The sequence below is a fragment of the Aerococcus loyolae genome, from assembly GCF_002871915.2.
GTDB lineage: Bacteria > Bacillota > Bacilli > Lactobacillales > Aerococcaceae > Aerococcus > Aerococcus loyolae.
The window spans coordinates 173,014-230,082 of record NZ_CP126958.1 but is presented as its reverse complement, the minus strand read 5'-3'; the positions used below and the strand labels follow the sequence as shown (position 1 = coordinate 230,082).

58 protein-coding genes, 1 tRNA gene, 1 CRISPR repeat array and 1 other annotated feature (1 of these 61 only partly in view) are annotated in these 57,069 nt (G+C 43.2%); of the genes, 21 read left to right on the top strand and 38 right to left on the bottom strand.

What is annotated here, in order from left to right:
- The 3 genes from groL to CJ190_RS01040 all read right to left on the bottom strand — a co-directional run.
- On the bottom strand, positions 1-1,132 hold the 5' portion of the coding sequence (gene groL / locus CJ190_RS01050) for a chaperonin GroEL (RefSeq protein WP_013668604.1). The gene continues 497 nt to the left of window position 1, outside the view; 1,132 of the gene's 1,629 nt are visible here — the first part of the coding sequence; its start codon is at positions 1,130-1,132; its stop codon lies off the left edge, out of view.
- Between the two features lie 82 nt (positions 1,133-1,214).
- Positions 1,215-1,484, bottom strand: coding sequence for a co-chaperone GroES (locus CJ190_RS01045; RefSeq protein ID WP_013668958.1), 270 nt, complete (start codon positions 1,482-1,484; stop codon positions 1,215-1,217).
- Positions 1,485-2,414: 930 nt separating this feature from the next.
- Positions 2,415-3,059 carry a redox-sensing transcriptional repressor Rex gene (locus CJ190_RS01040; protein WP_064293403.1) on the bottom strand — a complete coding sequence of 215 codons (645 nt, stop codon included), beginning with the start codon at positions 3,057-3,059 and terminating at the stop codon, positions 2,415-2,417.
- A 234-nt stretch (positions 3,060-3,293) separates the two neighbouring features.
- On the opposite strand from CJ190_RS01040, the gene CJ190_RS01035 reads away from it, so the two are divergent.
- Positions 3,294-5,243, top strand: a complete 1,950-nt coding sequence (locus CJ190_RS01035; RefSeq protein WP_064293402.1) for an ABC-F family ATP-binding cassette domain-containing protein — start codon at positions 3,294-3,296, stop codon at positions 5,241-5,243.
- A 66-nt stretch (positions 5,244-5,309) separates the two neighbouring features.
- On the opposite strand, the gene CJ190_RS01030 is transcribed toward CJ190_RS01035, so the two are convergent.
- Genes CJ190_RS01030 through tsaB form a run of 5 tightly spaced genes read right to left on the bottom strand, consistent with a single transcriptional unit; the run spans position 5,310 to position 8,450 of the window.
- A complete protein-coding gene (locus tag CJ190_RS01030; protein WP_064293401.1) occupies positions 5,310-5,591 on the bottom strand; it encodes a DUF503 domain-containing protein in 282 nt (93 codons plus the stop codon).
- A 51-nt stretch (positions 5,592-5,642) separates the two neighbouring features.
- The gene (gene tsaD, locus CJ190_RS01025) at positions 5,643-6,659 is read right to left on the bottom strand and encodes a tRNA (adenosine(37)-N6)-threonylcarbamoyltransferase complex transferase subunit TsaD (protein ID WP_224783425.1); all 1,017 of its coding nucleotides are present in this window, start codon (positions 6,657-6,659) and stop codon (positions 5,643-5,645) included.
- Complete coding sequence (gene rimI / locus CJ190_RS01020) at positions 6,625-7,131, bottom strand: ribosomal protein S18-alanine N-acetyltransferase (protein ID WP_168162780.1); 507 nt, start codon at positions 7,129-7,131, stop codon at positions 6,625-6,627. Before rimI (CJ190_RS01020) ends, tsaD begins: the two co-directional genes overlap by 35 nt.
- On the bottom strand, positions 7,076-7,738 hold the full coding sequence (rimI, locus tag CJ190_RS01015) for a ribosomal protein S18-alanine N-acetyltransferase (protein ID WP_064293398.1): 663 nt from the start codon (positions 7,736-7,738) through the stop codon (positions 7,076-7,078). The genes rimI (CJ190_RS01020) and rimI (CJ190_RS01015) overlap by 56 nt, the downstream gene beginning before the upstream one ends.
- The gene (gene tsaB, locus CJ190_RS01010) at positions 7,719-8,450 is read right to left on the bottom strand and encodes a tRNA (adenosine(37)-N6)-threonylcarbamoyltransferase complex dimerization subunit type 1 TsaB (RefSeq protein WP_064293397.1); all 732 of its coding nucleotides are present in this window, start codon (positions 8,448-8,450) and stop codon (positions 7,719-7,721) included. The genes rimI (CJ190_RS01015) and tsaB overlap by 20 nt, the downstream gene beginning before the upstream one ends.
- Before the next feature lie 180 nt (positions 8,451-8,630).
- Here tsaB and CJ190_RS01005 point away from each other — a divergent pair, with 180 nt between their 5' ends.
- Positions 8,631-8,870 carry a DUF896 domain-containing protein gene (locus CJ190_RS01005; protein WP_064293396.1) on the top strand — a complete coding sequence of 80 codons (240 nt, stop codon included), beginning with the start codon at positions 8,631-8,633 and terminating at the stop codon, positions 8,868-8,870.
- A gap of 108 nt (positions 8,871-8,978) precedes the next feature.
- Here CJ190_RS01005 and CJ190_RS01000 read toward each other — a convergent pair whose 3' ends face one another.
- Both CJ190_RS01000 and CJ190_RS00995 read right to left on the bottom strand, forming a co-directional pair.
- Positions 8,979-9,356, bottom strand: a complete 378-nt coding sequence (locus CJ190_RS01000) for a type II toxin-antitoxin system HicB family antitoxin (protein WP_064293395.1) — start codon at positions 9,354-9,356, stop codon at positions 8,979-8,981.
- 94 nt (positions 9,357-9,450) lie between these two features.
- Positions 9,451-9,894, bottom strand: coding sequence for a type II toxin-antitoxin system HicB family antitoxin (locus tag CJ190_RS00995; protein ID WP_064293394.1), 444 nt, complete (start codon positions 9,892-9,894; stop codon positions 9,451-9,453).
- Positions 9,895-10,209: 315 nt separating this feature from the next.
- On the opposite strand from CJ190_RS00995, the gene CJ190_RS00990 reads away from it, so the two are divergent.
- Positions 10,210-10,389 carry a hypothetical protein gene (locus CJ190_RS00990; RefSeq protein ID WP_064293393.1) on the top strand — a complete coding sequence of 60 codons (180 nt, stop codon included), beginning with the start codon at positions 10,210-10,212 and terminating at the stop codon, positions 10,387-10,389.
- A 199-nt stretch (positions 10,390-10,588) separates the two neighbouring features.
- Here CJ190_RS00990 and CJ190_RS00985 read toward each other — a convergent pair whose 3' ends face one another.
- The 3 genes from CJ190_RS00985 to CJ190_RS00975 all read right to left on the bottom strand — a co-directional run bounded on the left by CJ190_RS00985 (position 10,589) and on the right by CJ190_RS00975 (position 13,991).
- On the bottom strand, positions 10,589-11,434 hold the full coding sequence (locus CJ190_RS00985; RefSeq protein ID WP_064293392.1) for an exodeoxyribonuclease III: 846 nt from the start codon (positions 11,432-11,434) through the stop codon (positions 10,589-10,591).
- Between the two features lie 114 nt (positions 11,435-11,548).
- On the bottom strand, positions 11,549-12,856 hold the full coding sequence (locus tag CJ190_RS00980; RefSeq protein WP_064293391.1) for an SWIM zinc finger family protein: 1,308 nt from the start codon (positions 12,854-12,856) through the stop codon (positions 11,549-11,551).
- A gap of 139 nt (positions 12,857-12,995) precedes the next feature.
- Positions 12,996-13,991 carry a D-2-hydroxyacid dehydrogenase gene (locus CJ190_RS00975; RefSeq protein WP_064293390.1) on the bottom strand — a complete coding sequence of 332 codons (996 nt, stop codon included), beginning with the start codon at positions 13,989-13,991 and terminating at the stop codon, positions 12,996-12,998.
- 252 nt (positions 13,992-14,243) lie between these two features.
- Between CJ190_RS00975 and brnQ (CJ190_RS00970) the strand changes: the two genes are divergently transcribed.
- Positions 14,244-15,593 carry a branched-chain amino acid transport system II carrier protein gene (brnQ, locus tag CJ190_RS00970; protein ID WP_070598110.1) on the top strand — a complete coding sequence of 450 codons (1,350 nt, stop codon included), beginning with the start codon at positions 14,244-14,246 and terminating at the stop codon, positions 15,591-15,593.
- A gap of 64 nt (positions 15,594-15,657) precedes the next feature.
- Here brnQ (CJ190_RS00970) and CJ190_RS00965 read toward each other — a convergent pair whose 3' ends face one another.
- From CJ190_RS00965 to CJ190_RS00920, 10 genes are all read right to left on the bottom strand, one after another.
- The gene (locus CJ190_RS00965; protein WP_168162781.1) at positions 15,658-16,515 is read right to left on the bottom strand and encodes a glutathione S-transferase C-terminal domain-containing protein; all 858 of its coding nucleotides are present in this window, start codon (positions 16,513-16,515) and stop codon (positions 15,658-15,660) included.
- Between the two features lie 108 nt (positions 16,516-16,623).
- On the bottom strand, positions 16,624-16,968 hold the full coding sequence (locus CJ190_RS00960) for a hypothetical protein (RefSeq protein ID WP_064293387.1): 345 nt from the start codon (positions 16,966-16,968) through the stop codon (positions 16,624-16,626).
- A 126-nt stretch (positions 16,969-17,094) separates the two neighbouring features.
- Complete coding sequence (locus CJ190_RS00955) at positions 17,095-18,165, bottom strand: hypothetical protein (RefSeq protein WP_064293386.1); 1,071 nt, start codon at positions 18,163-18,165, stop codon at positions 17,095-17,097.
- A gap of 18 nt (positions 18,166-18,183) precedes the next feature.
- The gene (locus CJ190_RS00950) at positions 18,184-18,897 is read right to left on the bottom strand and encodes a hypothetical protein (protein ID WP_064293385.1); all 714 of its coding nucleotides are present in this window, start codon (positions 18,895-18,897) and stop codon (positions 18,184-18,186) included.
- 267 nt (positions 18,898-19,164) lie between these two features.
- Positions 19,165-19,497: direct repeats of the CRISPR family, unit length 28 nt; unit sequence GGATCACCCCCGCGTCTGCGGGAAAAAG.
- 95 nt (positions 19,498-19,592) lie between these two features.
- Positions 19,593-19,895, bottom strand: a complete 303-nt coding sequence (locus tag CJ190_RS00945) for a hypothetical protein (protein ID WP_064293384.1) — start codon at positions 19,893-19,895, stop codon at positions 19,593-19,595.
- A 41-nt stretch (positions 19,896-19,936) separates the two neighbouring features.
- Positions 19,937-20,557: an NUDIX hydrolase N-terminal domain-containing protein gene (locus CJ190_RS00940; RefSeq protein ID WP_064293383.1), complete on the bottom strand. Its 621-nt coding sequence runs from the start codon at positions 20,555-20,557 to the stop codon at positions 19,937-19,939.
- Between the two features lie 98 nt (positions 20,558-20,655).
- Positions 20,656-21,981 (bottom strand): HdeD family acid-resistance protein, encoded by a 1,326-nt coding sequence (locus tag CJ190_RS00935; protein WP_064293382.1) that lies wholly within the window; start codon positions 21,979-21,981, stop codon positions 20,656-20,658.
- 55 nt (positions 21,982-22,036) lie between these two features.
- Entirely contained in the window at positions 22,037-22,711 is a 675-nt protein-coding gene (locus CJ190_RS00930; protein WP_210382898.1) for a glycosyltransferase, read from the bottom strand.
- A gap of 39 nt (positions 22,712-22,750) precedes the next feature.
- Positions 22,751-23,161 (bottom strand): glycosyltransferase, encoded by a 411-nt coding sequence (locus CJ190_RS00925; protein ID WP_210382899.1) that lies wholly within the window; start codon positions 23,159-23,161, stop codon positions 22,751-22,753.
- A gap of 4 nt (positions 23,162-23,165) precedes the next feature.
- Positions 23,166-24,314 carry an NAD-dependent epimerase/dehydratase family protein gene (locus CJ190_RS00920; protein WP_064293380.1) on the bottom strand — a complete coding sequence of 383 codons (1,149 nt, stop codon included), beginning with the start codon at positions 24,312-24,314 and terminating at the stop codon, positions 23,166-23,168.
- A gap of 304 nt (positions 24,315-24,618) precedes the next feature.
- Here CJ190_RS00920 and CJ190_RS00915 point away from each other — a divergent pair, with 304 nt between their 5' ends.
- Entirely contained in the window at positions 24,619-24,921 is a 303-nt protein-coding gene (locus CJ190_RS00915) for a rhodanese-like domain-containing protein (RefSeq protein WP_064293379.1), read from the top strand.
- A 285-nt stretch (positions 24,922-25,206) separates the two neighbouring features.
- Complete coding sequence (locus CJ190_RS00910; protein WP_064293378.1) at positions 25,207-26,415, top strand: dicarboxylate/amino acid:cation symporter; 1,209 nt, start codon at positions 25,207-25,209, stop codon at positions 26,413-26,415.
- A gap of 72 nt (positions 26,416-26,487) precedes the next feature.
- Here CJ190_RS00910 and CJ190_RS00905 read toward each other — a convergent pair whose 3' ends face one another.
- Positions 26,488-27,192 (bottom strand): DUF554 domain-containing protein, encoded by a 705-nt coding sequence (locus CJ190_RS00905; RefSeq protein WP_064293377.1) that lies wholly within the window; start codon positions 27,190-27,192, stop codon positions 26,488-26,490.
- A gap of 333 nt (positions 27,193-27,525) precedes the next feature.
- Between CJ190_RS00905 and brnQ (CJ190_RS00900) the strand changes: the two genes are divergently transcribed.
- Both brnQ (CJ190_RS00900) and CJ190_RS00895 read left to right on the top strand, forming a co-directional pair.
- Entirely contained in the window at positions 27,526-28,839 is a 1,314-nt protein-coding gene (gene brnQ, locus CJ190_RS00900; RefSeq protein WP_064293376.1) for a branched-chain amino acid transport system II carrier protein, read from the top strand.
- A 142-nt stretch (positions 28,840-28,981) separates the two neighbouring features.
- A complete protein-coding gene (locus CJ190_RS00895) occupies positions 28,982-29,422 on the top strand; it encodes a PH domain-containing protein (RefSeq protein WP_064293375.1) in 441 nt (146 codons plus the stop codon).
- Positions 29,423-29,492: 70 nt separating this feature from the next.
- Here the strand turns inward: CJ190_RS00895 and CJ190_RS00890 are convergent, their stop codons facing one another.
- Together CJ190_RS00890 and CJ190_RS00885 are read right to left on the bottom strand one after the other, a co-directional pair.
- Positions 29,493-30,806 carry a dicarboxylate/amino acid:cation symporter gene (locus CJ190_RS00890; RefSeq protein ID WP_064293374.1) on the bottom strand — a complete coding sequence of 438 codons (1,314 nt, stop codon included), beginning with the start codon at positions 30,804-30,806 and terminating at the stop codon, positions 29,493-29,495.
- A gap of 227 nt (positions 30,807-31,033) precedes the next feature.
- Positions 31,034-32,005 carry a 2-keto-3-deoxygluconate permease gene (locus tag CJ190_RS00885; protein ID WP_064293373.1) on the bottom strand — a complete coding sequence of 324 codons (972 nt, stop codon included), beginning with the start codon at positions 32,003-32,005 and terminating at the stop codon, positions 31,034-31,036.
- 299 nt (positions 32,006-32,304) lie between these two features.
- Here CJ190_RS00885 and CJ190_RS00880 point away from each other — a divergent pair, with 299 nt between their 5' ends.
- The gene (locus CJ190_RS00880) at positions 32,305-34,887 is read left to right on the top strand and encodes an N-acetylmuramoyl-L-alanine amidase (RefSeq protein ID WP_070598111.1); all 2,583 of its coding nucleotides are present in this window, start codon (positions 32,305-32,307) and stop codon (positions 34,885-34,887) included.
- Positions 34,888-35,087: 200 nt separating this feature from the next.
- Positions 35,088-36,059 carry an oxygen-dependent tRNA uridine(34) hydroxylase TrhO gene (gene trhO, locus CJ190_RS00875; protein WP_064293371.1) on the top strand — a complete coding sequence of 324 codons (972 nt, stop codon included), beginning with the start codon at positions 35,088-35,090 and terminating at the stop codon, positions 36,057-36,059.
- Between the two features lie 91 nt (positions 36,060-36,150).
- Here trhO and CJ190_RS00870 read toward each other — a convergent pair whose 3' ends face one another.
- From CJ190_RS00870 to CJ190_RS00860, 3 genes are all read right to left on the bottom strand, one after another.
- The gene (locus CJ190_RS00870; RefSeq protein ID WP_064293370.1) at positions 36,151-36,513 is read right to left on the bottom strand and encodes a hypothetical protein; all 363 of its coding nucleotides are present in this window, start codon (positions 36,511-36,513) and stop codon (positions 36,151-36,153) included.
- A 236-nt stretch (positions 36,514-36,749) separates the two neighbouring features.
- The gene (locus CJ190_RS00865; RefSeq protein ID WP_070598112.1) at positions 36,750-37,958 is read right to left on the bottom strand and encodes a cobalamin-independent methionine synthase II family protein; all 1,209 of its coding nucleotides are present in this window, start codon (positions 37,956-37,958) and stop codon (positions 36,750-36,752) included.
- A gap of 259 nt (positions 37,959-38,217) precedes the next feature.
- A tRNA-Pro gene (locus CJ190_RS00860) sits at positions 38,218-38,291 on the bottom strand.
- Between the two features lie 262 nt (positions 38,292-38,553).
- Here CJ190_RS00860 and CJ190_RS00855 point away from each other — a divergent pair.
- Entirely contained in the window at positions 38,554-39,135 is a 582-nt protein-coding gene (locus CJ190_RS00855) for a hypothetical protein (protein ID WP_101562042.1), read from the top strand.
- A 62-nt stretch (positions 39,136-39,197) separates the two neighbouring features.
- Here the strand turns inward: CJ190_RS00855 and CJ190_RS00850 are convergent, their stop codons facing one another.
- The 8 genes from CJ190_RS00850 to CJ190_RS00815 all read right to left on the bottom strand — a co-directional run bounded on the left by CJ190_RS00850 (position 39,198) and on the right by CJ190_RS00815 (position 47,719).
- Positions 39,198-39,794: a nitroreductase family protein gene (locus tag CJ190_RS00850; RefSeq protein ID WP_064293367.1), complete on the bottom strand. Its 597-nt coding sequence runs from the start codon at positions 39,792-39,794 to the stop codon at positions 39,198-39,200.
- 143 nt (positions 39,795-39,937) lie between these two features.
- Positions 39,938-40,846, bottom strand: a complete 909-nt coding sequence (locus CJ190_RS00845; RefSeq protein ID WP_064293366.1) for a class II fructose-bisphosphate aldolase — start codon at positions 40,844-40,846, stop codon at positions 39,938-39,940.
- A 278-nt stretch (positions 40,847-41,124) separates the two neighbouring features.
- Positions 41,125-42,267, bottom strand: a complete 1,143-nt coding sequence (locus tag CJ190_RS00840; RefSeq protein WP_064293365.1) for an alpha-hydroxy-acid oxidizing protein — start codon at positions 42,265-42,267, stop codon at positions 41,125-41,127.
- Between the two features lie 232 nt (positions 42,268-42,499).
- Positions 42,500-43,234, bottom strand: a complete 735-nt coding sequence (locus CJ190_RS00835) for a CPBP family intramembrane glutamic endopeptidase (RefSeq protein WP_064293364.1) — start codon at positions 43,232-43,234, stop codon at positions 42,500-42,502.
- Between the two features lie 51 nt (positions 43,235-43,285).
- Complete coding sequence (locus tag CJ190_RS00830) at positions 43,286-45,271, bottom strand: ABC transporter permease (protein ID WP_064293363.1); 1,986 nt, start codon at positions 45,269-45,271, stop codon at positions 43,286-43,288.
- A gap of 1 nt (position 45,272) precedes the next feature.
- Complete coding sequence (locus tag CJ190_RS00825; RefSeq protein ID WP_064293362.1) at positions 45,273-46,022, bottom strand: ABC transporter ATP-binding protein; 750 nt, start codon at positions 46,020-46,022, stop codon at positions 45,273-45,275.
- A 102-nt stretch (positions 46,023-46,124) separates the two neighbouring features.
- Entirely contained in the window at positions 46,125-47,030 is a 906-nt protein-coding gene (locus CJ190_RS00820; RefSeq protein WP_082888705.1) for a sensor histidine kinase, read from the bottom strand.
- A complete protein-coding gene (locus CJ190_RS00815) occupies positions 47,027-47,719 on the bottom strand; it encodes a response regulator transcription factor (protein WP_064293361.1) in 693 nt (230 codons plus the stop codon). The genes CJ190_RS00820 and CJ190_RS00815 overlap by 4 nt, the downstream gene beginning before the upstream one ends.
- A 196-nt stretch (positions 47,720-47,915) precedes the next feature.
- Here CJ190_RS00815 and CJ190_RS00810 point away from each other — a divergent pair, with 196 nt between their 5' ends.
- From CJ190_RS00810 to trpA, 8 genes are all read left to right on the top strand, one after another.
- A complete protein-coding gene (locus CJ190_RS00810) occupies positions 47,916-48,371 on the top strand; it encodes a TipAS antibiotic-recognition domain-containing protein (protein ID WP_064293360.1) in 456 nt (151 codons plus the stop codon).
- Positions 48,372-48,387: 16 nt separating this feature from the next.
- Positions 48,388-49,269, top strand: coding sequence for an ATP-binding protein (locus CJ190_RS00805; protein ID WP_064293359.1), 882 nt, complete (start codon positions 48,388-48,390; stop codon positions 49,267-49,269).
- 61 nt (positions 49,270-49,330) lie between these two features.
- Entirely contained in the window at positions 49,331-50,056 is a 726-nt protein-coding gene (locus CJ190_RS00800) for a MerR family transcriptional regulator (protein WP_064293358.1), read from the top strand.
- Between the two features lie 114 nt (positions 50,057-50,170).
- Positions 50,171-50,408: a binding site (T-box leader), on the top strand.
- 364 nt (positions 50,409-50,772) lie between these two features.
- Positions 50,773-51,816, top strand: coding sequence for an anthranilate phosphoribosyltransferase (gene trpD / locus CJ190_RS00795; protein ID WP_180754100.1), 1,044 nt, complete (start codon positions 50,773-50,775; stop codon positions 51,814-51,816).
- Entirely contained in the window at positions 51,788-52,588 is an 801-nt protein-coding gene (gene trpC / locus CJ190_RS00790) for an indole-3-glycerol phosphate synthase TrpC (RefSeq protein ID WP_064293356.1), read from the top strand. The genes trpD and trpC overlap by 29 nt, the downstream gene beginning before the upstream one ends.
- Positions 52,575-53,180 carry a phosphoribosylanthranilate isomerase gene (locus CJ190_RS00785; RefSeq protein WP_064293355.1) on the top strand — a complete coding sequence of 202 codons (606 nt, stop codon included), beginning with the start codon at positions 52,575-52,577 and terminating at the stop codon, positions 53,178-53,180. Before trpC ends, CJ190_RS00785 begins: the two co-directional genes overlap by 14 nt.
- On the top strand, positions 53,173-54,357 hold the full coding sequence (gene trpB, locus CJ190_RS00780) for a tryptophan synthase subunit beta (protein WP_064293354.1): 1,185 nt from the start codon (positions 53,173-53,175) through the stop codon (positions 54,355-54,357). The genes CJ190_RS00785 and trpB overlap by 8 nt, the downstream gene beginning before the upstream one ends.
- Positions 54,350-55,123 (top strand): tryptophan synthase subunit alpha, encoded by a 774-nt coding sequence (gene trpA / locus CJ190_RS00775; RefSeq protein ID WP_070598113.1) that lies wholly within the window; start codon positions 54,350-54,352, stop codon positions 55,121-55,123. Before trpB ends, trpA begins: the two co-directional genes overlap by 8 nt.
- A gap of 76 nt (positions 55,124-55,199) precedes the next feature.
- Here the strand turns inward: trpA and CJ190_RS00770 are convergent, their stop codons facing one another.
- On the bottom strand, positions 55,200-55,430 hold the full coding sequence (locus CJ190_RS00770) for a hypothetical protein (RefSeq protein ID WP_064293352.1): 231 nt from the start codon (positions 55,428-55,430) through the stop codon (positions 55,200-55,202).
- A 410-nt stretch (positions 55,431-55,840) separates the two neighbouring features.
- On the opposite strand from CJ190_RS00770, the gene CJ190_RS00765 reads away from it, so the two are divergent.
- Together CJ190_RS00765 and CJ190_RS00760 are read left to right on the top strand one after the other, a co-directional pair.
- On the top strand, positions 55,841-56,839 hold the full coding sequence (locus tag CJ190_RS00765; protein WP_197482635.1) for an SPFH domain-containing protein: 999 nt from the start codon (positions 55,841-55,843) through the stop codon (positions 56,837-56,839).
- Positions 56,839-57,033, top strand: coding sequence for a PTS ascorbate transporter subunit IIC (locus CJ190_RS00760; protein WP_060777595.1), 195 nt, complete (start codon positions 56,839-56,841; stop codon positions 57,031-57,033). The genes CJ190_RS00765 and CJ190_RS00760 overlap by 1 nt, the downstream gene beginning before the upstream one ends.
- The last annotated feature ends 36 nt before the right edge of the window (positions 57,034-57,069 follow it).

Genomic DNA, 57,069 nt, shown 5'->3' with positions numbered 1-57,069 from the left:
GAACAACGGCAACCCCGCCAGCTAATTTAGCAAGACGTTCTTGTAATTTTTCACGGTCATAGTCAGAAGTAGTTTCTTCAATTTGTTTTCTGATATGAGCCACACGTTGTTCCAATTGTTCCTTGTTACCCTTACCTTCAACAATGGTGGTATCGTCTTTAGTAATGGTTACACGGGCAGCTTGACCTAATTGATCAATGCTGGTGTCTTTCAATTCAAGACCTAAGTCTTCAGTAATGACTGTCCCACCGGTAAGAACAGCTAAGTCTTCTAATTGTTCTTTACGACGGTCACCAAAGCCAGGAGCCTTCACAGCAACGACATTGAATGTCCCACGAATCTTGTTCAAGACTAAAGTAGGAAGTGCTTCACCTTCAACATCGTCGGCCACTAATAATAAGGATTTACCTTGTTGTACGATTTGTTCTAATAATGGAAGGATATCTTGGATATTAGAAATCTTCTTATCAGTGAGGAGGATGTAAGGATCATCGAGAACAGCTTCCATCTTATCATTGTCGGTTACAAAGTATTGGGAGAGGTAACCACGGTCAAATTGCATCCCTTCAACAACGTCTAAGGCAGTGTCCATGGATTGTGATTCTTCAATGGTAATGACACCATCTTGGCCTACTTTTTCCATAGCGTCAGCAATTAATTGACCGACTTCTTGGTCGCCAGAAGAAATTGCCGCAACGTTGGCAATGGATTCTTTAGCATTCACTGGAACAGAAATCTCTTTCAAAGCTTCTACTGCCTTACGGATAGCTTGATCCATTCCACGACGAATGCCCACAGGATTTGCCCCTGCTGTCACGTTTTTGAAACCTTCATGGACGAGGGCTTGAGTTAAGATGGTAGCGGTAGTTGTCCCGTCACCAGCAACATCATTGGTCTTAGAAGCCACTTCAGAAACTAATTTAGCTCCCATATTTTCAAAGTGATCTTCTAATTCAACGTCTTTAGCAATAGTCACCCCGTCATTGGTGATTAATGGAGAACCATAGCTACGTTCTAGGACAACATTACGTCCCTTAGGCCCTAAGGTCACTTTCACGGTATTGGCTAATTTATCAATACCTTCTACTAAAGATTGTCTTGCATCACTTGAATATTTAATATCTTTGGCCATTCTATCTATCTCCTATTCTAAATCTAAGCATGATCGAGAATTCAATTATTTTTTATGTTGATTGTCGAAGTTCAATCAATGATTATTCAACTACAGCAGTTAGATCTTTTTCTTTAATAATGAGGTAATCTTCCCCTTCATAGCGGATTTCGCTTACTGCATATTTTTCAAAAATCACTTGGTCGCCCACTTTAACTTGAGGGGTGTAGTCATCAGTAGCATCAGCAACGGCTACCACTTGACCTACTTGAGGTTTTTCTTTAGCAGCAGATGGTAAAACGATGCCAGAAGCAGTTTTTTCTTCCTCTTCTTGGACTTGAATAATCACACGTTCATTTAACGGCTTTAACATTTAAAATATCCCTCCAAATTTCACATACTAATTAATAACACTTTTAATGATTTGTTAGCACTCATCATCTCCGACTGCTAACTTACAATATTTATAGTAAAACATTTCCAGATATAAATCAAGTAATTCGTTGACTTTTTTTGACCTTTTTTCTTTTTATCACTTTAAAAGTATAAAATATTATTTATAAATCATTTTTACTTGCAAATAACGAAGGCTGGACAAGATTAAAATGTTGACTCTTTAATTTTTTACTAATGATAAGTATTGTCTTAATATCTTTTTATTTGATAAATAGCTCTGAGCAGTAGTGGCGCTTGAATTGGGTCGTTAGCCATGAATAAGCAAGCATCAGGGTGTGAGGGCTAGCACTTAGCTTTCGTTCACTGGAGCAAGTCGCCAAAGCAGTCTGCAAGACTGCAGTGGGAACTTGTGAAGTGACACGAAAGCTGCTAGAACGAACCCGACTCGATGTGAATTATGGCTAGTAGGCGTTAGCCATACTAGCCAAAACCTGCTCCAAAAGTCAGCTCTGACTCCACTTCACAAAGGCTGGCCGAGCCTCTAACAAGGCTCTTCCATCCTTTGCTCCAGTGATTCAGAGCTTAACGACTTTTGTCGCATTCTCACTTTGAAGCTCGCTAGGCGAGAGACCTTGGCTCGAGCCGGTGCTGCTTTAGCCGTTGGAGCCTCCGCGACTTACGAATAAAGTACAAAACGGCCTTAGCCGTTTTTGACCCTTTATACTTTAACGACCAAAATTTAAAAGCAGAACGAATGCATATCATTAGCATTCATATAAAAAAACAAGATCTTCTATAAAAATTAATGACATAAAAAAAGCCCTCCATTAAGAGGGCTTTACTAAGCGACTAACATAAGTTAGGCCTGATCATTCTGTCAGGCTCCTGCTAACTTCTGCTAGTTCTACTAATTTTTCTTTTTATTGTTGCCATTTCGGTTACCAATATAGTAAATCAATGTTTGCAGCTCATTGGCTAAATCCACGTTTTGAACATGAATATCTTCAGGGACATCTAAAACCACCGGAGTAAAGTTCAAGATGCCTTGAATACCGGCTTCTCCTAATTCACTCACAGTATCTTGGGCAACCTTTTCCGGAACGGTCATAATGGCAATCAGAATTTCCATTTCTTGAATCCGTTCCTTTAATTCACTCATGGGGTAAACCGGTACCCCACTATGGACGGTTCCTACAATCTCAGGATTAATATCAAAGGCCGCCCCAATCCGGATATTATTGGTCCGTTTAAAGTTATAATTTAATAAGGCGTTCCCTAAATTACCGACTCCGATTAAAGCAACCGTGGTGAGGCGGTCTTGGTAGAGTTGGCGACTAAAGAAGTCTAAGAGAGCTTCAACATCATAGCCATAACCACGCTTCCCTAGGGCACCAAAATGTGAGAAATCCCGGCGAATAGTGGCGCTGTCCACTTTGATCGCCTCACTGAGTTCACTGGAAGAAATCCGTGTCTTACCCATATTCTTAAAATTATGCAAGTAACGGTAATAAAGCGGTAACCGCCTAGCCGTTGCACGTGGAATTTCCTTCATGTTTCCACTCCTTTTCACAAGATATCAAATACATTTTATCACCTAAATCATAAAATGGAAAGAACTTTGTGAAAAATCACATAAATCTTTTTGGCTAATTTTCATTATTTTTAAAACTTTGTGAATAATCCCGCCCCTTTCTAAGGGAAAGTTCACAAAGTCAAAAAATATCTGCCGATAAAATATGATACACTAGTGAAGACAATAATAAACGATTTAGGAGGAAAGGATCCAATGATTGTATTACAAGGATCAAAACTCATGCGACGTTTTGGCTCCGATATTCTTTTCCAAGATGTTCAAATGACCATCCAAGATAATAGTCGCACCGCCCTAGTCGGCCGAAACGGTACCGGCAAATCCACCCTACTCAAAATCTTAGCCGGCATTGAAGAACCTGACCAAGGACAAGTGACTCGGGCTAAGGGCAAGACCATTGCCTACATGGACCAACATGCCGCCATTGAAAACAGTCAACGGACGATTTATGAAGAAATGCGGTCGGTTTTTAAAGAATCCATCGCCCTCATCCATAATGCTGAACAAGCCGCCCAAGACTTGGCCGATGCCCAGGATGAAGCATCCTATCAAGAGGCCCTCAAACGCTATGATCAATTACAAGAAGAAGTCAACCAAAGCAATGCCTACGGTTATGATTCTGAAATTCGCATGGTCCTCCACGGCTTTCAATTCCCCGAGTCAGATTACGACAAACCCATTAATCAGTTATCTGGTGGTCAACGGACCCGGTTAGCCCTGGCCAAGGTCCTCCTCGAAAAGCGCGATATTCTCATACTCGACGAACCGACCAACCACTTAGACATCGAAACCCTGACCTGGCTAGAAGATTACCTGCCTTCTTATCCTGGCGCCCTGTTGATCGTTAGCCACGACCGTTATTTCTTAGACCATGTCACTAATGAAACCTATGAAATGACCGGGCATAGTATGGAATATTATAAAGGCAATTATTCCTTCTACCTCAAAGAAAAGGCCGTCCGCCTAGAAAGCTGGCAAAAGGCCTATGATAAACAACAAAAGAAAATTGCCAAGTTAGAAGACTATGTGGCTCGTAACCTCGTCCGAGCTTCGACAACGAAAATGGCCCAAAGTCGTCGTAAACAACTCGAAAAAATGCCCAAAATCGAAAAGCCTAAGCAGGACGAAAAAAGTCCCCACATTCAATTTTTGACTGACAAGGCTAGCGGCAATGTGGTCCTTACTGCCGACCACTTAGGCATCGGTTATGATGATCACTTACTCTCCTATCCGATTGAGATAGATATTAGAAAGCAACAAGCTATCGCAGTGGTAGGGCCCAACGGCGTAGGCAAATCCACTCTCTTAAAAACCATTATCCAAGAAATTCCCGCCATCAAGGGGGAAATCCACTATGGGGCTAATGTGACTATTGGCTACTATGACCAAGAATTAGCCAAACTCCACAGCAATAAGGATGTCCTCCACGAACTCTGGGATGACCATCCGACCATTAACGAGGAAAACATCCGTACCATCCTGGGTTCCTTCCTCTTCTCCGGACAAGACGTGGAAAAATCTGTCGCTATGCTGAGTGGGGGCGAGAAGGCCCGACTTGCCCTAGCCAAACTTTCCTTTAACCATGATAATTTCTTGGTACTGGACGAACCAACCAACCACTTGGATATCGATTCTAAGGAAATTTTAGAGAATGCCCTGATTGCCTACGATGGGACCCTACTCTTCGTCAGTCATGACCGCTACTTTATTAATCGGATTGCCACCCAAGTGCTTGAAATCAGTCCGGAGGGTTCCACTCTCTACCTGGGCGATTACGATTACTACCTCAATAAAAAGGCCGAGCAGGAAGCGCGGTTAGCTGAAGAAAACAAAGAAAATCAGTCCAGTCTTACTGAAGAAAAACAAGCCCCCAGCCAGTCAGCTAAAGCCTATCAAAATCGTAAGGAACGCCAAAAAGAAGAAAGAAAACTCCAACGGCAAAGCGAAAAAATCGAAGCAAGTATTGAAGACTTAGATGAAGAAATAGCAGAGATCCAGGAAAAAATGACTGATCCTGACATTTTACAAAATTACTATGAATTAAATCAACTCGACCAATCTCTTAAAGACAAACAAGCCCAACAAGAAGCCCTCTTTAAGGAATGGGAAACCGTCCAAAGTCGCTTAGAAGACTTTGACCAATAAAGATAAAAAGGTACGCCTACACCAGGACTCAAGATCAAGTCCTCCTGTAAGCATACCTTTTCTTTTTTAGGCTTCAAGCCATTCGGTATGAATGACCTCAATGGGATACCAGGCTTCAATTTTATCGAGATAGTTCAGCAAGCGCTGCCGGCTCTTGCTGTATGAATTAGAGACTAGGCCAAAAGCAACCACCGCTTGGTTGACTAAGTCTAAGTCAGTAATTTCAGCAGCAGTCATCTTTTCACGTTGTTGGGCCCGCTCCACCATACTTTTGACGATCCGGCGCTTATCCTTTAGCGTATAGGCCTGATCAATAATAAAAGTGACTTCTAAACCAATTAAGACCATCTTTCCTCATAAGCTTTCCTAAAAAATCAATTGAAGGAGACTTAAAGGCAACTAATTTTCATCACCTAAGTCTAAACCAGGATTAGCATCCAAATCCAAGCCAACAAAGTCGCCCTTTTGGTATTGCGGATAGGCAGCCGCTGCAATCATGGCACCATTATCCCCACATAAACTTAGTGGTGGGTAGGAGAGGCGCACTTCAGGATGTTCTTTAGCTAGATGACTTTCTAGTTCCTGTCTAAGTGAAGAATTCGCGGCCACACCTCCGGCAACCACTAATTGTTTGACCGGGTAAGCAGCGATGGCCCGCATGGTTTTGCTCACTAGAACCTCAACAGCCGCAGCTTGGAAGCTGGCTGCCACATCATTGGGATTTAATTTTTCTCCTTTTTGTTCCGCATTATGGGCATGGTTAATAACCGCTGATTTCAGTCCACTATACGAAAAGTCAAAATTATCCTCATTGATCATGGGGCGGGGGTAGTCATAAATAGCTTGACCCTCTTGGGCCATTTCGTCCATGCGTTTGCCCCCAGGATAAGGAAGCCCTAAAATACGGCCGACCTTATCATAGGCTTCCCCCACAGCGTCATCACGGGTATCGCCGATTTTTTGATAGTGGCCGTCTTCTTTCATATAGACCAGTTCAGTATGTCCCCCACTAACCACTAAGGCTAATAAAGGGAAAACCATTTGATCAGAAATATTATTGGCGTAGATATGACCTGCCATATGGTTGACTCCGATTAAGGGTTTGTCATGGGCAAAGGCCAGGGTTTTAGCGGCAGTGATACCAATAAGTAAAGAGCCCACTAAGCCAGGCCCCTTGGTAACCGCCACAGCATCAATCTCTGGCCAGGTCACATCTGCTTCCTTCATGGCGTAATCAATCACCTGAGTAATTTGCTCGACATGGTGGCGGCTAGCGATCTCTGGGACTACCCCGCCAAAACGCATATGACTTTTTATTTGTGTGGCAACGACATTACACTTCATCTCTTTGCCATCAATAACTATTGCTGCACCGGTTTCGTCACAGCTTGATTCGATTCCCAATATTGTTGTCACTGGTCGATCTCTCCCATAAATAAACTTTTGCATCTTCATGATTATCTTGATAATAGTTTTTGCGTTGGTCAATACACTTAAAACGCTGACTCTCATACAAGGCCTGGGCAGGGATATTGTGGGCGCGGACTTCTAAGAAACAGCGGGCTAAGCCTTGTTCTTCTAAGTGAGTCAGGGCCTGAGCCAAAAGCAAGGCCCCCAAACCCTGGCGCCGTCTTTGCGACTTAACTGCAAAATGCAGTAATTCCCCTTCATCAGCCAATAATTGAAAAGTGGCTGCCGCTAGGACCGCTTGCTTTTCATCTAGCAAGAGGAATAAATAGAGACGCGGACTGGCTAAGCCCCGTTCCAACCAATCCCTGGCGATGTGAGGCATATGGTCAAAAGCCTCCTGGTAAAAAGCCAGCACCTGCTGACTAATCCCGGGAATCTGTTTGGTCTCCGGTCGATGGTAGACTATGATTTGCTTCATCTTCTTGGGCAACCTGGTGGGCTTCATTTTGCCAAGTCAAAGTGAGCGCATCTTCATGATTATCACGATAATAACGCGCCATCTTTCCCGTTGCCTTAAACCCCTCTCGTAGATAGAATTTCTGGGCACCTTCATTGGATAAACGCACTTCTAAAGTTATCGAGTCGCGGTCCAAATCAGGAGCTAAGTGTTTGACCAAGTCTAAGAGCTTAGACCCAATCCCTAAGGACTGGTAGCTTGGTAGTACGGCTAAATTAGAAATGTGAATCGATTTCTTGTCCCGCCGACAACCAACAAAGGCCAGCAGTTCTTTTTCCTTAAAGGCTTGTAGGTAAAAAGTTGACGGGTGGTAAAGCATATCATTATAGATATCCTTCTTGGACCACATCTGATGCCCATCATAAGCCGCCCGCTCCAAAGCCACCATTTGATCAATCCACTCCGAATCGGAGATGGCTAAATCGAGCTCCTGGTCTAAGCCGTAGGTCAAAGTGGCCTTATCCAAATCGATCTGCTGACTCAAAGCCTGGCCGGGTTCATCAGCAAATAACTGGGTAATTTTATTGCCCAGCTGAAACAGCCAACGATCAAAGCATTCTTTCCACATAATGGCCTCGGTTTGCTTCCGCTTCTTTGGGGTGTTTCTCCTCCCAACGCTCTTCGGCTTCTGCTAATTTAGCATAGTCTGGTAAGAAAGTAGCGACATCTTCTTCCTCTACTTCTAACTTAGCCAGTAAGGGGGCGTGGATAACCCCTTTTTCTGCCGGCAATAGCTTGGCTTGGTCTCCCAAGTGTTCTTTTATTAGTTCCTCAAACTGGTCAATGTCCGAACTGATAAAATACAAGCTTTGGTCAGGATAAGCTGCCTTTAACTGGTCCAGCCAATCTGCTAGCCGGTAATGCCCCATAGTTAGTCCGTCTACTTCCTGCCCATCACTATCATAAGCCATAGCAAAAACAGTTTGGCGTCTAGCATTAATCAGAGGACAAATGATGCCATCCTCCACTGCGACATTGGCAGCAATAGCTTCTAAACTGGTCACTGAATAAAGTGGAATATTTAAAGTCCAAGCCAAGCTTTTGGCAGTAGTCACCCCAATCCGAAGTCCAGTATAAGAACCCGGTCCTCGGGTAACAATCACTCGGTCCAGGTCACTTACTTCCCAAGCAACCGTAGTAAACAACTGTTTAATCAAGGGTAAAAGGGCTTTAGAGTGTTTAATTTTAGTATTTGTGGTGATTTCCATTTTGGTGGTCTGATCTTCAATCAGCGCAATACTCATAGAAACCGTTGATGTATCGATAGCTAATGTTCGCATGATAATCCCCTTTGTGCTTCAAACTCATGTAGGTCTATTCTAACATTATTATAGGAATGGGGCTAGGTGCTAGCTTGACCCTTAAAAGCAAGAAAGTTGCAGGCTAATCAGATACTTGGTATATTGTACTAGCTGCAAAAAGCTTAAGGTCAACTGACCAAGATTAAAGGAGGTCTTAATATGGACGAATTACTTAAACGCATCAATGAATTAGCTAAAAAACAAAAAGAAGACGGCTTAACTGCCGAAGAAAAGGAAGAACAAGCACAACTTCGTCAAGAATACTTGAAGATCTTCCGCGGTAACTTCAAAAACATCATGATGAATACCAAAGTCATCGATCCTGAAGGTACCGACATCACCCCAGAAAAACTCAAACAAGCCCAAGCGGAACATCACGGAAAAGGACAAACAAAATAAGCCTCCCCATAAAACCGCTAAATGAATAACAGATAAACAGCTGCCAAGAGCGAACCCGTATGATGCATACTGGAGTCCCCTATTGGCAGCTGTTTTTGTGTCTTGGAATTAGACACCTAATTTTTCTATTAGTGCCTCAGTTAAAGTTTGAGAGAAATTAATTTGTTTTGCGATCGCTAAATCATTCAGCCATTCAGGTATAGTAACAGTCTTGCGCACTGTTTTAGAGTGATATTTACGCCGATAAGCGATTAGGTCAACACCAATAAGGGCAACCTCACTATCTGGAAACTCTTCACTAACCTTTTCAACAGGGCTCGGTTTAGGATAATCATCATAGTCCTCAAGTGCAGCTCCTAAGACTTCAACAGCCTTTTCATAGGCCTGTGACAGATCCTCACCTTGCGTCATTGCCGCAGGAATATCAGGAAATTTGACAATAATATATTGATCTTCTTTTTTAAAAACAGCTGGATAGACTAACACGGCTTTCAACCCTTTCTAAACGAATAACCACTCTACTTTAAATAAAGGCACCTAATCCAAATAGATTAAGCGCCTAAACAAAATGCTCTAAAAATTATATATTAGAATGTTTATCACTGATCGCTTCAGTGAGTAACTTGGATAAATCAAATTCATCTAAGATAGCCAAACTTTCAGCCCATCGAGGGATACTTAGGCTGACATCAACTAATTCATCAAGGTTTAAATACTCAGAAACATCCGTCACCACCATCGATATAAATGATTTCCCCATATCATAGTCATCTTGCCAATCAGTGTCCTCTTTAAAAGGATAGTTTTCAATCAGCGATAAATCATTAATATTGGACGGCTGAGGAATTTTTTTATTACTTTCCAAAGCATCCCCTAAAACGATCCCTAAATATTCAGAGGCCATATATAAAGCATCTGAAATACTTTCTCCTTGGGTAGCACCATCATTCAAATCTGGAAAGCTTATAAAGTAGCCATCAAATTCTTTGTCAAAATAGAAAAGGGCCGGATAAGATCTCTTCATAGTTTGCTCCTTTCGTACACTGTAAGTTTTAAGCTGATTATACACCACAGATAGACCGTTCTAAATATATCCGCTTCAAATGTTAATCTTTCGATGAATGAATATCCTATTGAGCACGGTTATTCATAAGTTGAGGACACTGGTATCAATCCACACCAATTATGAATTATTCAAACTTAAGCAATAAATAAATATTAGCAAGAGAAGTTGAAAATGCTAAGGCTATCGTTGATATGTTAAAAGACGATAGTTATAATTTAACTGAAGATATTAGAATATGATTTGAAAAATATATAAAAAAAGGGGATGAGTGATTTGAATTTATATGAAAAGGAAGATACATTATATGATATATTTTCACCTTATGCTATTTTGTTGTTTAACCCAGATCCAGAAGGATTTATGTATAAATTAAGCGACGAAGCCCCTGAAGAAGCTATAAAAGCAAGCAAAGAATGGCGAAAAATTTCAAAAAATTTAGAACCCATCCGCTAACAAGCACCAGCCAATCAAAGGTTAGGTGCTTTTACTTTGTCCAAAATTAGAATGTAGAAGAATGATTATAAAAAGTAACCTTATAATAATTAAACAAAAAGACTTCTTGATTGAAGTCAAGAAGGCTCCCCCGCAAGTGCGGGAATATTTGATCTCATACACAGCTAACTATTCCGTTACCTAACAAGAAGGCCACCAGCTATTCCTCTGCATTGATTTCATCAGAAATCTCTAAATAAATTGGGGTATGGTCTTGGCGGGTGCCGGAATCAATCATTTCTGATTTTTCAACAGCATCAGCAATCCGGTCACTGACCAAGAAATAGTCAATCCGCCAGCCGGAGTTATTGATTTTGCTGGTCTTGACCCTTTGCGCCCACCAACTATAGACACCTTCTACATCCCCATGAATATGGCGGAAGGTATCGGTAAAACCACAATCCAAGAGCTTGGTAAAACCGGACCGTTCTTCATCAGTAAAACCTGCCGACTTATGGTTGTTTTCCGGATGGGCTAAGTCGATTTCTTTATGGGCCACATTAAAATCTCCCGTGGCAATCAGGGGTTTTTCTTGGTCCAGTTGGCTCAGGTATTGGGCATATTTTTCGTCCCAAACTTGGCGTTCATCTAAACGTTTCAAACCATTTCCCGCATTAGGGGTATAGACTTGGGTAAAGTAAAAGCTCCCAAAGTCGAGGGTAATGATCCGCCCCTCAGAATCCATGGTGTCTGGGGCGCCTATTTTAGGATAGGAAATAGTCGGTTCGAAGTCTTTTTTATAAAGAACCATGTTCCCGGCATAGGATTTGCGGGCGGGTTCGACGGAACTAACCCAGGCATGATTATAGTCAGGAAACCATTCGGCTAAGGCTTCTTGGTGCTTTTTAGTAGGCCCCTTGGCGGATAGTTTAGTTTCTTGAATGGCGATAACATCAGGATCGTATTGGTCAATTGTCCGTAAGACTTCCCGTGACAATTGGGCCCGGTTGGAATCGCTGGTTAAGGCAGCATTTAAAGAATCAATGTTCCATGAGATAAATTTCATTAATTTTTCGGCTCCTTTAGTTTTTCTATCAGTTTATCATAAAGCCTTCCCAAGCCCTATTCTTAAGGATCGCTATAGCTGGGCTCCTCATCAAACTTAGCATTAAGGAGCTCATCACCAAGACCGGCTAAATTCCTCTAGTAAGGCTTGACGGTGAGGGTAGTCTTCTTTCAATTGGTTGATAAAGCAGTGGCGAATAAAGCGGCCCCCGCTAATGGTATCCATATTCTTAAGAAAAGTTGCAATGCTTTGGTATTGGGCTCGACTATTGGAAGACTCAATTTCTGACACAGCTTGTTTCAAGTAGCCGGTTAAGATTTGCACAGGATATTTCTCCGTTTTATCAGGAACTTGCCCACTGTCCTTTTGATCGCTAAGGGCAAAGTGGCGCAAATAATCAACACTAGCTAGGTAATCTAAGTGTTGGCTAGCAAAGGCGACCACCTTCTCACTAGGCTCTAACTCTTGGTAGAGTTTAAATAGGGCCTCAAAATACCATTCTAAGTCCTGGTCGGAAAACTGCTCTTGCAAGGTCTCCATACGATACAAACACGTTCTCAATAGCCGTTGACGTTCGTGGAAACGGTCAAAATGACGGCCAATCACTTGAGGAAGGAGGAGGTCAATCCAGAAACTGTGGTGGTTGTTTAATAGAGCCAATAGCATGGCTAACCCCTCTTCACGTTCTTCCTGGCTGAGATAATCCACAATTGATCCATAAGCCTGGTCGCAGAGGTTGATCACAATCGCGGCTTGGCCAAATTCCTCTTCAAATTCGACCTGGTCCACCATTTCAATGACATGATTTAATAACATCAGAGCAATAAGGGTCTGACCATGGTGGAGAATGTCATTAAGGTTGTTGTTCAAATACTTGGTCAAGTCCTCAATTAAAGCAAAACCCTTAAAAATAGGGATTTTGCCTGACTGCCTATGTTTATAGTAAATGTCATCGACCTCATCAAACAAATCAAGAATAACATTTAACTCGTCATCGGCGACTTCGTCTTCTCTTGCTAGGAGGCTATCATAAACATCATGAACAAGTTGAGGATGATCAAGGAGGACTTGCTTAAAATAATGAAGCAAGCTTAGCCGCGGCAATTGGGAAAGCAAGCGGTCCAACTCAGGAAAATGATGACTCATGGCATATTCACTATAGGGTCCGAATTGATAGTACAAAGCCGCTGCCGCCATGTGTTTACAAGCTTTCCCACTATCCGCATAGGGACAGTCACAGGTCATCTTTGACACTTCTTCTTTTGGGTCCAGGTTCAATTGAACTTGATACTTTTCGCTGCCCCTGACCCAAAAATGGTAGGTTTGGTCCTTGACATAGCTATCTTCTACCCGGTCATCAGCATAATAGCGATAGCCACGTTCATAGATTTTTTTAGGGAATTCTTGACCCAGTAAGCGCATAGGTGTTGCCTCCTTTCCTTCATCTTCTTATCATCATTATACTAAAATGAAAGCGACTGGTAAGTAAAGAAAAACCTCTGCAAGTCAGTCTTCACCTGCAGAGGTTTTTTAGCTAGATTTTGTGAGTGATTAATTCGGATTAATTGACCCGATTCTTAGCGTCACCCGTTTCAATGACTTCCAGGGTACTATCTAAACCGCCATCGACTAGGGCCTTAATGGCGTCATCGGTGTAGTAGGCCAAGTGAGGGGTGTAGAGAATCTTAGGATGGTTGATTAAAGTCTTTAATCGCTCATCTTCAACAGTTTTATCGCTCCAGTCCTTGAAGACGTAAGGTCCTTCAGACTCATAGGTATCAAGAGCTGCTGAAGCAATATGCCCGGAATCAATAGCAGCTAACAAGGCATCGGTATCGACTAAAGCGCCCCGGCCATTGTTAACCAGAATGGTACCTTCCTTACATTGGGCCAATAAGTCAGCATCAAACATATGGTAATTATCCTTGGTTAGTGGCATATGGAGACTGACAATATCTGCTTGAGCTACCGCTTCTTCGACCGAATCAACAAAGCTTAAGTATTTTTCAGCCGCTGGGTCAGGGGCAATATCATAGGCCACAACCTTACCACCTAGGCCGGAGTAAATACGGGCTAATTCTTGCCCAATATGCCCAGCCCCAATGACCGCTAGGGTTAAGTCTTTCAAGACCCGACCGCGTACCTCAGGAGACCGCGAGAAATTATGGTCCTTGGTCCGCGGCAGAATATTATTCAAACGTCGGTTTAAATAAATAATTGTCCCCAAGGTGTATTCAGCAATAGAAACAGGAGAATAGGTAGGCACATTAGTAATAATAATGCCATTTTCCTTAGCTTGGTCTAAGTCATACATATCCACACCTGCTGAACGTTGGGCGATTTGTTTAATGCCTAAGTCATGTAAACGCGAAAAAATCGGTTCTTCAATCCGAGGCACTTGGGAAGTCGATACTCCGTCAAAACCTGCCGCCAAGTCCACTGTGTCCACTGTCAACTCTTCTGTTACCAGTTTCACCTCAACTTGATGACGACTAGCCCAGGCTTCTACCAAAGGTTTCTCTTCAGCAGTCACAGCATAAACGATAATTTTAGTCATAAAATCGCCTCTTTCACTTTTTAATAATAGTACTATGAAAATTAGGCTTTGGCTATAATAACTTCTCCCAAAACCAATTCCTCGTTTAAGGTGTTCAAAGAAAAATAGACAATGACTGCGTATTTTCAAACACCACTAGCACTAATCTTCAAGCAAAGCACAGCAACTATCTCGCAATTTTTCTACTTTCTTACTGTTCAGCCAAGTGGCTTTAATGCTATAATCCTCAATGTTAGAAACGAGGAATTATCTATGTCTAAAATTGCTTTAAATTGGAAAGAGCGGCTGATCATCGCTCTCATGCTATTTGGCCTTTTCTTTGGGGCCGGGAATATCATCTTCCCCGTCTCTTTAGGTCAACAGGCTGCTGGTAATGTGGGACTGGCCGTGACCGGTTTTAACATTACGGCGGTCGGTTTACCCTTACTCGCCATTGCGGCTATGGGCTTTTCGGAAACCGAATCTGTCTTCCAAATTGCCAATAAGGTCAACCGCCCCTTCGCCTATTTCTTTACCATTGCCCTCTATCTCACTATCGGGCCACTCTTTGCCACACCGCGTTTAGCCACCGTTTCCTACGAGGTGGGCATCACTGATTTTGTCCCTGCCCACTTAGAAGCTCCTGCCCTGTTCTTATATTCGGCGCTCTTCTTCCTCTTGGTCCTTTTCTTTAGTTTACGCTCTTCCAAGATCATTGAATGGGTGGGGAAATACTTGACCCCAGCCTTTCTTATCTTGTTGGCGGTTATCCTAGTCCGGGCCCTCTTTGACACGGGCAGCTTTCGCCAGGTGCTTTATCCTACCCCAGCCTACCAGATAGCCCCTTTAGCCATGGGTTTATTAGAAGGCTATAACACCATGGATAGTTTAGCCGGGCTAGCCTTTGGGATTATTATTATTCAATCCATCCGTGACTTTGGCATCCAACAACCTCGTCAAATCTCTCGAGAAGTGATGACGTCAGGCAGCTTAAGTATTCTCTTGATGGCTTTCATCTATATTGCCCTAGCCTTACTCGGAACCCACAGCTTGCAATTTATCCCCCTATCCGTAAATGGTGGCCAGGCTTTGTCACTGATTACCCGCCACTATTTCGGTTTAGCGGGACAAGTTCTCTTAGCGGTTATGATTACCGTCGCTTGTTTAAAGACCGCCATTGGCTTAGTGGTAGCTCTAGCAGAAACCTTTGCTAAATTTCACTTTTTTAATCTCAAGCAAAAACACTGGACCATTATCGCCTGCCTATTAGCCTTTCTGGTGGCCAATATCGGTTTTGAAGCGATTCTATCCCTATCCCTGCCAGTATTGATGTTACTTTATCCTTTGGCTTGTGTGTTAATCTTGCTCAGTCTGCTGCCCAATCATTGGCAAAGTCCCGCTCTCTACCAAATTTCTATGGCGGTGACCTTCATCCCAGCCTGCTTAGACTTTATCAAGGCTTCACCTGATTTTATTAGCCAAAGCGCCCTGGGAAATAGTCTTACTCAATGGGCCAGTCATTACCTGCCCTTCTTCGACCTCGGCTTTGCCTGGCTCCTCCCAGCTACCATAACCATTGTTCTCTGCTTAATAAGTCAAAAGATAAGCAAAGCCGGCCGGTAAAAAACAAATAGCGCATCTACGCTTTTAATGAAAGCGAGATGCGCTATTTTCTTATGGTCATAAATTATTTCACTTCCCACATATCTAAAACTGGCCCTTGGGGTAGGATTTCTTTACCAAAGGAATCGCGCCCGTTCTTACCCAGATAGGTGCCTTCCTTGATAGCTTGAAAGTTAGTCGATTGGTAGAAAGCTGGGATTTGATGAAGTTTCTGTAAATGACTCCATAAATGTGGGAAGTCACTTAACCGGTACTTATTGACCTGAAAAGCCGTGTAATAAGTAGTATCAAAACGAACCAGAGGGGTGTAAAGAACCACATCCGCTAGGGTCAAGTGGTCGCCTACTAAATAATCTTGGTCAGCTAAAACTTGGTCGATTTCTGCCAGACGATCGAAAAATTGGTCAGCATATTGCTCATACTCTGCCTGGTCACTAGCTTTGTGGGCCTTGGCTGGCGCTCCGATGAGGTCAGCACCCACCCAGTCAAAGCATTGGTCAATCGCTTGACGTTGGTCTTCCGGGTATAAGTCCTCCACTTGACTCGTGCCTAAGTCCTTAAAACGACTAGCAAAATCTTTGATAATATCTAAAGATTCTTGATTGACCACCTTTTTAGTGGTCAGGTCAACTAAGGCCGGCACTGAATAAGGTCCTTCATAATCGGGATCGGTATTATGATAAAGTTCACTTAAATATTCCACTTCTAAGACAGCATCTTTATTACCTTCTTGGTTAGAAAAGTCCCAAATCTTATCCGTCTTTATAGGAGAGGTGACTGATTTTCCAATAATCTCCTCCAAACCTAACAAAGAGCGCACAATATCGGTTCTTTGCGCAAAGGGACAAGACTGGGAAATCACTAACTGATAGCGACCACTCTCAACAGGATAATCATAATCTTTGGCATAAACGGTTGTCATAAAAGCCCTCCTCTTGGTTGAATTCATGTCTTCTTACTCCTTCATTATATAAGAGGGGCAAAGCTAACGATAGTTTCCCGCTCAGGATGATATTTTGACTAAACTTACTTAGCTAGCCATCGTTAAAATCATAATCGCTCCTGCAGCCACTAAACCGACCAAAAGAGCTTCAATGGATTTTTCTATCAAGATGTTGCCCACCCGGTGCCAATAGTGATCTTTAGGGGCATTCCGCACTAGTAAGGAACCATTGACAAAAGCGGTTAAGAGCAGCCAAATTAAAAACAGAAAGACCAAAGTAATCGACCAAGAAGGATTGACGGTAAATTCTACCATGATCACTACAAAGACAATTTCTAAGATGATCGCCGCCAGACAGAAATACCTGTCTCTCTGCCACAGCGAGCGGATAAAGTGCCTGCGTTTTTGAAAATGATTAGAATCCTCTTTCACGAGCTCCACCACCTTGGTTCACTTATTCAGTTTAATTATACTAAATTCGGTGCTTTTATAGTAATAAGAGCCTAAAGCAATAAAAAAAAGCTCGCTATCAACAAACTAGCGAACTCTTGTCCTTCACTAAAAAGGCAGGTCAAAATCAAAGTAGGGATCAGGGATCGGAGCAGGATCAAAATTAGGGGCAGGATTAAAATCAAAGTGTGGGGCAAGGTCAAGGGGTTGATCGCTTACTTCTTGGGGACTATCTAAGAGACCAAAAAAGTCGATATAGCCAGCCTTACCTTCCTTAATCTTGATATTAAAGGTCGGGTCAACTGGAGAAGATATATTATTATAGGAATTTGTATGATGGCTCACCAGCTGTTCTTTAAAGATGTCATAATCCGCATTATCAGAAAATACACGGACTACCTTGCCCTGAAATTCGCCAGGAGAAACAACTTTTAATTTAATAAATTGACTGCCATTCTTTGCGGTAAACTCTTGGAAAGAAGAGAATTTCACTTGAACTTTTTTCCCTAGGCCATGGTATTTATTCTTGGTACAGGATAAGAATTTAAATTGCATTCCCGGATTCTTCGCCTTTAACAGTCCCAGCGAAATCTTAGCCGTGTCCCCTCTTTCAAAGAGATCATCAATCACTAAGCCAATCGGTTGCGCTGAGCCAGTTCTTGAGTTGTTGGAAAAATTTTTGGGAAGTCGAATACTGCTTGCTGCGAAGTTTTCACTGCTGACCATACTATCTTTAGCTGTTACGTTATCTTTTTTAAAGAGACAGCGTTTATGATAGGGAACCCTTAATTTTGCAGAGAGAACATTGACTAAATCATAGATAAATTTCACTTGCCCATGAGGATTAAATGCTGTCCGTGGATTGAAAGAAGGAGCCGGAATAATGAAATCAAAAGCAAGGTCAATTTCTTTAAGCCCTTGGACAACAAAATCCGCTAATTTGATTAACTCTTCCATATAAGCTTTCTTCAGCCATTTGGGTAAATCACTGTAGGGCTGGCGCATTTGGGGCGTATAGACATATTTTAATTGATAAATGCACTTGCCAATGTCGGTATGCTCTGGACCTCTATCCTCAATGATTTTGTCCTTATACCAATCCAGATAATACGCCTCAAAATCGGTGAGTTCTTCAATGGGATGAATATGCTTTAGTTTTTCTGCTTGATTCGCTGTCATAATGGTAGCCTTTCTAGACTAAAAAAGCGTCGTTTGTTGAAAATCAGAATCTTCACTATCAGTCAATTGAAGTTCGCTTTGTAATAAATCAGTAAATTTGCTAAAAATTTTATCGCGCTTGATTGTAGCGGGATGGTCGTTTGTATTTACGCCACGAGAGGAGAGAATTAAGTCTGTTTCTTCTCCAGTCAATTTCTCCTCTTGATAGCTATTAATCAATGTTTCCAATTGCTTGAGCCCGTCCTGGCCCTTTAAATTGTGATAGCGCATAGCATTCTCAAAGACATAAAAAAACTTCACCGATTTACCTTGCAAGAGCATCTGGATCGTGTTCCTTAGGGTGCCGGAAGAAACCTGTAGGGCGTTAAAACGGTTCTTCTTGATAGGGTCAAAAATCGCTAAGCCCCAATGGGAGTCATTAGCCATTTGCCGGTCTTTCATCATTTGTTGCTCTTGACCATTAAGATTATCATCAGGATGAACATAGCGGACCTTCCAGTCCTTTTCAATGGCAATCCGTGGCTTTTGATTAATGGTGAAGATTTCAACCGCCTGATAATTTTCAAGTCGAAGCAAGTCAGCCACTTCCTTATCGACCCCCTTGTTGGAATCCCCTAGGTTAATCTTTATGCCTTGGTCAATAATTGCGTCAATGGAATCTAGTACTTCTTGGGATAATTGGTTTTGCGTTCTCGACCCAGATATGAAAACACTCCGAGTAGATTCAGCCATAAGCTACTACCTCCTAAAGTTTACAATGATACCTACTTGCTTTAAATCCTCCTATCACAGGAAAGGATGATAAAGTTATTTTACTTTTATATTATAGCATGTCCACCCCAAGGCTTGGATAAATCGAGCTGATGATTTCAAAAGAAATATTGATCAAAGCTAATAAAAAAGAGACTTCTTTAAAGCCTCTATTAAATCAAATATTATTAATTTCCAAATAAATGCGGGAAAAAGCCTTTTTCGTTAAAAGCTAATTCGCCTTGCTGAGGATCACCCCCGCGTCTGCGGGAAAAAGAATGAATCTTGTAATGGGTTTGTGCTTATCACAGGATCACCCCCGCGTCTGCGGGAAAAAGAATCAGAAGGCAGCAGCACGTATAACGCGGTCGGGATCACCCCCGCGTCTGCGGGAAAAAGTTTATTAGTTGTCTAAATATACCTTCCAACACAGGATCACCCCCGCGTCTGCGGGAAAAAGATGTCGTCCACCTTTAAGACTAGAGTAGCGTCAGGATCACCCCCGCGTCTGCGGGAAAAAGTACAATTTTGCTCATTTTCTCTCCACCTACACAGGATCACCCCCGCGTCTGCGGGAAAAAGACTAAAAGATCCCTATCAAATCAAGCTTTGTCATTCCTAACCTACCCAATTCCATTTACTTTTATTTTATCATAACAAAAAGACAAGGGCCTTGGCTAGCTTTTATAATGCTGCAAGCGTTTGGTCTGTACTCGTCCTCGGTGCAAGAAATAACAAGGCCGGCCCTTATGTTCACTCAAAGAGCCCAGCTGTTCCTGACAGTGCGGACATAATAAGGCATTGTCACGCCGGCCAAAATCATACTCTGACTCAATAATCCGGTGAATTTGTAATTTGATCAGATTTCCGCGGCCAACCTTCCAGTAAACACAGAGATCGTGTTTACACTGCATACAAGTCACTAAGAGTGGGTGGGCGTTTTTAATCTTACCTGGACTAGGATTTTTATAAGGCATCATTCCCCTCACTCCCTTCTTACTTCAACTATATTCTCTCTGAATTAATCAAACTGGGTCTGCCAGTTCTCACTTTGGTAAGCTTGAAAGCACATAGCAATTTGCTCTTGGGTGGTTCGTTCTGGGTCCAGCTCCGGCAATTGGTCCACTTTAAAGTAACGACTGGCACTGGTTTCAATATTCTCTTGGTAATGACCGCCCAAGTCTTCACACAGGTAAAATATTTTTACAATGCTATAAGCATAAGGCGGTTGGTTATGTTTATCGCGATCTTGGACAGCGATGACCGACTTCACCTTCACTTCACGGCCAGCTTCTTCCTTAGCTTCTTTGACCGTATTTTCCATGGGAGACATATTCATTTCACACCAGCCTCCAGGTAAGGACCATAAACCATTGCGTTCCTTGACTAAAAGAATCTCATCATCTTGGATAATGGCTGCTCGGGTATCCACTTTCGGAGTCTGGTAACCTTCATCCCCACAAAAAAGGTCTTGGACTTTTTGCCAGCTAAGCTGAGTCTTTTCAGCCATAATTTCAGCGGCAATATCCCGGATACGTTGGTAACGTTCTCGATCGAAATCATCACGACCATAATGCAAGCCGGCCTGGGCTATACTTTGTAATTCTATAGCGATCTCAACTAATTTATCTGCTTCTTTCATCAGTGTCACCCTTTCTTTGCTTCCTTAAGCTTAGCCATATAAGCACAAAAAAACAAGCCAGGCCCTAAAGCTTAGCTTGCTTGTCTCTTTAAAGTCACCTATCGGTCTTTCAGTTTATCTAACTCAGTAAATTTCAATAAGTCGGTGGAATAAATTCTCCGATTAATTACCCGAGTGGAGCCTTTCTCATATTGCTTATTAAAATAGTCAAAATAGGTTCCCGGAGTCATGACGCCCACCATGAGAAATTGGTCTAAACCAATGGCCCCAATAATTTCATCACAGAAGAGGACACAATTGCTGCCAAAGACATAATAGGTCTTATATTGACCAGATTTAAACTTAAACATCTCGCAATTGGTTGCACGCTTCAAACGCCCGCCAAAGGAATCCCATTGACTCTCAGTTTCTGGCGCCCAAGGAATAAGTAAGTCATCGATTTCGGCTAATTTTGCTTCTAAGGCTTCCTTTTGTTGCTGGTTCAGTTCAATATCATACTCAAAAATCGTAATTCCGTTCGCCAATTCAAATTCAATACTCTTTTGATGGTCAATCTTACACAAGACCCCATCGCCTATAGCCCGAAATAAATGCCCCGAATCAACGTCATGGTTGCCATAAGAATAAACTGTCCCATGGTAGGCAATATTTAAATGACCAATTAAGTCAAGGTGAGCGTTGGAGGTTTGCACTAGGACCTGCAGACTATCGACCGCCCCTGTTTCATTTTCTTCCATATAATCATGATAGGCGGTCCCAAAAGCCAGTTCATCCTCCACTTCCTGGCGGATAAAGTGATTTAATTTATTGGCTAAGCGATTAGGCTCCAGCAAATTAAAAACAATGGGAACCGGAAAACGAAAGCGCCGCTTAATCTTCTGATCTTGACTTCGACTCGGCAAACTGGTCCTAGCATCAGAGATATAAGTCACACCAATAAAGACCAGGTAAAGACCTAACCAGAAGAGGACATTATGGTCTTGGATAGGCAAAAACAAACTCGCCAAAGCAAAAATTAAATGAACCAGGGCAAATAAGAGCCGCTTGAAGCGGCCAGGCACATGGTCGAGCCGCATTAAGCAATAACTTACAAAGGACACCAAGCCCATTAATAATTGGTAAATCCCAATCACCCGCATCAAAAAGTAAGTCGAGGATATGGGGAAAGACAGCATAATAAAAGCAACGACAACCTGTCCTAAAGCGACAAAGAGCTGGAAAATACGGTTCTTGGCCCCACCATCATTTTTATCAAAGATCACTTGGGCTAATATACGAAAAATCCCTTGTAAGCCAATGACCCAAGCCACCAAACTATTCAAGCCTAATAAAGCCTGTCCCTGCCATAAGATAAAGGCGAGTCCGGCTAATATCCAGAGAATTCCCGAGATCAGCTGAGAGAACTCCCATTTATTTTCTTTCACGCAGCCACCGCCTTCTCCTCACAATTATTTCGACCTCAATTAGAGTGTCCCTACTCTACTTTTTTCTGTTTTCTAAGACAGACTCATAGACAGCCACCATGGATTGGGAAGCATTTTCCCAGGAAAACTGTTGGGCGTAGTCTTGCCCCTTAGCCACAATATTTTCCACGACCTCTTCTTGGTCTAGGAGCGTCAAGCATTGGTCTAAGGAATCCGTATCCCCTTGTTGATAAATGAGCCCATTTTCTAAGTGCTTAATCTGTTCCTTGGTAGGCGCTGATTCAGCAGCAATCACTGGCAGTCCCGAAGCCATGGCTTCAGTAATCACTAAGCCCAAGGTTTCACTAACCGAGGGAAAGATAAAGGCATCCGCACTGGCATAGGCTGCTGATAATTCTTCCCCATGCAAGAAACCGGTAAAAGTCACCGGTAGATGGGCAAATTTTTCCTCCAAGGCTTCTTTTTCCGGGCCATCTCCTACAATGGCTAAGTTGACATCATCACGTTGCTCTAACCAAGAAAGTAAGCTATCGATCTCCTTTTCCGCAGCAACCCGCCCCACAAAGAGCAATAATTTATCCCGCTTAGGGTCAGCCGTCAAGCGTTCCCGCATCTGATCTGAATAAAATTTAGGATCACGCTGGTCAAGATCCACTCCCTTAGGCAAAATGACCAAGTTCTCAATAGCATTATCTTCCAATAAGTCATACATGGCCTGACTGGTCACCATATTCGCCGCGGCTAAATTATGCCAGTGGCGCAAATAGGATCAGATGACTGGAGACAACACATCCAAATGATAATAGGAAAGATATTGGGGAACGTTGGTATGGAAACTCGCCACCAGAGGGATGTCCATCTTGACCGCGTAGTGGATTCCTGCTGCCGCAAAGCCCACGGGATTAACCGAATGCACAATATCCGGCTCATCAATAGCTAACTGCTTTTGAATATCAGTGGTTGGAATAGCCCAAGGCCGGTAACGATAGAAGGGAAACCAGACTGCTTTAAAAGGGATAATCAAAGCTTCCTTATATTGTATGGGCATGTCCTCCATCTCGGGAGCATAAATCACCACCTCATGGCCACAGTCCAACATATAGTCGATGGCATGGGTTAAACGGGTCACCACCCCATCCGTTGCCGGCAAAAAGGTTTCCGTGATTATAACGATCTTCATGGCATTACTTCCAGGAAGGGGAATTCATGATCACTTCTTGGTGAGCACGGTCCTTGTTCTCCATGGCCAGTTCCAGCAGGTTCTTAGTCACTTCATCGGTTAAGTAGTGTGGGTCCAAGCCTAGGTCTTTCAATTCAGTCATTACCGCATTGAAATAGTGTTCTTCTTCTTCCACCCGGGGGTTGTCCACATGGTTAATGACAGGATTTAGGCCCATTTCTTGGGCCACTTTTTCTACCTTGTGGGCCATATCCATGACTGAGAATTGTTCAGTCATTTGGTTAAAGACCCGGAATTCCCCCCGTTCAGCAGGATTAAGAGCGGCAATTTCAATACAGCGGACAGTATCTTCAATATTAATGAAGCCCCGAGTTTGACCACCCTTACCATAAACCGACATTGGTAAGCCATTGGCCGTTTGGACCACAAAACGGTTAAAGACCGTCCCAAAGATGCCATCATAGTCAAAGCGGTTGTATAGAACGGGATCCATAGCGGTTTCTTGGGTATTGACCCCATAAACTACCCCTTGGTTTAAGTCTGTCGCCCGAATGCCCCAAGACCGGCAAGCAAATTCGATATTATGAGAATCATGAACCTTGGTTAAATGGTAGAAAGACCCTGGTTTCTTAGGATAAAGCATGCGGTCACGGCGGCCCTTATGTTCAATCTCTAACCAGCCTTCTTCGATGTCGATATTTGGCGTCCCATACTCTCCCATGGTGCCTAATTTAATCAGGTGGCAATCTGGGGCATAGTCATGGATAGCAAAGAGGACATTGAGGTTTCCTAAAACATTATTAGCTTGGGTATAGCGGGCGTGTTCCCGATCAATCATGGAATAAGGAGCCGAGCGTTGTTCTGCATAGTGAACAAAAGCTTGAGGTTGAAATTCTTTAAAGACAATGGAAAGAAAGTCATAGTGGTTTAAGTCGCCTTGGTAAACAGTAATATCTTTACCGGTTAATTCTTTCCATTTGTCAACACGTTCGTTGAGGGAGGCAATTGGCGTGATGGAATTGGAGTTGAGCTCCTTATCGTATTGCCGACGCACTAAATTATCGACAATTGCCACATCATGACCCTGTTTGGATAGATATAAGGCGGTAGGCCAACCACAAAATCCGTCTCCGCCTGCTACGATGATTCTCATAAAAACATTCCTCCATCATGAATAATTTTTTTAAATAATATAAATCCTTTACGCTAAATATAACATGACGATTTTACTTTTCAAAAAAATATGATAAGGACTTTTATAGGCTATACAGCTAGTTCTTAAAAATTCCTCTTTACACAAGCAAAATGCTGCCCTTTGTTTCCATATATGTCCCTCAAATTTTTATGAGGGACTTAGTGAAAGGTCACTGACAGAGGCTAAATAGTTTATATGTATAGGTAAGTTTGTTATTCTATACTTAGTTAGTGTGTTACATAGTTAAGAGGAGGTACAGAATATGAAAGAAGTTACTATTGAAGAATTTCATAAAATTGTCGAGAATGAAGATGATCTTAACATTTTAGACGTTCGTCCCCGTGAACTCTATGAAGAAGGTCACGTGCCTGGGGCCAAACATTTTCCTCTTTCACAAATCGAAGACCATCTTGATGAACTAGACAAAGACAAACATTATTATGCGATTTGCCATGATGGTAAAGGCTCCAAAAAAGCCACTGAAATTTTAGATGAGAACGGATTTGACGTTACCAACGTTGAAAAAGGCGTTCCAGACTACCCAGGAGAGCTGGAAAAAGCTTAAATCAATAAAGTCATAACATAACCGGAAAAAGCCATGCTAGCCTTCCAGCAGCCATGGCTTTTTTCTATGGGAAATTTAGGAAGCCGGCTCTCATAAGCTGGCAATTTTTTACTGACACTTTAAGAAGAATAGATCGCTTTATTTAAAACTAAAAAGTATTTATGAAAATTTAACTTTTCCTATTAAATCGCAAAAAAGCCTATACCAAATTTGAATGAAGTTTGGTAGGATAGTTATTATATCAAGCGATCAAGCTTAATAAATCTTTTAGAATGGAGCATGATTATGACCAAGCGTCTTGAAAAACGGAAAATTGGTTTGGTTCCTCGTATTATTTTAGCGATTATTTTAGGAATTATTGTGGGCCGCTTACCAATTGTTCCCGAATTTGTACTACAGATCTTTGCAACTTTCACTACGATTTTCTCTGACTTCCTCAGCTTTGTGATTCCCTTTATGATCATTGGCTTTGTGGTCCAAGGAATTGCTGACTTGAGCCACGGGGCAGGGAAATTACTAGGGATAACAGTCTTAACCTCTTATATTTCAACCGTGATTGGCGGGTTACTAGCCTATCTGGTTGCCAGCAACCTCTTCCCTCTCTTCATTACGTCCGACCTGGTTGATCAACTCAGTCAAGCCGGTGAGGGGATCAAGCCCTTATTTACCATTCCCTTAGAGCCTTTCTTTGATGTGACGGGAGCAATTATTTTTGCCTTTATGATGGGACTGGGAATTTCCTGGTTACGCCAACACGGTCGCGGGAAGGTTCTCTATGAGGCCTTCAGTGACTTTGGTGGGATCATCAGTCAAGTGCTGGCCACGATTATTGTCCCCCTCCTACCGGTTTACATTTTTGGTAATATTGCCAACTTGGCCTACACAGGAACGGTCTTTGCGATTTTAAATGTCTTTTGGAAGGTCTTTATCTGCGTGCTTATTATGCATTTACTTTACATTACTTTCCTCTTCTTTGCCTTTGGGACCTATGCCGGTAAGAATCCGATCGAACTCATCAAAAACCAAGTCCCTGGCTACATGACTGCCTTAGGAACTCAATCCTCAGCCGCCACCATTCCTGTCAATGTTAAATGCGCCTTAAAGAACGGCGTTTCTGAAGGGATCGCTAACTTTGTCGTGCCACTCTGTGCAACCATCCATTTAGCAGGATCGATTATTACCATCACTTCCTGCGCAACAACCTTATTATTGATTTATGATATGCCTCATGGCTTCTTGATGATGCTCGGCTTTATCTTAATGTTAGGGGTTGCTATGGTAGCTGCTCCAGGAACTCCTGGGGGTGCGATTATGTCTGCTCTACCTTTCCTACCCATGATTGGGATTGCCAGCCAGGCCATGCAACAAATTATGATCTCCCTATATATTACCCAAGATAGCTTTGGCACCGCTGCTAATGTGTCTGGAGACAATGCTATCGCCGTCTTTATCGATAAAATCTACCAGGAAAAAATTAAGTCCAATGACCAATAATTTGTCATAAGACATTTGGAATATAATTTAAAAATGCTTCCGCAGTCTAAATGCTAGCGGAAGCATTTTTGCTTAATATAAGTCCAAATATTGAAAAAGCGGAACCAGGATAAGGGGGATGAAGGTAGCTGGCAACATGTTAGAGACTTTGAAATCTTTGACCCCAAAAAGACTAAGGCCAATCACCCCGATCAGAAGTGACCCAACCGCCGATAACTCGTTGAGGGAGGCTTCCGGTAAGTAAGGGGCTAGCCACTGAGCTAAAAGCGCAATGCCTCCTTCATAAAAGAGAATCGGTAGACTGGCAAAGGCTGGACTCATCCCATAAGTTGCCCCTAGGATGAGTACAATAATAAAATCTAAAATCGATTTCGCAAATAAGGTGGCATGGTCTTGGTATAAACCAGATTGGATGGCTCCTACAATACCCATGGCACCGACACAAGTAATCAAAACCGCTGTAACTAATCCTTCAGCAAATTGCGACTCAGGGTCTGGACCTGCAAGCCGACTTTGAATCCGATTGCCCCAGCGGTTAAGCCGGCCATCAATATCCATCAGCTGGCCTATAATGATCCCAACCACCATGGATAAAATTACAATGATAATACTCTTAGTGGTCAAGGCGCCTTGAATAGCGATCAAAACCACCGACAGACCCAAGACCTGATTAATAGCCTTAGCCAAATCATCCTGGATAAAATGCCCAAAGAATCTCCCCAAGACACCAGCTAGTAAAATTAAGCCAGCATTCACCAATGCGCCCGTTATTGCCATAAACTTTCTTCCTTTCTCCCTATCATTGTCCCAACAATCTGCCTGGACTAAAAACCCCTTTCTATTCAGACACGATTAATCATTACTAGCCAATATAAACAAATTGCCCCCAGTTGACAAGTCTTTTAGGTAAATATCCGGGTCGCATTTTTTCCTGCTTTTAATAAAAACAAAGCCCGACTAAGTAAACTTTTGAATCTGCTGTTTTCCTATAAAAACTTGCCCAGCTTACTGATTCCTTTGTCGCAAGGGAACAATTTTATGCTATTATATGTCCTATTGATTTGATTATAGAGAAAAATAAGCACGAAATAGACAGAAAGAGAAATGATCATGACAATAAAAACCAAAGACATTTTAATTATCGGCTTTGCCCTCTTTGCGATCTTTTTTGGCGCTGGGAATTTAATCTTTCCTCCTTACCTAGGGATCGTCAGTGGGGAAAGTTGGCTGAGTGCTGCCCTGGGCTTTCTCACCTCTGACCCCTTCTTTCCAATCTTAGGGGTATTAGTTACTATCTACCTGGGCGGTCGGGCCAACGACCTGGGTAAGCGGATCCACCCTCAATTTGGGACTGTACTAGCCGGAATCGCCATTATCTTAATCGGCCCGCTCTTTTCAGTACCTCGGACTGGAGCAACCACCCATGAGGTCTTTATCCAGTCGCTTTGGCCCAATATTCCGATTTGGCTAAGCAGTCTGGTTTTCTTTGCTTTGACCGCTTACCTGGCCTTAAATCCAAGTAAAGTAATCAATAATATCGGTAAATATCTTACCCCCGGAATTCTAATTATTCTCTTTTTCTTAGTCCTGGTTACCCTATTCAATCCGCCAGCAGCTGCAGCTCCCAGTCAAATTGACCAAACCTTCGCCTATGGCTTTAAAGAAGGCTATCAAACCATGGATGCTCTAGGGGCCTCTTTAATGGCTAGCATCGTCATGTCAGAATTAAGGGCTCGCGGCTACAGTGACAAGAAGACACAAATAAAAGCCGGCGCCTTAGTTGGACTGGTTGCCTTTGTTCTCTTAGCTGTGGTTTACCTCTCCCTAACTTACGCAGGTTCAACGGTTTCCAGCTTGATGGGCGCAAATGTTGACCGGACCGCTAGTTTCAACGGCACAGTGACCGCGATCCTAGGGCAATGGGGGCACTTAATTATGGGAATTTGTGTAGCCCTCGCTTGTCTAACCACCGCTATTGGACTCACCTCTGCCTTTAGCAACTTCTTTGTGGAAGTCTCCAAGGGACGCTGGTCCTACCAAGCCATCACCCTGGTAGCTGTCGCCATTGAATTTTTGATTTCTCTCTTAGGAACTAACCAAATCATTTACCTGGCTTCCTTTGTCTTAACTACCATCTATCCTATTTTCATGGTGCTGATCCTCTTCTCCGTCTTTGACAGAAAAATCAGCTACGACCTAACCTATACGGGAGCTGTTATTGGCGCCGGGGCTGTGGGGTTGGTTCAAGCCTTGGCTGGCACTGGCTTAGGCGTGCTCGAAAACCTCTTTGGCCCACTCGCCCAATTCACTTACCAGCTTCCTCTTAGTCAACTGGGTTTAGAATGGCTCTTGCCAGCATTATTAGTCGCTGGCGCCTTCAGTCTCTACGCTGCCATGAAAAATAAAGAGTCAGCAAGCAATTAATACTTAATTAATCTAGGCCGCTAAAGTTTAGCTTCAATCTGCTAAGCTTTGGCGGTCTTTTTTTCTACAAAGGGCAATTTCTTCCTCTCCCGACCGGACTGTGTTAGGATGAGATAAATAATCTGTGAAGGAGTATGATTGGATGGCTTTTAATTTGAATAACTTAATGCAAGGGGCCCTGGGAAACTTTTCCCAAAAGGATCAAAACGAACTCAACGAGGAATATGGCGATTTTCTCTTTAAAGATGAAGAAATTTATTCTGGCTACCAATTGGTCCGGGACGCTATCATTTTTACTAATATCCGTATTATCTTAGTGGATAAACAAGGCGCTAGCGGGAAGAAAACTGCTTTCCGTTCTCTTTATCTCAGCCATATCGTTGATGTGGAAATGGAGAGTGCCGGGTTGGCCTTTGATGATAGTGAAATTACCATCACTTATCTCAATAACATTTACCGCCGTCCCCGTGAGGAAGACACCCAAAGCTTGACCTTTGAATTTCCTAAGCAGACTGACATCTTGCCGCTCTACCGCTTCTTAGGCAACCTGGTCGTGGAAAACCGACGCGAAATTAACCAATAATCAAAGAAAAGAGTGTGTCTAGTCCATTCCAAGTGGACTAAGCACACTCTTTTTACTTTTGAGTCATTAGTTATGAATTAGCGTAAGCCTTATTTTTTTGCCCTTCATTTTCATAATATTGGTCAAGGTTTAAGACCTTTTCAAAGCGGGCAACCAAAAGTCCGGTCGACCCTGAAGCGGTGACATTGGTTGCGGTTCTAGCCATATCGGCAACGGCTGAAATTGGAGTTAATACAATAATCATTTCTACCGGGAGGCCAATAGCGGTAAACATAGCGGTTGCGGTAATGGTCGCTGTACCGGGAACTCCGACTGTCCCTGCTGATACCAAGAGAGCAACTACCACCATATAAAGATAATCAACCAAGCCAAAGTCCAATCCCAAAGCGTTAATGGTAAAGATGGCTAAGAGGACTGGCCAAGCGGCAGCACAGCCTGGCATGCCAAAGGTGGTCCCAATAGAGGAAGTAAAGGAGGCGATATGTTCGGGAACCCCCATCTCCTTTTGGGCACTGACATTAGCAGGAACCGAGCCTACTGAACTTTGGGTAGAAAAAGCGATCATCCATACTGAGAAGAAGCGTTTTAAATAAATCCAGGGATTAAGACGTCCCAAGAGGCCAATAATCGCTCCTGTTGTGACTGAAGAATGGAAGAGAGTGACCAGGTAGAGAGTCGCCAAGGCTAATAATAGAGAGCCTAGGGAAGCTAAGTTCAAGCCACCTACCTTGTCCGTTAAAAGCGCTAAAACGGCATAAGGAGTAAAGCGGGTAATCAAAGCCGCTACCTTAAAAATCACTTGGTGGCCAGCATCGATAAATTCAGTAAAGGCCTTGATTTCTGCCTTGTTCTGATAAGTAAGAATAGCAATGCCAACAAATAAGGAAAAGACGATAATGGGAATCACCCGATTATTGGCCGCATCTTCAATAATATTTTGTGGGAAGAAATTAATCACCGCTTGAGTAAGGCTCGGAACTTCCTTGACTTCCACATTGCTGGGGAGGTCAATGTGGGCGTTACGCCCTACCCCTAAGGTCAAAGCCACAACAATGGTGGTCACTGAGGCTAAAACATTATGCAAGGAAAGCACGCCAATGGTCTTGGCCCCAATTGTGGTTAAGGTTTTTAGGTTGCCTAATGAAGAAACCGTGGAAATAATGGAGAAAAACAGAACCGGTACCACAATCGCCTTCAATAAATGGGCATAGATGGTCCCAATCGCTCCGACATAACTAGTATGACCTGCAAAGACTAGGCCAGCACCGATCCCTAAAAAGGTCGCCGTTAAGACCCGGACCGTAAAGGATTTTCCCTGACCCGCCTGCCAGCGTAACACTAAGAATAATAATAAAATCGTAATCAATGCCAATAAATCGAACATCAATGTCACCCTTTCACTTACTAATAATAAGTAATTTTCAATAGGTCTATTATATATTTTTTTATTCCAGATACAAGCCCTTAATTTTTATATTCTGTGATCAGCAAATGCGATCATCAGCATCCAATCCTTTAAAAGTTAGCTTCTAAACTCACAAAAAGCACTTAAATAGCCGCTTCTAAGTAGCGCTATTTAAGTGCTTTTTCTATTTTCTTTCCTAATAATTCTTAAGACAGTTCTCTCTCTAAGCGTTCGACTTCGCTTTCCTTGGAAAGCTTTTGAGCTAGGGCTGGTGAAGCGAGAGAAGTAATAATACATACCATCATCACGATGGCGGTCGCCGAGGTCACTTGATTGGCAAAAGCAGTAGGTAAGGCGGCTCCAATAATGGCCGGGTTAGCCACTGACATCCCCGCTACATTCCAAATAGCCACACCGTCTACGCCATCATTGACCTTAGTCACATACTTATCAAATAGAATTAAAGGCAACATCAAGACCATAAAGAGCCCTGCCATTACTAAACCAGATAAACCCGAAGAAACAGCATCCATCAAGTTCATTCCCACCCCTAAATTCCAACCTAGAAAGGGGAGCAACTTACCAATTAGAGGTGAGAAGAAATCCGCAAAATCAGGATCAACATTTCCTAGTAGGGCTCCAATAATCAGCGGGATAAAGATCGATATAATTGGGTTCCAGTCAATACCGGCGCTACCTCCCCCACTCGCGGTAAGGACACTAAGTAGGATTAATGGGGTAAAAGACATTCCCAAGATCCCATAAATGCCATAAACAGCACCAAATTGCTGGTCACCATATTCACTATGGATAGCTAAAGCCACAGCTGGATTTAAAGAGTAGATGACACAGGCAAAAGTTAAGAGGTTAATCCCCCAAATCCCTTCAAGACCAAAGAGCCAGTAGAAAGCCAAAATATACAGGGTCGATAAAATCAATTTGAAAATAACCATGGGTAAGTGCCGCTTAAGTAGGGGGCCAATTTTCTTAAAGTCCAAGGTCGTTCCCGCCGCAAAAACCAGGAAGCCAATCACCACACTGGTTCCATTCTGGAAAGCCGCCTGCGTCGTTCCACCAAAAACATCATACATTCCGGGGAAGAAAGAAATCAATAACATGGAAATAATCATTGGTACTAAGAAAGTCCCCGCTGGAATTTTAGCAATTCGTTTTAACATAAATACCTCTTTTCTTTTTCACTAATACAATCAAGGTTATCATAGCATATTTCCTCATAATCACACGAAATAAACCCCCAGCAATGACTCATTCAAGCAAGCCTTTTTATAAAAGCCAAGCGATTTTATTAGCTGATAAAAAAACAAAATCAGTGAAATTCTTCGTGTTTTACTGAATTTCTTCGTATTTTAATGAACATTTTTAAAATTCCTGTTACAATATTATTTGTCTAACCAATTTTAAAAAGATTTAAACTTTAAAAAACAAGATAATAAACAATCATAAAAGGAGTATCAGCATGAAAGGCAATTTTTTCCAAGAGAAAAAATCTAAAAAAACAATGCACAAATCAAAAGGTAAATGGGTGATCGCTAGTTTACTCCTAGCCGGCTCACTAGGTGCGGTTTCATTAGGTAATGAAGAAGTCAGAGCCAATGTCAACACCCTGGCCAATCAAGGAATTAAAAACTTTTCCAGTTCTGACTTTGCTGGTAAGGATAAACTGAGTGAAAATGGACAAATCAAGCAAGCTAGTCAAGATGCGCTCAAGCGTATTAAAGGAACTTGGACCAAGAATAGCGTTGACCAAGTCAAGGCTGAAATCGCCCGCCAACAAGCAGCCGGCTACCAAGCTTACGTTGTTCAATGGGGAGATACTCTCAGCGTACTCGCTGAAGCGACTGGTCAAGACCTCAACAGCTTGGCTCAAGCTAACCATTTAGGCAATATCCACCTAATCTTTACTGGTGACTTATTAACTGGGGTCCTCTCCCCACTTAGCCAAAATAATGGTGGAACTCAATCAGCTAAAGCAGTTAGCCCAGCAACCACCAGTGAAACTAGCGCACAAAAGTCCCCAGCCAGCGGTCAAAATCAAGACCAAGCCAGTGCTGACTTAAGCCCAGCAGAAACTGAGGCAGCTATTGAAAAAGACCTGGCTGAAAATGTGAAGATTACAGTCTTAACCCCTCAAAGCCAAGCACAAGCAGACGGTGTAAACAGCGCACAAAGCCATCCGCAAACGGAAAGCCCAGAAAGTGGTCTTAGCGGGCACATCGTAGAAAATCCTGCATCCGTTGACACTGCCCTGCCAGAAGAAAACGCTGGTAAGGGAAATCAACAGATTACTGAAGCAAAGGCTGAACCAGAACAAAACAAGGCAGAAAGTGAAACCAAACCAAGTGTCATTGATGAAAAATTAGAAGACGTCGATACAAACAAGGATTCAGAGGCTCAGGAAACCAAGAACAAGGACCAAGCACCAACTGAAAAGTTAGTGAAGGAAAAAGAAGTTCCAGCTGAAGCCAGCCCCAAAGCTGACAATAAGGAAAAGGAAAAAGCTGAAAGCAGTCAACCGACTCCAGAAGAAACAGCTAAGGACAAGTCCGAAACTAGTCAACCGACTCCAGAAAAAGCACCGGAAGACAAGACCAATAAGGACCAAGAAAAGCCAGCTGACGAAATCACTTCAGTGAGCGTTCAAAAGACCTTCATTATCCAACCGGGCGTGAGATATGTTGCTGATGACCAATTAGCTCTAGGCCAAGAAAAAACCGTCCAAGAAGGCAAGGCCGGCAAACGCGTGGTCGAAACCACCATCCAAAGCCAAGCTGGTAAAGAAATTAACCGGGCTGAAAAAACAGTTGAATACGTTCCGGCTGAAGATAAAGTGGTCCATGTTGGTACTAAGGCTTTAACCACGAAAAAAATTCTTACTCAAAAAGTAAGCATCCCTTTCCAAACCAAGTATACCGACAATAACGACTACAAGGCTGGTAGCCAAAAAGTCTTACAAAAAGGTGAAAATGGCGAAAAGACTGTCACTTATGAAGTTACTTACCAAGACGGTAAAGAAGTCAACCGTCAACAAATTGATGAAAAAGTGACTAAGCAACCCGTCGACCAAATCGTCCAACGCGGCACCAAGACTCCTGGTCCTAACCAACACGTGGTCAGCCACGGCGAGTCACTCTGGTCCATCGCCCAAAGATACGGTGTAACGGTTGAAGGCATCCGCCAAGCCAGTGGTTTAAGTAGTAACGTGCTCTACACTAACCAAGTCCTAACCATTCCTAAGGACCAAGTAAGCACTGTTACCACCAGTCTAGTTTACACAGTGGGACCTAATGAAAGTGTCGATAGTATTGCTAACGCCTTTGGTATCAGCCCTCAATCCCTCCGAAGTGCGAACGGCCTCAGCGGTAACTATCTAGCTCATGGTCAAGTCTTACAAATTCCAAACGCACCGGTTAAACCGATGAACATCAATCAAACTTATGATGGCGTGCGGACAGTCTTATTGGACCCAGGCCATGGTAATTGGTCAGGTGCCGCTTACGCCGGCGTGAACGAAGGAACTTTGAACAAGAACTTAGCTGATAAATTAACTCGGGTCCTACAAAGCCGCGGTTACCGCGTACTCTCAGCGCGTCCAGGAACCAGTGATACTGGCTTACTCCAACGTAGCCAAATCGCTAACGGGTCTAATGCTGACATCTTTGTCTCCATGCACCACAATGCCATGGGCGCAGCTAACCGTGGCACAGCCCAAGGGATTGAAACCTACTACTACCAATACTTTAAGAATTATCCATCTCAAATTAACCCTTACCACAACAACGCCCAACGGCTTACCAATAGTGCCTACTTAGCTAAACAAATTCAAAATCAATTGATTGGCTCTACTGGTGCCGTTAACCGTGGCGTTCAATCCAATACCTTTGCAGTCTTACGTGAAACCGATATTCCTGCAGTATTGATTGAATATGGCTTTGGTGATAACTCTCAAGAATTAAGTCGTTTGAGAAATTCAAATTACCAAGACAAATTAGTTCAAGCAACCGCTAATGCCATCGATGCTTACTTTAATAACGTTTATTAATTAAACAGAAAATCAGGCTGTGACAAGTGTCGCAGCCTTTTTTGAGTTCAATCTCCAAGCGATGTCTTAACTCTATATACAGTAACCAACAAAAGCAGAAAGTCCCTTACCTAGCCAGCAAATTGGTAATTCCCGCTCCTGGGTAGTATAGTGAATATAAGAGTATTTGTAGCCTGCAACTACAAAGGAGGAGATTTTACGTGAGTAAAGACTATCGCGTATTACTATATTACAAGTATCAAGATATTGAGGATCCCGACCAATTCGCCAAGAAACACCTGGTCTTCTGTAAACGGATTGGCTTAAGGGGCCGCATTCTGGTCAGTGAAGAAGGCATCAACGGAACGGTGTCAGGAACAGTGGAACAAACTGACCAATATATGGACCACTTACATTCCATTCCCGGTTTTGAAGACGTCTGGTTCAAAATTGACGAAGCCGATGACTACGCCCATAAGAAGATGTTTGTGCGGTCTCGTAACGAAATCGTGTCTTTGAGTTTGGATGACGACTTGAGTCCATTGGATATCACCGGTGACTATTTGAAACCAGAAGAATTCCACGAAGCCCTCTTAGATGAGGATACGGTGGTCTTGGATACCCGGAACGATTACGAATATGACCTTGGCCACTTCAAAGGCGCCATCCGCCCCGATATCCGTAGTTTCCGCGAACTTCCCCAATGGGTCAGAGACAACAAGGAAAAATTTATGGATAAAAAAGTCGCCGTCTACTGTACCGGTGGCGTTCGCTGCGAAAAATTCTCCGGTTGGATGCTACGAGAAGGTATCGGCGATAAGGTCGGCCAACTCGAAGGTGGTATCGATACCTATGGCAAAGATCCTAAAGTACAAGGCGATTTGTGGGAAGGCAAGATGTATGTCTTCGACGAACGGATTTCAGTTCCAATTAACCACGTCAACCCCACCATCATCTCCAAAGACCACTATGACGGCCAAGCTTGTGACCGCTATGTTAACTGTGCCAACCCCGAATGCAATAAGCAATTCTTCTCTTCTAAGGAAAATGAAGATAAATACTTACGGGGTTGTTCCGCTGAATGTCGCCGCCACCCACGTAATCTCTACGTCCAAGAACATGAATTAAGTGAAGCGGAATGGGAAGACCGGCTCAATGCCATCGGTGAATCCCTCTACGTCAAGCAAAACTAGCGCCCTTTAAAAAAGGCTAGATAGGCAAAAAGCCATGTTGAAAAATCCAACATGGCTTTTTTACTTCTCTTAATCATGTCATTCTACAAGGCTAGGAGGCGTCTTGGTAGGATAAGTCTTTAAGGACTTGAGTAATTAAATCCACCATTTCAAATAAGCTATCTACAGTGGATTGAACTAAAAAAGCCGTTCGCGCCTTATAGGTAACCTTATTGCCTTCAACCTGGACATTTTTCAAATTTTTATGCTTAGGCATATTGGAGAGGAGTTCTTGCCGGTCAGGCATCTGGCCCTCTTTGCTTAGATGAAAAACAATATCATATTCTTGACCTAAATGCATCATATCGACTAATAAAGTATAACCATTGACATTGCCGTGAACTAAACCGGTATCTTTCTCCACCACGTAGCGTTCATCACGGTCAATTCGCTTTAAGACCTTGCCTATCCGCATGGTTTACCATCCTTTCAATGCTTCAAGAGCACACAAACGACCAGAGACTAGCCTGATCCCAAAAACAGTTTCCCCACTCTTTACGCTTATTTTATCATTAAAAATTTACTTCTCATAATTTTATCAATCCATAAAAACAATTTAAAAAATTGTCACTGAAAAGATTGGTAAACAAAAAAGCTGCGAACAAAGTCACAGCTTTTGGAAAAGTCTTATTCCTCATTTATCCTCGTTGATTAGCCAAAGAGGCGCTTAGAAGCAATGGCTGCCCCTTCAACTAAAGATTCCAGTTTAGCCCAGGCAATTTGCTCATGTAAGCGACCACCCAAACCACAATCAGTTGATGCAATGACATTTTCTGGACCCACTAATTTGGCAAAACGTTCAATCCGGTCAGCAATTAATTGTGGGTGTTCGACCGCATTGGTGGAGTGGGAAACAAAACCTGGGACAAGCTTTTGTCCGGCTTTCAAGCGGCCTGCTTTTTCCCAGACGCGCCATTCATGACCATGACGAGGGCTTGAGGCTTCAAAGGAGAAGGAGCCCGCCTTGATTTGTAAGCATTGGTCAACAATATCTTCGAATGGAATATCGGTGGTATGGGGTCCATGCCAAGACCCCCAGCAGATATGTAAGCGGACCAAGCTAGGGTCAATACCTTCTAAGGCCCGATTAGCTGCATCGACACGTTTTTGCAACCAAGCTTGGAAGTCCTTCAAACTTGGTTCTGGGTTAATTTGGTCCCAAGCTTCCGCTAGGTCTGGAGCATCTAATTGGACAATTAAGCCCGCATCCGTGATAGCCTTGTATTCTTCATGTAAGGCATCGGCGACATCATTTAAGAGCGCTTCTTCATCGTGGTAGTAGCGGTCTTCCAAACGCGCCGCTGCCCCTGGAGAAATGGCAGCCATGAAACCTTGTTTAATATCATATTTGTCTAAGGCTTGGGTCAAGAGTTTCACGTCACGGTTGACTTGGTCTTGACCGGTATAGGTCACCTTGTCAGCAAAGACTGGATTAGCTACCTTGTTACGTCTGCCTAAGACGCCAGAATCAGGATCTTCATAGGCTGCTCTAAATTTTTGCCGGTCACGACGGTCAGGGAAACTGGTCAATTTAATATTTCCAGGAGTGGAACGAATAGCTTCACTCTTGGCCCAGCGGTCTTCATCCGTCATTTCTAGTCCACCTAAACGATAGAAGGAATAGTTCCACCAGGCACCATAGTCGACCGCACCTGAAGTCACGTGACCGTATTCCCCATCATTCACTTGGTCAATCCCAATTTCTTTTTGCTTTTTCACAACTTGGTCAACCGACTCAGCAATAATTTGGTTAAATTCGTCTTCAGCAATCGTTCCTGCAGTACGGCGCTTATTAGCCTCCAACAAGGCCTCTGTCCGTGGTAAGGAACCTACATGTGTGGTCAAAATTTTATTAGTCATAGTCATTCTCCCCCTCTATCAAACTCAATCTATTCTAGCATGACTTCTTTTTGAAAACCATCTTGTTTTGCTTATCCTATCAGCGAAAAGCTTGATATGATAGGACTTCTCCATATAACTATATTTATTCTATTAGTTGTGATCGCTATAAATGATCATAAAATTAACCACATAAATGAAAAAATCGCCTAAGCAGACTATGGTCTCCTCAAGCGATTTTATGCGTTAACTTTCCTTCAATCAGAAAGAAAATATACAATCGGGATGACAGGATTTGAACCTGCGACCCCTAGCACCCCATGCTAGTGCGCTACCGAACTGTGCTACATCCCGAGATCAAATTGGATCAATATGATTAGTATAGCATACTTTATCAATAAATTGTAGACTTAGCAACAAAAATAAGCCATAATTCATTATTACTAAGAATCAACTAGAGGTAAACATCACGAAAATAACCATAGCCGGCCAAATAGTCAGTCAAGAAAAACTCGATCAGTGGGAATACCGGCACACCCGCCAGGCGCTTAAAAATCTTGGTCACCGGCCTAAGCCTGCAGACAATTTAGCGACCTTGAGAAATAAACTCAATCAATTGAAACAAGCAATGACCTATGAAGAAATCGTCCACCTCTTGGGCTGGAAGTTAAAGCTTATGGCTCTTGTTATGCGCTATATTAGTCGGCTTTCTTTGGGGCGGGTAAAGTATGCCGCTTGTACCCTTGAAGTTAGAGGATTGAGCATTGAAGAATTTGCTCCCCTGGCCAAAGATTTCGTCACCAAAGATAGTCCTGAAATTCGCCAAATTAACCTGGAAGCCAATCCCGAGCACTATGTCCTCGAACCTAGAGGACAGCTATTTGAAGTAATAGAAACCGCCGGAGCCAGTCCCTTGCCTATACAGTTTTTTATTGATTTTTCAAGTGACCAGGGACTGGTCAGTCAAGCGGATCCTGCTTATCCCTTACAAATGGTCGGACTGGCTTACTTGGCCAATGGAAGTCAAGTAGGTGGCATCCATCATCAATTTAGAAATACCGAGACCGGCATGGAAGCCAGAACCCTGGTCGAATTTCCCGCTGCTTGTCCCAGCTATATCGTCAACGACCATTGCCTCCACCTGGCCCTAGAATGGAAAAATTGGATCAGCGCCGCCCAAGAATTAAGTAAAGGCTAATAAAAACAACCAGCAGAAATTTCTCTCTCCCGGTTGCTTTACCTTTTAATTAAGTCAACATTTTATTCGTAAACACGAACTTTTTCATCTTGGTCGATATAGTCTTTGTCGCCTGCTGGAGTTTCAACAGAACCAAATGGCATTTGCGCTAACATGGCGTATGAGTCTGGTAAGTCAAACATTTGACGGATAGACTTATCGAAACCTTGTTCATAACCAATATTAAAGTGTTGTAAGGTCGCTCCTAAGTCTAATTCAGCTAAGGTTAACCAAGCAGCATATTGGTGGTTAGCACTATTATTCTCCTTGTAAGCAATCGAACGTTCTGGGTTAGCTGGCATATTTTCGACTTCATTTAAGTCTTCAAAGAAAAGAATGGTTCCTAGCCCTTCTTTTGCGCCTTGAATCACACCAGACATTTGTTCCCACATGTCACCTTCTAAAACACCTTCTTGAACTTGGTAGATTTCATCCCATAAGGCTTGGTGCTTGTCCCCAAAAGCAATAACAACACGTGAAGTTTGGCTGTTAAAGGCAGTTGGCACATCTTTTAAGACTGCTTTTAAAGCATCAACGATTTCTTGGGAACTATGATCGGTATTCTTTCCAATATGATAAATCGAACGACGCTTAGCAGCAAGATCTTTAAATTGTGTCATAAATTAAATCCTCCAATTTTTGGCTTTTTATATTAACAATAACCAGAGTATAGCAAGCAAGAAGTTCAATTAAAAATATTTTGCTTATAGAAAAAGGACTGCGACTAAGTCACAATCCTTTCTTTTTATGTATATAGACTTGATTATTCTTCGTTTAAGGAAGCTTCATCGAAGACAAATTTAGAGTCTCTGTCGTCAATTGGACGAGTACCCATCCAAGAAATCATTTCTTTCATGGATTCAGTAATTGCGTCAGTACCAGGTCTTAACAATTTACGTGGGTCAAACCCTTTGTTTGAACGGTCTTGGTCATGACCTGCTTCGATGTATTCACGAGTAGCTTTTTGGAAGGCTAATTGGAATTCAGTATTGATGTTAATCTTAGCAATACCTAAAGAAATAGCTTTCTTCACTTGGTCTTGAGGAATACCGGAACCACCGTGTAGAACAAGTGGAACGTCAACAGCTTCAGAAATTTCTTTCAAGCGGTCGAAGTTTAAGCCTTCCCAACCTTCTGGGTAAACACCGTGGATGTTACCAATCCCACAAGCAAGACGGTCAACGCCAGCTTCAGCAAAACGAATCGCATCTTCAACAGAAGCTAATTCACCGCCACCTTGGTTTTCACCAATCTTACCGATTTCAGCTTCAACTGCGATACCACGTTCATGAGCTAAACGAACGATTTCTTTAGTTTTAGCAAGGTTTTCTTCAACTGGTAATTTATGACCATCGAACATAACAGAAGAGTAACCTAATTCGATACATTCTTTGGCTGATTCGAAATCACCATGGTCTAAGTTCAAGATAACTGGAACGTCAATATCCATGCTATCCATCACGTTAAGCACTAAGTCACGAACTAATTTGTAACCACCCATATATTTAGCAGCACCAGTAGATACTTGGATCAATAATGGGGTTCTGGTTTCTTTAGCACCGCTCACTAAGGCACGGGTCCATTCGAGATTATTTGTATTGTAGGCTCCAACCGCATAGTGATTGCGACGTGCGTCCTTCAAAATTTCATTACCATTTACTAAAAAAGCCATTAAATATACCTCCTAAAATCTATAACGACTTGTACGAACCCCATTATACCTTACTAAACTAAAGATTGGTAATTAAAATGACAAATAATTACAAAAAAATCCCAGTTTTTATTGGCTTTCACATGCTTTTAGCATGAACTTTGCCGTCGTCACTAGTAAAGTTTTCTCAATTTGTGAAAATAAACTCAAAGCAAAAAAAGACCCTAACGGCCCCAAAAGCTCTGTAAAAACAGCTTGGTGACGTCCGTTAGCGTCTCTTCTTAGTTATTTATTTGATTTTAGTAACCGTGGTGTCTTAATTCCGCTTCATTATATGCAGGTAGGTCGGTTAGACGTGCATTCTTAATGTCTTCAATGGTTTGACAACCGGTTAATTGCATAATCCGGGTTAAGTCGTCTTTCAAGTAGTTCAATACTGAAAGCACACCCTTATGTCCACCTAGAGCGAGGCCGTATAGGGCTGGACGTCCAATACCTACGACATCTGCACCTGCTGCCAGCGCTTTAAAGACATGTTCACCACGACGGATGCCAGAGTCAAAGACAATTGGCACTTCGCCTTGGACTGCTTGAGCAATGGCTTCAAGGGTTTCAAAGGATCCAGGAGCCCCGTCTAATTGACGTCCCCCATGGTTAGATACGTAAATAACATCCGCACCAGCACCAATACCCTTCAAGGCATCTTCAGGTGTTTGTACCCCTTTGAGCATCACTGGTAAGTCACAAATGGATTTAATGTATTCAATATCTTTTGGTGAAATCTTTTGTTTAGAGGAAGCATAGACATCTTTTAGCGCCATCCCTTCGCCAGAACCCGCTAAATAGCGTTCAACGATTGGCATACCAAATGGATAAGTAAAATGATTCCGTTTATTTAATTCACGGTTCCCTTCAACGGTAGAGTCCGCAGTTAAAATAATGGCTTGGCAACCGAAGTCTTTGGCTTCATTTAACATGGCTTCGTTAAAGCCGTGGTTCTTACTCATATATAACTGGAAGTAACGTGGACGGTCTTCATAGCCTTCGTAGGAAGGAGCCATTTCATCCCAGCTTGATCCTGCATAAGAGGAAATTGAAAAGGCGGTGCCGAATTCGTTAAAGGCTTTAGCCATACCAATTTCTTTTTCTTCATGAGCAATGCCTAAAGCAGCAATTGGTGCATAGAAGAATGGTGCTGAGTAATCTTTTCCTAAGAAAGTGGTTGATGTATCTGGATGTTCAACATCACCAATCACCCGAGGTAAGATTCCCTTACTATTAAAGCAGGTTACATTTCTTCTTAAAGTAAATTCATCCCCTGCACCGGAACGAATATAACCATATCCTGCTTCAGGGATAATTTCTCTAGCCTCATCTTCTACATCATATAAGTTAACGATTTTTAAGTCCTTAACTTCAGTACCTGCAACATAATCTGCCATATGATTTTTCCTCCTTTTGAATAAGTAAAATAGCCTTCCCATATAATTTAATATAAAGCGCTTTCATTTTCAAGTAAAAACCATTCCGCTAGATGAAAAATCTTACCTGCAAATATTTTTACACAGTAAAAAGACAGTCTTTTCAATCATTTGAAAGGAAGACTGCCCTGAAGAACTAGTCAAGCGCATTCAGTAAAAAAACTCCCAGCCTATGGAGACTGAGAGTAGTACATTAGCCGAAAACTTGGTAAAGATAGGATCCTAAAAGCATAATCGCCGCGATTCCGTTGTTCATCATATGGAGTAAGATGGCGTCCTTAATGTTCTTGCGCCGCCGGTAAGCTAGATAGAGAGCGACACCCAGGAGAATATACATGAGCGACTCAATGATGTTATTGGACATGTGGTTGAGACCAAAAATCAGCGAACTCAAGACTAGGGGCCACCAGAAACTCTCAGCCTTGAAGAAAAGGTTCTGGAAGATGCCACGGAAGACTAATTCTTCTAGGAAAGGCACCACAAAGCCCATCATTAGGAAAAAGGCAATATTGGATATCGGCGACACTAGGTTGGGATCCCCCGAAAATAGTAGCTGGTCATTGGCCGATAGCTCACTGCCATAGAGGGCCTGGTTAGCCATAGTCAGGCCTACCACCATCACGCGAAAACCAAGATAATAGAGAAAGCTAATGCCAATATCTTTCCACCCCACGCGGTCAAAGTTATCTTTGCCTTGGGCACGCTTGTAATAAAACTTATAAAGAAAGCGATAGGTCAGATAGGCAAAAATCAGAACTAATAAGGTCAACTCAGCCACTACGGGCCAAGAGAACATGTGGGAACGGCTGTTAACCACAAACATTAATCCAAAAGGCAGGGTTCCCCAAACCCTCAAGGCCAACCACTTCAAAATATCCAAGAAGCGCTGTCCCCAACCCTTCTCTTCCTTTCGATATTCATCAGTCATAACTGTCACCTCCTTTGGCATCACTTTAACAGTCTAAAATGGCCAACTCAATTACTGGTCAGCAGTGACCATGCGGTAATAAGCCTTAGAAGTCAAGATGTACATGAGATAATAAACCAGGCTGAAGCAGACAATGACCGCAAAGAAGCTGCTTAAAATGAGGGTCCGGTCCTTGATAGCGATCAGACCTAAGCCCTGGCGTAAAATCGGATAGGCAAAAGCAATATGAACCACAGCAGTCAAAAGCGGTAGAACAAAGACCCAGAAAATCTGCTGGCGAATGGTTGACTTGATCAACGACTTGGGTAAACCTACCTGGCGCATAATCCGGTAGTTTTTCCTATCTTCCTGGCCTTCAGAGAGTTGCTTATAGTAGAGCATTAAGAAACAGCCAATCAATAGAACTAAGGAAACAATCGCTCCGATACTAATAAAACCGCCATTTAGCTGATAAAATAATTTTCGAAAGACGGTTTTAGAAGTGATCTCAATCCCTTTTCCTTCATAATCATCTAGGTGCTTGTCAATGTCTTCCTTATTGCCCTTAGCGTCAAAAGTTACGTTATAACTTATAGGACTCTTCATATACCCAATCTCTTGGCTCGTGTTGGTCGCTTGGTAGGCTTGAGTTAAGTCCTCTTGGCTAGGGAAAACGACCATTAAAGCATCTAGTCCCGCAACTACAGGCAAACGGTCCTTAGGCATATGCTTGACTTGGTAAGTCTTATCCCCCAATTTAATTTGGTCTACCTTGTCCAATTGGTCTTGGCTAGTGGCCATTAAGACCTGGTCAGAGGCCAAACTTTCCTGACTACTATAATTTTGGTTATAGCCATCCAAACTTTCACCAAAGAAAACAAGGCCCTCGGTGACTTGGTTATTTGAGGTAAAGGCTTGTAAGAATAAGCTGTTTTCCTTCACTTGGCTAAGAGCTAACTGGCCAAAGCTCAACTGGTAGTTAACCTCTTCCAAAGGGGCTAAGTGACTAAATTCATCAACTGCTGTCTCTAAACGTTGGAGTTGTTGATCTAAGGATTCCTCAACCACTGACCCCCGCAATTCAATTTTATAGTCTCTGGCTTGGTAACGATCGATCAAGCTCTCAATCCCGCGCTGGGTTGAAACGGTTAAACCTAAGACCAACATAACCCCGGTCGAAAGAACGGCAATGGAGGCCAAACTCCAAGCATTGGCCTTCATCCGGTAAAGCATCCCGGAAAGGCTGAGAAAATGTTTAGGTTGATAATAATAGGACTTGCGTTTCATCTGTCCCTTTAAAACAATAATCGATAGGGAATGATAGAGGCAATAAGTTCCCAAGACCACTAAGACGATAGCTAGGAGCAATTGATAAATGACCTGCATAATATTGGTGGTGGTTAGGGAAATATAATAGCCGATCCCCACCAAAGCCAGACCGAGGATAGCTACAAAGACATTACCCTTAGGCTCTTTTTCTCCTGCCTGACCGCTCTGCATGAGTTCAAGGGGATTGTTTTTCTGAATGCGGACCCGGTTTAATAGATAAATCAGGCCATGCACCAAAAGAACCTCAAGAATAGTTATCAAAGCAACCTCCCACTTAAAGGGATAATCCATTAAGGTCATCCCCGATTGGCGCATAACTTTGTTGACAGCCATAAAGGCAAAGGTTCCAATGAGATGGCCACCAACTAGGGATAAAGGAAGGATAAATCCCAGTTGTAAGAGACTTTCCCTAGCAAGGAGAGACTTCATATGCCGCTTTTCCATACCCAAAACACTATAGAGGGCAAACTCCTGGCTACGCCGCTTCTGGATAAAGTTGTTGGCATAGAGGATAAAAGCTAGGGCTAAGAAGAAACTAATACCAGCCGCAAAGGCCATCACTGTTGAGAAATAAGGATTTCGCTCGAGGACAAATTGGTTGCCGATTAAGGAAATCATCACATACTGTAAGGCAAATAAAAGCACATTCACCAAGAGAAAAGGCAGGATAATCATCTTGCTGACCTTTAAATTACGTTTGGCTAACTGCCAGATTAGGCGTCGGTTCATACTAGCCCTCCTCCCGGTTTAAAAAGGAGAGACTATCGGCGATCTTCTCCTGGAAGTTAGCCAAAGAATCCTCACCCCGGTAAATTTCATGGTAGACCACCCCATCCTTAATAAAGAGGACGCGCTTAGCATAAGCCGCACAGCGCAAGGAATGGGTCACCATGAAGATGGTCATGCCTTGCTGGTTTAACTGAGTAAAGAGCTTCATGATTGCTTCACTGTTTTTAGAATCCAAAGCCCCAGTGGGTTCATCAGCAAGAATTAGGCTGGGTTGGGTAATAATGGCCCGACCAATGGCCACCCGCTGCTGTTGCCCACCAGAAATCTGATAGGGATATTTGTCCAAAAGGTCTTCGATCCCGAGTAAGGGCGCAATTTTAGCTAAACGTCGCTCCATTTCCGGGTAATCCATATTGGAAAGCACCAAGGGTAGGAGAATATTATCCCGGTTGGTGAAAGTGTCCAGCATATTAAAGTCTTGGAAGACAAAGCCCAACTCCTGGCGGCGAAAGGCAGCGAGATCACTTTCTCCTAAGGCCGCCAAGGATTGGTTATTTAAGAAGACTTGGCCTCCCGTCGCCTTATCCAAGGTGGCAATAATATTCAAGAGGGTAGACTTCCCGGAGCCGGACTCCCCCATAATGGCCACGAACTCGCCAGCTTCTGCTTGAAAGGTCACGTCTCTTAAGGCCGTCGTGGCATTGCCACCTTGGCCATATATTTTTTCTAAATGAATGACGTTTAATAGCATTTCTTCTTTCCTCCATTCTTTGACTTTATTATAGAAAGAAAAAAAGCGCCCTGCCTTTATCTAAACTAACAAAAGCAGGACCCAATCTTACAAAATTGTAAGCTAAGACGCGCGGAAGGCATCTTGGTGAAAGTAAATCCTAACTGTGGTCCCCTCACCCCAAGTCGAGTCTAATTCTACCGGCTGGTCCAAACGGTCAGCCAGTTGCTTGACCAGAAAGAGACCAATCCCGGTTGACCGCCGCAAAGACTTGGCTAAGAAGGCCGAATAGCCCTGGTCAAAGACCTTGGGTAGGTCACTGGCCTTGATTCCCCGGCCATTGTCCCTAATAGTTAGACAAGCCTGGTCCGCTTGATAAGTAATCCAAATCTCTCGCCCAGATGCATACTTGAGAGCATTATTGAGGACCTGTTCAATCATAATTTCAGAAGCTGTGGGATCGGTCATCACTTGATCAGTGATGGCTTGGTAATGAAGCCGGGTATGACTATTAATAAAGATTCGTCGGTACTTTTTAAGTAAGGGAGCAATAAGGGCATCCAGACTGACGGCCTTAATCTGCAGGTTCTTCTGCTCATTACTTACCTTCAAATAAGTAAGAACCATGGTGGTGTAATTTTCGATAGCTAGTAGCTGGGCTTCCAAGTCATCCTTCCTCTGAGGGTCTAGGTCTTGGATGAGGAGCTTAGCCGCTGCGATTGGCGTCTTAATCTGGTGGAGCCAAGTCAAGAAATAGCCCTGTTGTTCTTGCTTGACCAGGTCAGCTTGGACCCGGTCAGCCTCAGCCTTGGCCTGACTGTCCAGATAGAGTTGGTGGTAGTCCACCTGCCGCCCTGCCAGCCAGTAAGCCAACACCAAGGTCAGTCCATAAAAGAAGCCCAAGAAAAGCAAGAGAAAACGGGCGACCAGGGCATCTAAATCAAAGAGTAGGACCGCTAATACTAAGACCAGAAAGGTAAAAGCCATAGTAAAAAGGGTCAAGCCTTGACGCTTAAGAAAGTCTTTCACTGACTAGCAACCTCCTCATTTAAGGCATAGCCTACCCGCTTCTTGGTCTTGATAAAGTCTGCCAGCCCCAGCTGGGTCAATTTCTTACGCAAGCGGGAAATATTGACCGCTAAGGTATTATCATCAATATAACTCTCCCCCAACCAACATTCTTCCATCAAGCTTTCCCGGCTGACATAGTCCCCTTGAGCTTGAAAGAGTTGCTTGAGAATCAGCAGTTCAGTAGCAGTTAAATCGCTAGCCTGACCTTGGTACAGCAGCCTAGCCTTAGTGGGATCCAGTTGGACTCCAGCAAAAGACAAGAGCTCACTGGCTGAACTATAACGATAGGCCCGGCGTAAGAGGGCTTGGACCTTGGCCAGTAAGAGGGGGAGGTCGATGGGTTTGGTGACATAATCGTCGCCCCCTACCTGCATGGCCATGACCTGGTCCATACTGGTATCGCGGGCCGATAGGAAAAGAATGGGAACCGCACTGTCTTTACGGATCATCTGACACCAGTAATAACCATCATAGGATGGCAAGTTCAAATCTAAGAGGACTAAATGGGGGTCAAAAGCTCGACATTCTTGGTCAATAGCTTCAAAGTTTTCTGCCCTTTTGACCTGATAGTGCCACTTGGTCAGTTCCCGCTCCAGGCCGGCTGCAATCACCGGATCATCCTCAACCACAAATATTCTCTCAGCCATCTCCACCGCTCCTTTCCTGACATCTCGGTTTATTAAGTATAACATTCTCTTCCTAATCATAAAAAGTCTGATTAACTAGGAAAGATTCACTTTTAAAAATATTTCTTGACCCTTACCTTACGTCATACTTTATATTGAAAGAGACTATTGTTTGCGAATAGAGAATATTGAACTGATATTGACTAGGAGGAGCTCAATGAAAAAAGCGAATAAAAAACAGAAAAAAGCTCTTGCCATCAAGAGAAAAAAGGGAAAACAAGAAGTAAAGAATAAATGGGGATCAGAAAAATTACATGAAGCAGAAATGAATTGGCAGTCTTATGATCAAGCAGAAGCAGAAAACATGATTAAGGAGAGCCAGGCAGTCTTTGAAACCCTGGCCCAATTAAAGAATGAGGAGGCTGACAGTCAAGAACTGCAAAAAGCTATGCAGAGATGGCATCGCTTTATCGGTATGTCCTATGAACCCTCATTAGAAATTCTTAGAGGCTTAAGTTATGTATATCGTGACGACGAGCGTTTTAGGAAGAATTTAGCACAATTCGACCCCAATTTGCCTGATTTTCTGTTTGGAGCAATTAATAACTATGTCGATTCCTTAGAAGAAATTTGGCTGCAAGAACAATTAAACACCTTAGAAGAAAAACACTAGAAAGTAAGATGGACCAATGAGCAAGACCAGATCGAATAAAGGGAGATACGTCTCTCCTGACCAACTGAATAATAAACCAAGTCATTCAGACATATTTTCCATTGAAAAACCTCAAAAAAGCTTAGATGATATCATTTTAAGTAAGTCAACACGAGAACAAATCAATAGCTTACTCGCTAAAATTAAACATCACGATCTATTATATAATACCTTTGGCTTAAAAGAGATCGATCCTAGTGGCGGAAGGACAGCTATTAACCTTTATGGCCCTCCAGGTACCGGCAAGAGTGCTACAGCAGAGGCCATAGCTCATGAACTAGGGAAAGATATATTAAGGGCAAATTATGCTGAAATTGAATCCAAATTTGTCGGCGAAACCCCTAAAAATATTAAAGCTATTTTTGCCAAGGCCACTGAAACAGATGCTGTTCTTATTTTTGATGAAGCTGATTCCCTCTTAAGTAAACGATTAGCCCAGGTCAATCAAAGTACAGACCAAGCGGTTAATGTCACAAAGTCAGTTCTTTTATTAGAGCTGGATAATTTTTCGGGAATTGTCATCTTTACAACAAATTTTGGGGAGAACTATGACCCTGCCTTTATCAGAAGAATTTTAGGCCATATTGAATTTTCCCTCCCCGAAAAAGAAGCTAGAGCTGTTATTTTTAAACAGTTTTTACCAGACAAATTGCCAGTAAGTATTAATAAAGCGGAAAGCGATAAAATTATTTTAGAAACAGCTGGCTTTTCTGGGGGCGATCTTCTTAATGTCGTTATATCAGCTTCTTCCACAGCTGTTGCTAGAGATGGAAAAGATTGTATGGTGACTTATGATGATTTTTCCAACGCCATTGAATTGATTAAAAAAGCCAAAGAAAATATTGGTCGGTCTAATTAATAAATAGCCTTTTATCTAGTCAAAAAGCCAGACAATTAATTGATAGTTAGGAAGTGATCATATGAAAACAGTTAAAGAAGTTAGCGAATTGGCAGGCATAAGTATCAGGACCTTGCATTATTATGACAAAATCAACCTGCTAAAGCCTTCTAAACGTACTGCTTCTGGCTATAGACTATACAGTCATCAAGACCTGAAAAAGTTACAATATATTTTATTATTTAAGGAATTAGAATTCTCTTTAAAAGAGATTAAGGAGATCATCAATAGTAAAAACTTTGATAAAGACTTGGCCTTAGACCAGCAAATCCAGCTGTTAACCTTAAAAAAGGAACACTTAGAAAATCTCATTCTTTTTGCCAAGGGAATCAAGGTGTTGGGCGTAGACTCTGTCAATTTTCAGGCCTTTGATAGAAGAAACATCGATCACTATACGCAACAAGCTAAGGATTACTGGGGGGATACCAAGGAATATCGTCACTACCAAGAAAGGCAAAGCCAGCAATCTAACATTCAAAAAAAGACGATCCATCAACAGTTAATGATGATATTTGTCGAATTCTCCCAGATCAAAAGCCAAAATTATAAGTCCCAAAATGCTCAAAAGTTAGTAAAAAAATTACAAGATTTTATCAGTGACCACTTTTATCCTTGCTCTAATGATATCTTAATGGAACTAGGAAAAATGTATGCTAGCGGTGGAGATTTCACCAAAAACATCGATGACTTTGCTGGCGAAGGCACGGCCAAGTTTGTCCAAAAAGCCATTAGCTATTATTGTCAGTAAACTATTATTAACACGAATCGGCCCAGTCGATCAATTTAGATCACATAATCAAAATTCACAAATATTAAATTTATCTTGCTTTTATCAATAGACTTGGCTATGATGGATGAAATCGAGAAACCGTTAAAGAGGAAGTAACATTAATCCACTAATCATTAGCGAGGACGAAGGGTGAGAGCGTCTGATTAGTTTAATGGATGGGCCTTGGAGGGTATGGTGAACTGGAGAGTAGCCATAACGGATTGACCCCCGTTAGCTGGGTTAAGGGATAAGCTGCTTGGCTTATCTCGAGAGGATCGTCCAGGCGATCAATTAAGGTGGCACCGCAGGTTGAAAAGCGCTTGTCCTTAGAACATTAACTTTTTAATGTTTTATGGATAAACGCTTTTTTATTTGCAAATCAAACTTATGACGAAGGAATAGCTAAGTAGCTAACTTAAAGCAAGAACGTGTTGATGGGAGACGTTTAGTTGGCCTTAGCGATGGACCTTTGGAAGGCTTGTCAAGGGCTTTAACTAAAGCGAGAAGCAAGACGCAAGGCTGGCGTTATCAGCAGCCGGGTGGTCATCAGAGTGACCGCTCCTAAGTGGGCATCAAGGGATGCCAATCAAGGTGGTACCGCAGGTTAAACAACTTGTCCTTATAACTAATCAGCAATGAAGTTAGTTATAAGGGCAAGTTTTTTGTCTATCAAGAGCTAAAAAGGAGAGAACATTATGAAAGCAGCAATCGAACAATTAATTAATCATCAAGACTTATCTTACCAAGAATCCTACCAAGCGGTTAAGGCCATGATGTCTGGCCAAGTCAGCCAAGCGCAAATGGCTGCCTACCTGACCGCCCTAGCCATCAAAGGCGCCAGTGACCAAGAAATCGCAGGATCTGCAGCGGCCATGCGTGACCAAGCCAAAAGTATCGATACGCAACGGGATACCTTAGAAATTGTCGGAACCGGTGGCGACCAATCCTATTCCTTCAATATTTCAACGACCGCTTCCCTAATTATTGCCGCAGCTGGCGTCCCCGTTACCAAACACGGTAACCGGTCAGCCTCTTCTAAATCCGGTGCGGCGGACTGTATTGAAGCGCTAGGCATCAACCTCTACCAGGATCCTGACCTAGCCAATCAATTACTTGACCAAGTCGGTATCTGCTTCCTCTTTGCCCAAAACTACCACCTCTCTATGAAAAATGTTAGCGGGGTCCGGCAAGACTTGGGGATTAAAACGATTTTCAATATCCTAGGTCCCATCACTAATCCGGCCAAACCCAAATACCAAGTACTGGGGGTCTACCAAGAAGACCTGATCCACCCCATGGCCAAGGTCATTAAGAACTTAGGGGTTGAACGCGGACTAGTAATTTACGGCCAAGACGGGATGGATGAAATCTCTATCTCCGCACCGACTTCCGCCCTCTTCTTCGACTGTGACTATGAAGAAAGCTTCACCATCAAACCGGAAGACTACGGTTTCCCTAACTACCAAAAAGCTGACATTGTCGGCGGAACGCCAGCAGACAACGCCCAAATCACTATCGACATCCTAACCGGCCAAGAACACGGCGCCAAACGGGACATCACCCTCCTCAATGCCGCAGCTGGTCTCTACGCTGCTAGAAAAGTCGATAGCCTAGACGCAGGAATTGAACTGGCCCGTCAAATCATTGATTCTGGCGCTGCCTACCAACTTTTACAGGACTATATTTCCGCTAGTCAGGAAGGAGTCACCCATGATCTTGAAGCAGTTAGCCTTACATAGTAAGGAACGGGTCCAAGCCAGTCAGTCCAAGTTCCCCCTGGAAGCCCTTAAAGAACGCGCTATCGGCCTAGCTAAGGGAGAGCCTATCTTTGAACAGGCCTTGGCTAAGGACGGACTGAGCCTGATTGCTGAAATCAAGAAAGCTTCCCCCTCTAAAGGAGTAATTTCTCCAGACTTTCCCTACTTAGACATTGCCAAGCACTACCAAGACAATCAGGTGGATGCCATCTCGGTATTGACTGAACCCAAATGGTTTATGGGGTCTAAGGAAATCTTTGAAGAAATTCGCCAATCCGTTAACCTGCCCATGCTTAGAAAAGACTTTACCGTCGACCCCTATCAGATCTATGAAGCTAAAATCATGGGCGCCAATGCGGTCTTGATTATCTGCTCCCTTTTAGACCAAGACTCCAAGAAGTTATCAAACTATCTTAGCATCTGCCATGACCTGGGCCTCAGTGCCCTAGTAGAAACCCATAACACGGAAGAAATCGACCTAGCCCTAGCCTGTGGCGCTAAGATTATCGGAGTTAATAATCGCAACTTGAAGGACTTCTCTGTCGACTTCAACCATGCGGCCGAGCTAAGGAGTCGGATTCCAGATTCGGTCCTCTTTGTCGCAGAAAGCGGGGTACAAGGTCCAGAAGATATTCAGTCCCTGACTGAAATTGGTGCCGATGCCGTCTTGGTGGGCGAAGCCTTGATGCGTCAAGCTGACCCCAGCGCCCTTATCCAAGCCTTTCGAAAGGTCAGCCACCATGCCCAAGCTTAAAATATGCGGCCTCAAGCGGCTAGTCGATATCAGCTACTGTAACCCCCTACCCATTGACTATGTCGGTTTCATTGTCGACTATCCCAAAAGTCAGCGCTCTCTTAGCCTCTCCACCCTCAAAGACTTGAGTCAATCCGTCGACCCCAAGATTCAAAAAGTGGGCGTCTTCGTCAACTACCCATTAGAAGTTATTGCTGACTTATTAAATGAAGGCGTTATCGACATTGCCCAACTGCACGGCCAAGAAAGCCCAGCTGACATTATCTATTTACAAAATCTCACTAACAAACCCATCTGGAAGGCCTTTGCTATTAGTGAGGCTAGCGACTTAGCAAGGGCTCAAGCCAGTCCCGCTGACCAGATTCTCCTCGACTATAAGGAGGCCGGCAGCGGCAAGTCCTTTAACTGGAAGCTCTTAGAGGATTTCAACCGCCCCTTTATCCTCGCCGGAGGCCTCAATGCCACCAATATACAAGCCGCTATGAACCAAGTCCACCCCGCTGGCTTGGACCTCTCGACCGGGGTAGAAAGTCAAGGATACAAAGACCCAGATAAAATCAAAGAAATAGTAAGGATGGTAAAAAATGTCTAAAGGAAGATTTGGAGAATACGGTGGACAATTCGTAGCAGAAACGCTGATGCCTTCTGTCATCGAATTAGAAGCTGCTTATAATAAATATAAGAATGATCCTGAATTTCAAAGCGAATTGACCGATTTATTAAACAATTACGCTGGCCGCCCCAGCCTACTCTATTACGCCAAGAATATGACGGAAGACTTAGGGGGACCAAAGATCTATCTCAAACGTGAAGATCTCAACCATACTGGGGCCCATAAGATAAACAACGTCCTCGGCCAAGTCCTCCTGGCTAAAAAAATGGGTAAAACCCGGATCATTGCTGAAACCGGAGCTGGCCAACACGGTGTTGCTACCGCTACAGCCTGTGCTTTGTTAAACCTCGACTGTGTGGTTTACATGGGTAAGCACGATACTGAACGCCAGGCCTTAAATGTTTACCGAATGAAGTTACTCGGCGCCCAAGTGGTAGCCGTTGATTCAGGGACTGGGACCTTAAAGGATGCCGTCAATGAAACCATGAAAGAGTGGAGCCGACGGATGGAAGACACCCACTATTGCATCGGCTCGGCCATGGGCCCCCACCCCTTTCCAACCATGGTACGTGACTTCCAAAGTGTGATTTCAAGAGAAATGCGTCAAGAAATTCTCCAACGCGAAGGCCGCTTGCCGGATGCAGTACTAGCCTGTGTGGGAGGCGGGTCCAACGCGATTGGGTCTTTTGCCGCCTTTATCGATGACCCTGAAGTACAATTATTCGGTTGCGAGGGCGCGGGTCATGGGGTCGATAGTCCAGATACCGCTGCCACCATGCAAGTAGGACGTCCAGGAGTCTACCACGGCATGAAGACCATTATCGCCCAAGACGCGGATGGCCAGGTCAATCCCGTCTATTCCATCTCTGCGGGTCTCGACTACCCAGGGATTGGCCCTGAACACGCCAATTTGGCTGCCAGAAAACGGGCCCAATACGTGCCCATCACGGATGAGGAAGCGGTCCAAGCTTTTGAATACCTTAGCCGGGTAGAAGGGATTATTCCCGCCATCGAATCCGCTCACGCCGTTGCCTATGCCATCAAATTAGCTAAAACCATGCGCCCCGACCAGATTATCTGTATTACCTTGTCTGGTCGTGGTGATAAGGATTGTGCCGCCATTGCACGTTACCGGGGGGAAGAAATTTATGACTAGTATTCAATCCGTTTTCCAAAATAAAAAAGCCTTTATCCCTTACATTACCGCCGGCTACCCTGACCTAGCTAGCACGGAAAAGTATATCCAAGCCATGGCTGAAGAAGGTGCCAGTTTAATTGAGATCGGCATTCCCTTCTCCGATCCTACCGCGGAAGGTCCAGTCATCCAACATGCTATCGAAACCGCCTTAAAGGCTGGCCTGCGTACCGATGACGTCTTCGCTATGGTTGAACGCCTCCAAAAGAAAATCGACATTCCCCTAGTCTTTATGACCTACGCCAATATCGTCTTTGGTTACGGCCCTGATAAATTTATGCGCCGCTGCCAAGAGGTGGGCATCCAAGGCTTAATCCTGCCTGATGTACCTTACGAAGAAAAAGGCGAACTCCTCCCTTACAGTCAAAAATATGATGTCGCCTTGATTTCTCTGGTTGCCCCCACCTCCCATGACCGCATCCATAAAATTGCCAAAGAAGCAGAAGGCTTTCTTTATATGGTATCTTCACTGGGAGTGACCGGAACTAGACAAAACATTCAAACGGACCTCGACGCCATGGTCCAAGCCATTCGCCAAGCCAACCCTGATATTCCATCCGCCATCGGTTTTGGGGTGTCAAATCCGAGCCAGGCTAAAAAAATGGCTGACCTCTCTGATGGGGTAATTATCGGGTCTGCTATCATTAAACTAATCGACCAACACCAGGACCAAGCCGAACAACCAATCCGTGACTTTACTCGATCCATTGTCCAAGCCATAAAATAAAAATAACGGTATAGCTAGCTATCAAAGCCAGCTATACCGTTTTCTTATTATTACTCTTTGTGCTTTAACCCACTGTCTAAGCCCTATCAAAATAATCAATGACTAGGAGAAGCAAACCCAGACCTAAGTAGAGAGGCAACTTATGGAAAATAATCCCCATGCAGGCCAGTAAACAGAGCGACCAGCTAAGCGAACTCAAAAAAGGCTGCTTGGTGTCATCCTTGGAATCAGTAGCGCTTTGACTTCTCTGATTTCTCCAGCCCACCAGATAATAAACCACTATTCCTACGCCGATCAGTTCCAACATGCCTTCTTCCTCCTCTATTCACTCGCTCGACTACTTAGCCCTTGCTCAAATAACGCTCATGTTTAATTCTATACAAAACTAAATTTGTATACGCATATACTAATTTATCTCCAAAAACTAGCCCAAAATTAATTTTTAAATTAATTTAAAGGCTCTTTGACGGTATTTTTTGGATTTAATCGCTCTTTTCTTGCTTGTTCCATTTCAAAGTGATATCATAAAGATATCAAATAGATAGACACTTAAAAGCTGAGTTCAAAGGTAAAAGTTCTTTTTAGCCCTAGGATAGCAATGGCCATTCATTCTCAGCCGGTCAACCTGGTCATTTACCTATCAGGGGCTAATCGTCACTGGTCTTATTAGAAAGGAAGACTCCCATGGCTAATACAGATAAGAAACTAGACACTGGAATTACGGAAATTGTTTTAACAGGTAAGAAAAACGGGATGACCGTACTGATCACTTATATTATCGGTCTTGTCCTCGCTGCCATCCTCCTGATCCTCCAAGTACACCCCCTAGTTAACCTACTAGCGATCGCCTACCTGGCCTTAGCCTGGTTAATTCTCTTTGGACTTAAAGTGTTAAGCCCACAAGAATCATTAGTTTTGACCCTTTTTGGTAGATATATCGGTACCCTTAAGGGCGAAGGTTTTTACTTTGTTAACCCCTTCTGCCAAGCCATCAATCCCGCGGCCGGCACCTATCTCGGTCAAAGTGGAGACGTCCGAAAAGCCGAAAAGAAGTCAACCAAAGATCAAAATGGAATGGAAATTTCGCTTGGCCCTAGCAAGAAAATCTCGCTCAAGGCCATGACCTTAAACAACAGTAAGCAAAAAATCAATGACTACTTGGGGAACCCGGTTGAAATTGGCATTGCAGTCATTTGGCGGGTAAGCGACACCGCAAAGGCCGTTTTCAATGTTGACAATTATAAAGAATACCTGTCCTTACAAACCGATTCTGCCCTCCGTAACATTATTCGCCAATATCCATATGATGTGAATCCGCAATTCGAAATTGATACCACCGGAGATGGTGAACCCGATGACGGGTCCCTGCGTGGGTCGAGTGAAATTGTTGCCCTTAGAATTAAGGAAGAAATCCAAAATCGGGTGGACTTTGCCGGGTTGGAAATTGTCGAAGCCCGCATCACCCATCTCTCCTATGCGCCTGAAATCGCCGCAGCCATGCTACAACGCCAACAAGCTTCTGCCCTCATTGACGCCCGGGCTATGATCGTTGATGGCGCGGTTGGCATGGTAGAGATGGCTCTGGACAAGCTTGAAGACAAGCAAGTCGTCGACTTAGATGAGGAACGCAAGGCAGCCATGGTTTCCAACCTCTTAGTCGTGCTCTGTGGCAATAGCGAAGTCTCCCCCATCGTGAACTCGGGAAGTCTTTACTAATGGCTAAGAAACAAGTCCCGCTCCGCATCTCGCAAAAGCTCTATGAGCAATTAGCTGCCTGGGCCGAGGATGACTTCCGCTCCCTTAACGGGCAAATCGAATACCTGCTTACCGAATGTGTCAAGCAGCGTAAGAAAGACGGCAAATATGTTAGCGAAACCATGAACGACCGCATCGATTTGGATATTGAATAAAAGTAAAAGAAGCACAGCTCTCCTTTAATCAAGGAA

Excerpts from the sequence above, each read along its gene's own strand:
- CJ190_RS00865 (WP_070598112.1), bottom strand. The coding sequence starts at position 37,958 with ATGACTAATAAAATTTTGACCACACATGTAGGTTCCTTACCACGGACA.
- brnQ (WP_064293376.1), top strand. The coding sequence starts at position 27,526 with ATGACAATAAAAACCAAAGACATTTTAATTATCGGCTTTGCCCTCTTT.
- CJ190_RS00885 (WP_064293373.1), bottom strand. The coding sequence starts at position 32,005 with ATGTTAAAACGAATTGCTAAAATTCCAGCGGGGACTTTCTTAGTACCA.
- CJ190_RS00845 (WP_064293366.1), bottom strand. The coding sequence starts at position 40,846 with ATGGCTTTTTTAGTAAATGGTAATGAAATTTTGAAGGACGCACGTCGC.
- CJ190_RS00895 (WP_064293375.1), top strand. The coding sequence starts at position 28,982 with ATGGCTTTTAATTTGAATAACTTAATGCAAGGGGCCCTGGGAAACTTT.
- CJ190_RS00980 (WP_064293391.1), bottom strand. The coding sequence starts at position 12,856 with ATGCGCTTACTGGGTCAAGAATTCCCTAAAAAAATCTATGAACGTGGC.
- CJ190_RS00985 (WP_064293392.1), bottom strand. The coding sequence starts at position 11,434 with ATGAAATTTATCTCATGGAACATTGATTCTTTAAATGCTGCCTTAACC.
- CJ190_RS00945 (WP_064293384.1), bottom strand. The coding sequence starts at position 19,895 with ATGATGCCTTATAAAAATCCTAGTCCAGGTAAGATTAAAAACGCCCAC.
- CJ190_RS01005 (WP_064293396.1), top strand. The coding sequence starts at position 8,631 with ATGGACGAATTACTTAAACGCATCAATGAATTAGCTAAAAAACAAAAA.
- CJ190_RS00940 (WP_064293383.1), bottom strand. The coding sequence starts at position 20,557 with ATGAAAGAAGCAGATAAATTAGTTGAGATCGCTATAGAATTACAAAGT.
- tsaB (WP_064293397.1), bottom strand. The coding sequence starts at position 8,450 with ATGCGAACATTAGCTATCGATACATCAACGGTTTCTATGAGTATTGCG.
- CJ190_RS00800 (WP_064293358.1), top strand. The coding sequence starts at position 49,331 with ATGAAAACAGTTAAAGAAGTTAGCGAATTGGCAGGCATAAGTATCAGG.
- CJ190_RS00880 (WP_070598111.1), top strand. The coding sequence starts at position 32,305 with ATGAAAGGCAATTTTTTCCAAGAGAAAAAATCTAAAAAAACAATGCAC.
- CJ190_RS00910 (WP_064293378.1), top strand. The coding sequence starts at position 25,207 with ATGACCAAGCGTCTTGAAAAACGGAAAATTGGTTTGGTTCCTCGTATT.
- CJ190_RS00995 (WP_064293394.1), bottom strand. The coding sequence starts at position 9,894 with ATGAAGAGATCTTATCCGGCCCTTTTCTATTTTGACAAAGAATTTGAT.
- CJ190_RS00965 (WP_168162781.1), bottom strand. The coding sequence starts at position 16,515 with ATGACAACCGTTTATGCCAAAGATTATGATTATCCTGTTGAGAGTGGT.
- CJ190_RS00760 (WP_060777595.1), top strand. The coding sequence starts at position 56,839 with ATGGCTAAGAAACAAGTCCCGCTCCGCATCTCGCAAAAGCTCTATGAG.
- CJ190_RS00975 (WP_064293390.1), bottom strand. The coding sequence starts at position 13,991 with ATGACTAAAATTATCGTTTATGCTGTGACTGCTGAAGAGAAACCTTTG.
- trpC (WP_064293356.1), top strand. The coding sequence starts at position 51,788 with ATGATCTTGAAGCAGTTAGCCTTACATAGTAAGGAACGGGTCCAAGCC.
- brnQ (WP_070598110.1), top strand. The coding sequence starts at position 14,244 with ATGTCTAAAATTGCTTTAAATTGGAAAGAGCGGCTGATCATCGCTCTC.
- trpD (WP_180754100.1), top strand. The coding sequence starts at position 50,773 with ATGAAAGCAGCAATCGAACAATTAATTAATCATCAAGACTTATCTTAC.
- CJ190_RS00915 (WP_064293379.1), top strand. The coding sequence starts at position 24,619 with ATGAAAGAAGTTACTATTGAAGAATTTCATAAAATTGTCGAGAATGAA.
- CJ190_RS01045 (WP_013668958.1), bottom strand. The coding sequence starts at position 1,484 with ATGTTAAAGCCGTTAAATGAACGTGTGATTATTCAAGTCCAAGAAGAG.
- rimI (WP_064293398.1), bottom strand. The coding sequence starts at position 7,738 with ATGTGGAAAGAATGCTTTGATCGTTGGCTGTTTCAGCTGGGCAATAAA.
- CJ190_RS00890 (WP_064293374.1), bottom strand. The coding sequence starts at position 30,806 with ATGTTCGATTTATTGGCATTGATTACGATTTTATTATTATTCTTAGTG.
- CJ190_RS00950 (WP_064293385.1), bottom strand. The coding sequence starts at position 18,897 with ATGGCTGAATCTACTCGGAGTGTTTTCATATCTGGGTCGAGAACGCAA.
- CJ190_RS00925 (WP_210382899.1), bottom strand. The coding sequence starts at position 23,161 with ATGAAGATCGTTATAATCACGGAAACCTTTTTGCCGGCAACGGATGGG.
- CJ190_RS00920 (WP_064293380.1), bottom strand. The coding sequence starts at position 24,314 with ATGAGAATCATCGTAGCAGGCGGAGACGGATTTTGTGGTTGGCCTACC.
- CJ190_RS00905 (WP_064293377.1), bottom strand. The coding sequence starts at position 27,192 with ATGGCAATAACGGGCGCATTGGTGAATGCTGGCTTAATTTTACTAGCT.
- trpB (WP_064293354.1), top strand. The coding sequence starts at position 53,173 with ATGTCTAAAGGAAGATTTGGAGAATACGGTGGACAATTCGTAGCAGAA.
- CJ190_RS00785 (WP_064293355.1), top strand. The coding sequence starts at position 52,575 with ATGCCCAAGCTTAAAATATGCGGCCTCAAGCGGCTAGTCGATATCAGC.
- CJ190_RS00805 (WP_064293359.1), top strand. The coding sequence starts at position 48,388 with ATGAGCAAGACCAGATCGAATAAAGGGAGATACGTCTCTCCTGACCAA.
- CJ190_RS00825 (WP_064293362.1), bottom strand. The coding sequence starts at position 46,022 with ATGCTATTAAACGTCATTCATTTAGAAAAAATATATGGCCAAGGTGGC.
- CJ190_RS00870 (WP_064293370.1), bottom strand. The coding sequence starts at position 36,513 with ATGCGGATAGGCAAGGTCTTAAAGCGAATTGACCGTGATGAACGCTAC.
- CJ190_RS00930 (WP_210382898.1), bottom strand. The coding sequence starts at position 22,711 with ATGGTGACCAGTCAGGCCATGTATGACTTATTGGAAGATAATGCTATT.
- CJ190_RS00810 (WP_064293360.1), top strand. The coding sequence starts at position 47,916 with ATGAAAAAAGCGAATAAAAAACAGAAAAAAGCTCTTGCCATCAAGAGA.
- CJ190_RS00955 (WP_064293386.1), bottom strand. The coding sequence starts at position 18,165 with ATGACAGCGAATCAAGCAGAAAAACTAAAGCATATTCATCCCATTGAA.
- CJ190_RS00850 (WP_064293367.1), bottom strand. The coding sequence starts at position 39,794 with ATGACACAATTTAAAGATCTTGCTGCTAAGCGTCGTTCGATTTATCAT.
- CJ190_RS00840 (WP_064293365.1), bottom strand. The coding sequence starts at position 42,267 with ATGGCAGATTATGTTGCAGGTACTGAAGTTAAGGACTTAAAAATCGTT.
- CJ190_RS01030 (WP_064293401.1), bottom strand. The coding sequence starts at position 5,591 with ATGGTCTTAATTGGTTTAGAAGTCACTTTTATTATTGATCAGGCCTAT.
- CJ190_RS00815 (WP_064293361.1), bottom strand. The coding sequence starts at position 47,719 with ATGGCTGAGAGAATATTTGTGGTTGAGGATGATCCGGTGATTGCAGCC.
- CJ190_RS00770 (WP_064293352.1), bottom strand. The coding sequence starts at position 55,430 with ATGTTGGAACTGATCGGCGTAGGAATAGTGGTTTATTATCTGGTGGGC.
- CJ190_RS00830 (WP_064293363.1), bottom strand. The coding sequence starts at position 45,271 with ATGAACCGACGCCTAATCTGGCAGTTAGCCAAACGTAATTTAAAGGTC.
- rimI (WP_168162780.1), bottom strand. The coding sequence starts at position 7,131 with ATGAAGCAAATCATAGTCTACCATCGACCGGAGACCAAACAGATTCCC.
- CJ190_RS00835 (WP_064293364.1), bottom strand. The coding sequence starts at position 43,234 with ATGACTGATGAATATCGAAAGGAAGAGAAGGGTTGGGGACAGCGCTTC.
- CJ190_RS01035 (WP_064293402.1), top strand. The coding sequence starts at position 3,294 with ATGATTGTATTACAAGGATCAAAACTCATGCGACGTTTTGGCTCCGAT.
- trpA (WP_070598113.1), top strand. The coding sequence starts at position 54,350 with ATGACTAGTATTCAATCCGTTTTCCAAAATAAAAAAGCCTTTATCCCT.
- CJ190_RS01040 (WP_064293403.1), bottom strand. The coding sequence starts at position 3,059 with ATGAAGGAAATTCCACGTGCAACGGCTAGGCGGTTACCGCTTTATTAC.